Here is a 55,983-nt window from a genome sequence, read left to right as displayed (position 1 = left end):
CGACGGCGGCTACCGGGCCGCGCTGGACATCCGGCCGCACGGCGACGAGGAGGGCTCCTGGTGGGTCGTGTCCGACCTCGACGCCGACGTGCTCGGCACCACCGTGCCCGAGGACCACGTGCTCGGCGTCGGCCACGCGTCGCTGTCGCTGATCCGCGCGACCGGCCGCCGCCCGGTCGGCACCCTGCTCGACCTGGGCACCGGCAACGGCGTGCAGGCGCTGCACGCGACCCGGCACGCCGGGCGCGTCACCGCGACCGACGTCTCCGCGCGGGCCCTCGCCCTGGCCGCGGCGACCTTCCGGCTGAACGAGCTGGACGTCGAGCTCGTCCGCGGGGAGTGGTTCGCGCCGGTCGCGCGGCGGAAGTTCGACCAGGTCGTCTGCAATCCGCCGTTCGTGGTCGGCCCCGCTCGCGTCGACTACACCTACCGCGACTCCGGGCTGGCCGGCGACGACGCCAGCGCGCTGGTCGTGCGGCAGCTGCCGGGGTTCCTGAACGACGGCGGCACCGGGCACCTGCTCGCTTCGTGGCTGCACACCTCCCGCGAGGACTGGGCCGACCGGGTGAGCCGCTGGCTGCCCGCCGAGACCGACGCCTGGTTCGTGCAGCGCGACGTCGCCGATCCGGCCCTCTACGTCGGCACGTGGCTGCGGGACGCGGGCCTCGACCCGCGCTCGCCGGAGGGCCGGGCGAAGGCGGCGGCGTGGCTCGACTGGTTCGCCGCCAACGACGTGCGGGGCATCGGCTTCGGGTTCGTCACGCTGCGGCGGGCGTCCGGGCGGACACCCACCGTCGTGTGCGAGGACCTGCGGCAGGCCTACGACGACCCGCTGGGCCCGGAAGCGGCGGGCTGGCTGGACCGCGTGGAATGGCTGCGCGAATCGGGTGATTCGCTGCTTGATGTCCGATTTGTGGTGCCCGACACGGTTTTGCTCGAAAGCGTCGAGGAACCCGGTGACGAAGGCTGGACGACGGCCGTCCGGCGGCTGCACCGCACCGACGGGCCGGGCTGGCAGCACGAGGTCGACGAACTGGCCACGCGGCTGCTGGCCGGGTGCCGCGGCGCGTTGCCGCTGGAGGACCTGATCGAGCTGCTCGCGGCGGCGCAGGGCCTGTCGTCCGAGGAGCTGGCGGCCGCCGCGCTGCCCGTCGTCCGGGAGCTCGTCCGGCACGGCATGCTCGTCCCGGCGGACCGGTGAGAGCGGTCGCGGCCCGCGTCACGCGGGCGGACGTCACCGTCGGCGACGAGGTCGTCGGCGCGATCGACGAGCCGGGATTGCTTGTGCTGCTGGGAATTCACGTCGACGACGACGTCGCGAAGGCCGTCACGATGGCGCGCAAACTGCACGAACTGCGGGTGTTGCGCGACGAGGAATCATGCGCCACCGCGAATGCACCGCTGCTCGTGGTGAGCCAGTTCACGCTCTACGGCGACACGAAGAAAGGACGGCGGCCGTCGTGGACGCAGGCCGCCCGGCCGGAGGTCGCGGAGCCGTTGGTGGACGCCGTCGTGGCCGAGCTGCGCGGCCGCGGTGCCACGGTGGCGACGGGCCGTTTCGGGGCCATGATGGCGGTCTCGAGCGTGAACGACGGTCCGTTCACGATTTTGGTTGAGGTCTAGACCATTGCGATCCGGTTCAGTTTCTGACCGGATTCATATGGAATTCTCAGGTTCCCCGGTCACGGAACGTTCTCAGCAAAAGCTCAGCATTGGTTGAGCAACCGGATCGCTCCGGCATCCGTCTTCTCCTATGACGAGCCGGGAACGTTTTGGGAACCCGGAGCGTTGTGCCAGATGTCCAGCCAAGCCGGCCGGACCGGCGTACCGGGATCCACAGGCCCCGGTGCGCGGGTACGCACACCGGTGGACGACCGCAGCAGCACGTTCAGCCCGTGACCGGGGAGGCAGAATGTCAGTCCAGACTCTCGAACGCGAGTCGCGCGGGATTCGCGAGCGTATCCCGGCTCAGACGACCGAGGAGCCGGTGTTCAGCGTGGGGACGCTGACCGACGCCGACCTCGACGCCCAGAGCCCCGCGGCCGACCTCGTCCGCGTCTACCTCAACGGCATCGGCAAGACGGCCCTGCTGTCCGCGGCCGACGAGGTCGAGCTGGCGAAGCGCATCGAAGCCGGCGTGTTCGCCCAGCACATGCTGGACACCGCCGAGGAGCTCACGGCCAAGCGCCGCACCGAGCTGGCCGCCCTGGTCCGCGACGGCCACGTGGCGAAGAACCACCTGCTGGAGGCCAACCTCCGCCTGGTGGTCTCGCTCGCCAAGCGCTACACCGGCCGGGGGATGCCGCTGCTCGACCTGATCCAGGAGGGGAACCTGGGTCTCATCCGCGCGGTGGAGAAGTTCGACTACTCCAAGGGGTTCAAGTTCTCGACCTACGCCACCTGGTGGATCCGGCAGGCCATCACCCGGGGCATGGCCGACCAGGGCCGCACCATCCGGCTGCCTGTCCACCTGGTGGAACAGGTGAACAAGCTGGCCCGCATCAAGCGCGACCTGCACCAGCAGCTCGGCCGCGACGCGACGCACGAGGAGCTGGCGGCCGAGTCGGGCATCCCGGCGCACAAGATCTCCGACCTGCTCGACCACTCGCGTGACCCGGTAAGCCTGGACATGCCGGTCGGCACGGAGGAGGACGCCCCGCTGGGCGACTTCATCGAGGACTCCGAGGCCACCGACGCCGAGAGCGCCGTGATCTCGGGCCTGCTGCAGGACGACCTGCGCCGGGTCTTGGCGACGCTGGACGACCGCGAGCAGCACGTGATCCGCCTGCGCTACGGCCTCGACGACGGCCAGCCGCGCACGCTCGACCAGATCGGCAAGCACTTCGGGCTGTCCCGCGAGCGCGTCCGCCAGATCGAGCGCGAGGTCATGTCGAAGCTGCGCCAGGGCGAGCGCGCGGACCGGCTCCGCGCCTACGCCAGCTGATCGCTTCTCGTCCGGGGGCGGGTGCACATCGTGCGCCCGCCCTCGGTCATTTCCGCACCTCGCTGACCAGGCGTTCGGCCAGGGGCGAAAATTTTCCACGAAAACCGGGTTTCACCGTTCACGGGCCTGGGTAGCAACCCTCCGCCAGCACCCGTTCGGCGGCGTTGACTTATGACCTGCGTCACGACAGCCTCGAAGTGCCGGCGCAGGCCTCGCAACCGGGTGTGCACGCATCCGGGAGCTTTCCCCGGGAGGTCGGGTCCGTCGGGGTGGACCCGGCCTCCCGACCAGCTTCCCCCAGCCGCAGTGAATGACTCATTCCTGGCGTCGGACGCCAGGAATGAGTCATTCACTGCGCGCTTGCGACCGATCGGCTCGCCGGCCGACCACCCGGACCTCCCCCGCCACCCCGATCCGAAGCCAGAACGCGGACGGTGGCGCGGGGTCAAGGCACGCTTTCCCGCCTTGACGCGGCGCTACCGTCCGTCGTCACAATCGGGCTTCGGGGTGGTGGGACCACGGAGGCCGCGTGGGGTGGCCCACAGTGGCCGGGTGCTTCTGTTCGGTGGCTGACCTGGCTGCGTAGGGTGGACCGATCCCGGAGCTGGCAAAGGAGCCTGGCAAGTGCCGTCCACCCCGTTTCAGCACACCGAAGTCCTCCCGCTGGGCAAGGACACCACCACCGAATACCGGCTGGTCACCGACGAGGGCGTCGAGACCGTCGAAGCCGCCGGGCGGAAGTTCCTGAAGGTCGATCCCGCCGCGCTGACCACCCTCGCGCGCACCGCCATCACCGACATCCAGCACCTGTTGCGCACGTCACACCTGCAGCAGCTGCGCGCCATCGTCGATGACCCCGAAGCCAGTGGCAACGACCGGTTCGTCGCCATGGACCTGCTGCGCAACGCCGCCATCTCCGCCGGCGGTGTGCTGCCCATGTGCCAGGACACCGGGACCGCCATCGTCATCGGCAAGCGCGGCGAAGGCGTGCTCACCGGCGGTGACGACGAGCGCGCCCTCTCGCGGGGCATCTTCGACGCCTACCAGCAGCTGAACCTGCGGTACTCGCAGATGGCGCCGGTCAGCTTCTGGGACGAGCGCAACACCGGGACCAACCTGCCCGCGCAGATCGAGCTCTACCACAAGGACAACACAGCCGGACAGCCAGAAGATCCTTCCTACGAGTTCCTCTTCATGGCCAAGGGCGGCGGCAGCGCCAACAAGACGTTCCTCTACCAGGAGACCAAGGCGGTCCTGAACCCGAAGCGGCTCGCGCGCTTCCTCGACGAGAAGCTGCGCAGCCTCGGCACCGCCGCCTGCCCGCCCTACCACCTCGCGATCGTCGTCGGCGGGATGTCCGCCGAGTTCAACCTCAAGGTCGCGAAGCTCGCCTCCGCCCGCTACCTCGACACCCTGCCGCAGGAGGGCTCCGACCTCGGCCACGCCTTCCGCGACCCGGATCTCGAGCAGCAGGTGCTGGAGATGACCCGGCAGTTCGGCATCGGCGCGCAGTTCGGCGGCAAGTACTTCTGCCACGACGTCCGGGTCATCCGGCTCCCCCGGCACGGTGCGAGCTGCCCGGTCGGCATCGCCGTCTCCTGCTCCGCCGATCGGCAGGCCAAGGCCAAGATCACCGCCGACGGGGTGTTCATCGAGCAGCTCGAGCGCGACCCGGCCCGCTTCCTGCCCGACGTCACCGAGGAAGACCTCTCCGACGACGTCGTCGCCGTCGACCTCAACCGGCCGATGGCCGAGATCCGCGCGCAGCTCTCGCAGCTGCCGGTCAAGACGCGGCTTTCGCTCACCGGGCCGCTGGTCGTCGCGCGGGACATCGCGCACGCCAAGATCGCCGAGCGCCTCGACGCCGGCGAGGAGATGCCGGATTACCTGAAGGACCACCCGGTCTACTACGCGGGCCCGGCGAAGACGCCCGAGGGCTACGCGTCCGGTTCGTTCGGCCCGACCACGGCCGGGCGGATGGACTCCTACGTCGAGCAGTTCCAGGCCGCCGGCGGCTCACTCGTCATGCTGGCCAAGGGAAACCGCTCGAAGCAGGTGACCGCCGCGTGCCAGGCGCACGGCGGGTTCTACCTCGGCTCGATCGGCGGCCCGGCGGCGCGGCTCGCGCAGGACTGCATCAAGAAGGTCGACGTGCTCGAGTACGCCGAGCTCGGCATGGAAGCCGTCTGGAAGATCGAGGTCGAGGACTTCCCGGCGTTCATCGTCATCGACGACAAGGGCAACGACTTCTTCGCCAGCACCGGCGACCCGGTGCTGCAGATCAGTTTCCGTTAGCGGGCAAGGGAAGGGGACACCGGCCCGCCGCCGGTGTCCCCTCCTCGCTCAGCCGACGCGCTCGATCCGCGCGCGCCGGATGAGGAACTTGCCGGGCTCCCGGACCTGTTCGAAGGCCGCGTTGTTGAGCAGCGTGCAGCTGCCCGACACCGACGTCACCGACACCGTGGTGGACTTCGAGTTGTCCAGGTTGGTCACCTTGAGCTTCGTCCCGGCCGGGAACTGGTTGCTCGACGCGGCCGGCGCGCCGCCCTCGCCCGACAGCGTCACGGTCGAGCCGGGGCACACGACCTGCCCCACCGCCGCCGCCGCGCCCGCGCCGGCGGCCGGTTGCTCCTGCTTCTTCTGCTGCCCGGGCGCCTGCGCCTTGCCCGGCGCGTTGCCGGAGTTCCCCGGGGCCGCGGCGGCCTGACCGTTGTTCGCCGCGACGTTCGCCGTGCAGCCCGCCACTTGCCGCCGCTGCTGGATCAGGTCCACCACGGCCTGCCGGTTGGTGATCCGCGCGGCCGACTGCCCGTCCGGGTTCGCCTGCTGGCCCGCGATGAAGTTCAGGTTGTTCTGCAACGCGGTGTCGAGCCCACCGCAGTTCTCTTTGGGCGCTTCGGCCGCGTTGCCCGCGGGACTGCTCAGCGCGATGGCGGTCGCGGTGACGCCGGCGACGCCCAGCAACGCGGCCAATCCGACGGTCGCCTGCTTGCGGTGCCGGCCACTGCTCAACCGGGGCATGGGCCCCTCCTCTCTGATCGCCACCTCACTCCGGGACACGGCCCGGTCACGGCGGCGGTTCAGCGGGAGCCCTGACAATTTTCGACAACTTCGACGAACCGGACCACCGGCGTCACGTGGTCCGGACCACCGCCGGGCGATCGTCCACTGCGGACAGCACGCGGCCCCCGGGGAGATCTCCCCGGGGGCCGCGGCAGAGCGGTTTACTTCGGCGGCGTGGTCTTCAGCACCACGGTGCGCTGATCCAGCGGTGCGGCCAGGGCGACCGAGATCACCGGGTACCGGATGTCCATCGTGCACATCTGATTGGTCTGGGCCTTCGTCTCGCTCAGGTTGACGACGACGTGGTCGCCCGCCTGTTCGGCCGCCTCGCCGAGCGCGTGCCCGCAGCCGCCTTCCTGGGCGCGGATGTTGAGGACCGTGCCGCCGTTGGCCGTCCACACCTCGCGCGGGAACCCGGCGGGCAGCGCGGTCGCATCGATCTGTCCCGCCGGCACCTGGGTGCTGCCCTCGGGTACGGTCAGCCGGGGCTTGCCGGGCGGGTTGGGCTCGGGCGGCGCCGGCAGCACCGATTCACTCGGCGACGGCGACGCCGGCGCGGGCACCGACACACTGCCGGTCGACCCCCCAGGCAGGTTGGTGGGCATGTCCTGGCCGGCGCAGGCCGTCACCACCAGCAGGAGTGCGCCTGTCCCGACCACCTTCGCTGAGTACCTCATGCCCTCAAGACGGAACGGGGGCGGCGCGGGGTTGCACCGGCTCCGGCCCCGGAAGAATGGTCTGGGAGGGCGTCCCGGGCATCCCGGGGCCGCCCTCCCAGCGTCCGGGGGGGTCAGCCCTGGCGGAGCACGACCGTGCGCGTGCCGAGCGGCGCCACGAGGGCGAGCGGCACCCTGATCTCCTTGATGTAGTCCGGGCACATCTGGCCCTTGGGCGCCGACGCCACGGCGACCAGCACGACCACCTGCTGCGCGGTCTGCTCGCTGACGCGCGCCGAGACGCGGCGGCAGCCGCCCTCCTCGGCCTGCAGGATCAGGGTCCGGCCGTCGAGGCTGCGGGTGAGGCTGCGCGGGTAGCCCTCGGGCAGCCCGCGGGCGTCGACCTGGGTCTCGGCGACGACGTCGTCGCCCGGCGCGATGCCCTGCGTCGGCCGGCCGGCCGTCTGGGACGGCGGCGGGCCGATCGTCGGAGGTCCGAGCGTGGGCGTCGCGGCCCCGGTCGCCGTCGCCGACGTCGAGAGCGACTCGGGCGCCGAGCCGGTGCCCGCCGGGGCGCCGGCGCCGGAATTCGCGGCGCAGGCCGTCGCCGTGAGCAGCAGCAGGCCCGCGCCCAGCAGTTTCACCGTGGTACGCATACCTGCCAGACGGAGTGGACACCCACCGGGTTGCATCGGCGCTCAGAGACGACCCGCGGCGACGAAGACGCACACCGCCAGCAGCGCGACGTTGACCCCGACGTTCCGCCACTCGGCCGGCTTGTGCTGCACGATCGCCAGCCTGCCGTGCATCGCCATCGCCCCCACCATCACCACGGCCAGCCCGGCCGCCGCCCAGCCGGTCAGGACCGGCCCGATGCCCAGCAGCAGCGGCAGGATCAGGCCCACCGCGGCGAGGATCTCGCAGATGGCGGCGAACCGGACCACGGGCAGCGGGTACGCCGCCGCCCCGGTCTGGCCGGTTTCGAGCATCCGCTGCCGCGACATCGTCGACTTGAGCGCGCCCGACACCGCGAAGATCGCGGCGAGCAGAATCTGTCCGGTCCACAGTGCGATGTTCATTTCGTTCCTCCCCGTTCATCCGGTTGCGGGAGGAACGAGGGCACCGCGCGAAACGTGACAGCGGTGGTCAGTCGGCGCGGCCCAGGCGCGTCGTGAAGCTGAGCCGGTCCCCGCGGTACAGCGACCTCACCCGCTCGAACGGCACTCCGTCCGGGCCCCACGAGATCCGGTGCGTCAGCAGCATCGGCAGCGCCGGGTTCGTCCCGATCAGCAGTGCCTCGCGCGGGGTGGACAGCACCGTCTCGACCCGTTCCTCCGCCCCGGAGGGCTCCACGCCGAGCTGCTCGCTCAACGGCTGCTCCGGGATGAACACCTCGAGCAGGTCCGGACACCGCGACGCCAGGAGATATGTCGACTCGAGCCCGACGCGCTCGTCGCCGGCCAGCAGAACCCGCTCGAGGTGGAACACCTCGGCGTCCGACGTCACCTGCAGGTCGGCCGCCAGCGCCCGGCCGGCCGGACGCCGCTCCAGAGTGATCGGGCTGCGGCCCGGCCGGATGTCCGGCCGCCGCCCCGCCGAGGCCAGCGGCTGGACGAGCTTCGGGCCGGCGATGTACGTGCCGCTCCCCTGGCGGCGGCTGAGCCGGCCCTCGAGCACCAGCTCCGCGACCGCCTGCCGTACCGTCGCCCTCGACACTTCGAACCGTTCGCACAATTCCCGTTCCGTGGGCAGCACCGCTCCTTCGCCGAGTTCCGCGATCACCGCCAGCAGTTCGACCTTGACCGCGTAGTAACGCGGGACGCGGCCGTGTTCGGGAATCCCGTCGAGGACGGGGCCGTCGGCGGACAGGCGGGAATGGTGCGAAGGGGCAGGCACGGAATCGACCCTATTCGGTTCTTCGGCCGCCGTGGTTCGCTGTGGCGCGCAACACGGCCGACAGCTGGAGGATCACCCGGATGCCCCCGACTTCCCTCACCCGCCGGCTCGGCCTCGCCGACGCCGTTTTCCTCGGCCTGGGCTCGATGATCGGGGCCGGCGTGTTCGCCGCGTTCGCCCCGGCGGCGCGTGCCGCGGGGGCCGGATTGCTCATCGCATTGGTCCTCGCGGCCGTCATCGCTTACTGCAATGCGACGTCGTCGGCGCGGCTCGCCGCGATTTACCCGGAATCCGGGGGCACCTACGTTTACGGCCGGGAAAGGCTCGGTGAATTCTGGGGCTACCTCGCCGGCTGGGGATTCGTCACCGGGAAGACCGCCAGCTGCGCCGCGATGACGCTGACCGTCGTCGCCTACGCCGCGCCCGGGCTCGGGCAGCCGTGGCGGAGCCTGCTCGCCGTCGCGGTGGTCGCCGCGCTCACCGCCGTCAACTACTTCGGCGTGCACCGGTCGGCGCTCGCCACCCGGGTGATCGTGTCGTGCACCCTGCTCGTGCTCACGGTCTCGGGAGTGGCGATGGCCGCCGGGCCGTCCGCCGGCGGCCCGCTCGTCGCCTGGCCGGGTGGCGGCGGCGTGCTCGAAGCGGCCGGGCTGCTCTTCTTCGCCTTCGCCGGGTACGCGCGGCTCGCCACCCTCGGCGAGGAGGTCCGCGACCCGGCCCGCACCATCCCCCGGGCCATCCCGCTGGCCCTCGGCATCACCCTCGCGGTCTACGCCGCGCTGGCCGTGCTGCTGCTCGTCCGGCTCGGCCCCGCCGCGCTCGCCGCGAGCCCGGACCCGATCGCCGCGGCCGTGCCGGGGTGGCTCGCCCCGGTCGTCCGGGTGGGCGCGGCCGTCGCCGCGCTCGGCTCGCTGCTCGCGCTCATCCTCGGCGTCTCGCGCACGACGCTGGCGATGAGCCGCGACGGCCACCTCCCCCGTTTTCTCGCCGCCGTGCACCCGCGCTACCAGGTGCCGCACCGGGCGGAGCTCGCCGTCGGGCTCGTCGTCGCCGTGCTCGCCGCGACGATCGACCTGCGCGCCGCGATCGGCTTCTCGTCCTTCGCCGTCCTGACGTACTACGCGATCGCCAACGCCGCCGCCCTGACCCTGCGCGGGAAGGCGCTGCCGGTCGCCGTCCTCGGCCTCGCCGGGTGCGTGGTGCTCGCCTTCAGCCTGCCGCTGCCGTCGGTGCTCGCGGGCTGCGTCGCGTTGTTGCTCGGCGTTTCGGCCTACGGCGTTCGCCGGATGCGCCGGTGAGAAATCACCCAACCGCCCGAAAGATCCGAAGAAAGTCGGTTGTCCCGGTCTTGACCACCTGGTGTAGTCATGGGGCCGCTCTCGAGCTCGGCTTCCACTGTGGACACTGGAAGGACTGATCCCCTTGGTTCCCAAGCGCTGGTTCACCCTGCTCAGAAACGCCACCACCACACTGGCCGCGGTCGCCGCGGCCGCGGCGTTCGCCACCCCGGCGATCGCCACCGCCGCCCAGCCGCCGTCCACCGACGTCGTCGGCGGCACCCGGGCCGCCCAGGGCGAATTCCCGTTCATGGTCCGGCTTTCCATGGGCTGCGGCGGGGCGCTCTACACCAAGCAGATCGTCCTGACCGCGGCGCACTGCGTCAGCCGGACGGGTTCGAACACCTCGATCACCGCCACCGTGGGCGTGGTCGACCTGCAGAGCTCCAGCGCGCAGAAGATCCGCTCGACCTACGTCTACCAGTCCCCCACCTACGGCTCCTCGACCGGCGGCGACTGGGCGCTGATCAAGCTGGCCAGCCCGGTGAGCGGGCTTGCGACGATGCCGATCGCGACGACCGGCGCGTACAACACCGGCACGTTCACCGTGGCCGGCTGGGGCGCGGCCCGCGAAGGCGGCGCGCAGCAGCGGTACCTGCTCAAGGCGACGGTCCCGTTCGTCGACGACGCCACCTGCGCCGCCCAGGGCGGCAGCTACCCCGACCTCATCCCGAGCGCCGAGATCTGCGCGGGCAACCTCGCCTCCGGCGGCGTCGACACCTGCCAGGGCGACTCCGGCGGCCCGATGTTCCGCCGGGACAACAACAACGCCTGGATCCAGGTCGGCATCGTCAGCTGGGGTGACGGCTGCGCCCGGGCGCACGCCCCCGGCGTCTACACCGAGGTGAGCACGTTCGCGTCGAAGATCGCCGCGGCCGCCGCCACGCTGTAACCGTTCACGCACGAGAAAGGGGCCCCGCCGCGGCGGGGCCCCTTTTCTCCGGTTCAGCGGGTCTTGTCCAGGCGGGAAAGCGCTTCTTCGTAGCCGGCGACGAGCTCGGCGACGACGTCGGCCACCGGGCGGACCTGGTTCATCCGGCCGACGATCTGCCCGACCGGCATCGACACCACGCTCGGGTCGTTCGCCGCGTGGATCCGGTTGTGGGCCGGGGAAACCAGCAGGTTCTGCAGCGGCATCGGCAACGGCTCGGGCGCGTCCGCCGCCGCCCACGCCTCGGTCCAGCGGGTCTTCAGCAACCGGGCCGGCTTGCCGGTGTAGATCCGCGTCCGCACGGTGTCCGACGACGACGCCGCGACGAGCGCCTGCTGCATCGCCACCGATTCGCCCATCGTCTGCAGGTACTCCTCGGTGGCCAGCCACATCGACCCCATCCAGACGCCGGCCGCGCCGAGGGCGAGCGCCGCCGCCATCTGGCGGCCGGAACCGATTCCGCCCGCGGCGAGCACCGGCACGTCGACCGCGTCGACGATCTCCGGCACCAGCACCATGGACGCGATCTCTCCGGTGTGCCCGCCGGCTTCGTAGCCCTGCGCCACCACGAAGTCGACGCCGTTCTCGACGTGCCGCACGGCGTGCTCGGCCTTCCCGGCGAGCGCCGCGACCGGGACGCCCTTGTCGTGGCACTGGCCGATGACGTCCACCGGCGGCGAGCCGAGCGCGTTGGCGATCAGCTTGATCGGGTGGTTCAGCGCGACCTCGACGTGCGAGCGGGCGACCGAGTGCAGCCAGCCGAGCACCCCCGCGCGCTCGGCGGTGTCGTCCGGCAGCGGCGGGACCGAGAGCTCCTTCAGGACGCGGTCGACGAACGCGCGGTGCCCGTCCGGGATGAGCTTCGCCAGGTCGACCTGGGTGCCCTCGGCGGGCACCTTGGCCGGCATGACGATGTCGACGCCGTACGGTTTCCCGCCGGTGTTCTCGTCCATCCAGGTGAGCACCCGGTCGAGCTCGGCGGCGTCGTTGAACCGCACGCAGCCGAGCACGCCGAGCCCGCCGGCGCGGCTGAGCGCCGCGGCGACGTGCTCCGACGGGGTGAACCCGACGATCGGCAGGTCGATGCCGAGCCGGTCGCACAGGGGTGTCCGCACGGTGTTGTCCTCTCAGACGGGCTGGGCCGCGGCCGGTTCGTGCTCGGCGGCGTAGCGCTGGGCCCACGGGTAGTCCGGCTTGCCGCTGGGCGAACGGCCGATCTCGCCGGCCAGCCAGACCGTCCGCGGCACCTTGTAGCCGGCGATCTCGCCGCGGACGTGTTCTTCGATCGCCGCCAGGTCTCCTTCGGCGCCCTCGCGGAGCTGGACGACGGCGGCGACGCGCTGGCCGAGCCGTTCGTCCGGGACGCCGATGACGAGCGCGTCGAAGACGTCGGGGTGGGACTTGAGCGCCCCTTCGACCTCTTCCGGGTAGACCTTCTCGCCGCCGGTGTTGACGCACTGGGAGCCGCGGCCGAGCAGCGTGACGGTGCCGTCCTCCTCGTAACGGGCGTAGTCGCCCGGGACGACGTAACGGACGCCGTCGACCTCGACGAAGATCTTCTTGCTCTTCTCGGGATCGCCGTAGTAGCCGAGCGGGACGTGCCCGCGGCGGCCGATCAGCCCGACCGCGCCCGGCTTCTTTTCGACGAGGTTGCCGTCGTCGTCGAGCAGGATGGCGTCCTTGCCGAAGCTGACCCGCGGGCCGGCGCTGTGGTCGGAGCCCTTGGCCACCATGCCGATGCCGGTGAAGCCGCTCTCCGACGAGCCGATGGCGTCGGTGATCACGGCGTGGGGCACGAGCTCGACGAACTCCTGCTTCACCGACTGCGAGAACAGGGCGGCGTGGCTCGAGACGGCGACGATCGACGACGCGTCGTAGTCGCCCTCGCGGAAGGCCTCGATGAGCGGGCGCGCCATCGCGTCGCCGACGATCGTGAGGACCTGGACCTTGTGCTCCTGCACGGCCTTCCAGATCTCGTGGGCGTCGAAGCGGGGCACGAAGACGACGGGGCTGCCGGTGAACAGCGCCCCGAACGCGGCCCACTGCGCGGCGCCGTGGATCAGCGGCGCGGCGGGCAGCCGGGTCAGGCTCCCGGCCTTGCCCTGCTCGGCGAGCGTCCACTCGTCCGGGATGTACTCGCCGGTGACGAAGTTGATCCCGCCGCCGAGCGCGCGCCAGACGTCCTCCTGCCGCCAGAGCACGCCCTTCGGGTAGCCCGTGGTGCCGCCGGTGTAGAGGATGTAGAGGTCGTCGTTACTGCGCTCCTCGAAATCGCGCTCGGGGCTCTGGGCCGCGAGCACGGATTCGTAGTCGACGGCGCCGTAGCTCTCGTAGTCGCCGTCGCTGCCGTCGTCGATCACGACAACGTGTTTCAGTTTCGGCGCCTCCGGCAGCACCGCGGCGACCTTGTCGGCATAGCTGCGCTCGTGGACGAGCGCGACGATCTCGGCGTCGTTGAAGAGGTAGACGAGTTCGCCGTGCACGTATCGGTAGTTGACGTTGACGGCGATCGCGCGCAGCTTGTACGCCGCGATCATCGCCTCCAGGGCCTCGATCGAATTGCGGGAATAGACCCCGATGTGGGACCCGCGTCCCACGCCGTGCGCGGCGAGGTGGTGGGCGAGCCGGTTGGCCCGCGCCTCCAGTTCGGCGAAGGTGACCCGCCGGTCGCCGCACACGACCGCGACGCGCTCCGGCACGGCGTCGACGGCGTGCTCCAGAAGATCCGCGATGTTGAGTGCCACGCCCTCAAAGTAGAACATGTTATCGTTCTGGGCAATGGCACTGCTCCTTCAGGAGGTTTTCCGTGGGTGAACCGCACGCGCTGGTGACGCAGGAGGGCCAGACCCTCGTCGTCACGATGAACCGGCCCGAGGCGCGCAACGCGATCACCGGCGAGATGATGTCGATCATGGTCGAGGCCTGGGACCGGGTCGATTCCGACGACTCGATCCGCAGCTGCATCCTGACGGGCGCGGGCGGCGCGTTCTGCGCGGGCGCGGACCTGAAGTCGATGTCGCGCAACTCGCCGTCGGAGTCGTTCGCCTCGGGAAAGTTCGACCCTTCGCGCATCCCGGGGCTCTTGAAGGGCCGCCGCCTGACGAAGCCCCTGATCGCGGCGGTCGAGGGCCCGGCGATCGCGGGCGGCACCGAGATCCTCCAGGGGACCGACATCCGGGTGGCGGGCGCTTCGGCTCGCTTCGGCGTGTCGGAGGCCCGCTGGGGCCTGTTCCCGATGGGCGGATCGGCAGTGCGGCTGCCGCGTCAGATCCCGTACACGCTGGCCGCGGACATCCTGCTGACCGGCCGTCACCTGACCGCGGCGGAGGCGCTGGCCATCGGCTTGATCGGGCACGTGGTGCCGGACGGTACCGCGCTCTCTCGCGCTTTGGAGCTGGCTTCGCTGGTGAACGCGAACGGGCCCCTGGCGGTGCGGGCGATCCTGCGGACCATGCGGGACACCGAGGGGTTGCACGAGGAAGAGGCGTTCAAGCTGGACTCGCAGTACGGGATCGAGGTGTTCGCTTCGGAGGATGCCAAGGAGGGGCCGCGGGCGTTCTCGGAGAAGCGGAAGCCGGACTTCAACGGCCGCTGACCGAGAACGCGTTCTATTCATCTTGAGCTGGTCCACGGAGGAACCTTGTCGGCGGAACAAGAACGTGTTTCACTCAACGATGTGACCGAGACACCACTAGCGGCACCGCTGAACGTCGGCTTCGACTACACCCGCTCGACCGGGCCCGTCCTCGGCCGGTTCGTCACCGCGCTGCGTGATCGCCGGATCGAAGGCATCCGCGGGAGCGATGGCCGGGTGCACGTCCCGCCGGTCGAGTACGACCCCGTCACCGCCGAACAGCTCAGCGAGTTCGTGCCGGTCGCCGAAGAGGGCACCGTCGTCTCGTGGTCGTGGTGCCCGCAACCGCTGGACGGGCAGCCGCTGAGCCGGCCCTTCGCCTGGGCGCTCGTGAAGCTCGACGGCGCGGACACCGCCATGCTCCACGCGGTCGACGCGGGCGAGCCCGGCAACATCCACAGTGGACTGCGGGTGCGCGTGCGCTGGGCCGACGAGGTCGTCGGGCACATCCGCGACATCGCCTACTTCCTGCCCGTGGACGCCGAGGACACCACGCCCACCGAGCCCGCTCCCCCGGTCGCCGAACGGCAAGAGGGCGCGCCGGTCAGTGTCGTCATCACGCCGGTTCATCTCAAGTACATGCACTCCGCCTCCCCGGAGGAGAGCACCTACCTGCGCGGGCTCGCCGAGGGGAAGCTCATCGGCCAGCGGTGTCCCGCCTGCGAAAAGGTCTACATCCCGCCGCGCGGGGCCTGCCCGACCGACGGTGTGCCGACCACCGAAGAGGTCGAGCTGCCCGACACCGGCATCGTCACCACGTTCTGCATCGTCAACGTCCCGTTCCTCGGCCAGCGGATCAAGCCGCCGTACGTCGCCGCGTACATCCTGCTCGACGGCGCCGACATCGCCTTCCTCCACCTCGTCCTGGGCTGCGCCGCCGAAGACGTCAAGATGGGCATGCGGGTGCGCGCCGCGTGGAAGCCGCGCGAGGAGTGGTGGACGTCGCTGGAGAACATCAGCCACTTCGAGCCGACCGGCGAGCCGGACGCGGCTTACGAAACCTTCGCCCACCACCTGTGAGGTCCTGATGCCAGACGTCGCGATCGCGGGCTTCGCGAAGGCCCCGAACGTCCGCGAAACCGCAGGTACCACCAACGGCGTGGAGATGCTCGTCCCGATCTTCGCCGAGGTCTTCGCGCAGACCGGCCTGTCCAAACAGGACATCGGGTTCTGGTGCTCCGGCTCGTCGGACTACCTGGCCGGCCGCGCGTTCTCCTTCATCGCCGCCGTCGACGCGATCGGCGCGTTCCCGCCGATCCACGAGTCGCACGTCGAGATGGACGCCGCCTGGGCGCTGTACGAGGCGTGGCTGAAGATCAAGATGGGCGAGGTCGAGACCGCGCTCGTCTACGGCTTCGGCAAGTCCAGCGCCGGGCAGCTGCGCCGGGTGCTCGCCCTGCAGCTCGACCCGTACGTCGTCACGCCGCTGTGGCCCGACTCGGTTTCGATCGCCGGGATCCAGGCGCGACTGGGCCTGGAGGCCGGGCTCTGGTCCGAAAAGGACCTGGCCGAGGTCGCCGTGCGCGGGACCGGCAAAGACGTCGCGGAACTCCTCGACACGCCGTACTACGCCGATCCGTTGCGCAAGCACGACATCGCGCCGATCACCGATGGCGCCGCCGTCATCGTCCTGTCCACTGTGGAACGCGCGCGGGAGATCGTCGATCATCCGGCGGTGATCACCGGCATCGAGCACCGCGTCGACTCCCCCGTGCTCGGCGCCCGCGACCTCACGCGGAGCCCGTCCACCGAAGCCGCGGCCAAGGCCCTGGACCTCGACGGCGCCGACCTCGCCGAGCTGCACGCCCCCTTCACCCACCAGGAGCTCATCCTGCGCACGGCGCTCGGGCTCGGTGACGGCGTGAAGATCAACCCCTCCGGCGGGGCGCTGGCCGCGAACCCGATGTTCTCCGCCGGGCTCGCCCGGATCGGCGAAGCGGCGATCCGGATCCACCGCGGCGAATCCCGCAAGGCCGTGGCGCACGCGACGAGCGGCCCGGCCCTGCAACAGAACCTGGTGACCGTGCTGGAGGCCCGATGACCAAGCAGCTCACCGCCGTGCTCGGCACCGGCCAGACGCACCACCGCGCCAAGCGGCAGGACGTCTCGATGCCGGGCCTGCTGCGCGAGGCGATCGACCGCGCGATGACCGACGCCCAGGTCGAATGGGCCGACATCGACGCCGTCGTGCTCGGCAAGGCCCCGGACCTGTTCGAGGGCGTGATGATGCCCGAGCTGTTCCTCGCCGACTCGCTCGGCGCGACCGGGAAACCGCTGCTGCGCGTGCACACCGCCGGCTCGGTGGGCGGCTCGACGGCACTGGTGGCGGCGTCGCTCATCCAGTCGGGCGTGCACCGGCGCGTGCTCACGGTGGCCTACGAAAAGCAGTCCGAGTCGAACGCGATGTGGGGGCTGTCGATCCTGCCGCCGTTCCAGATGCCGGTCGGGGCCGGCGCGGGCGGCTACTTCGCGCCGCACGTCCGGTCCTACATCCGCCGTTCCGGGGCACCCGAGCACGTCGGGGCCATCGTCGCGGCGAAGGACCGGCGAAACGGCGCTTTGAACCCCTACGCGCACCTGCGGCAGCCGGACATCACCGTCGAGTCGGTGCGGGCGTCGCAGATGCTGTGGGACCCGATCCGCTACGACGAGACGTGCCCGTCGTCCGACGGCGCGTGCGCGATGGTGCTCGGCGACGAGGCCGCCGGGGACGCCGTCGAAGGCGGCGCGGCGTGGATCCACGCGACGGCGATGCGCACCGAGCCGACCACGTTCGCCGGCCGCGACCAGGTGAACCCCCGGGCCGGGCGGGAGGCCGCGGCCGCGCTGTGGGCGGAGGCGGGTATCACCGACCCGATGTCCGAAGTGGACGTCGCCGAAATCTACGTGCCGTTCTCGTGGTTCGAGCCGATGTGGCTGGAGAACCTGGGTTTCGCCCCCGAAGGCGAGGGCTGGAAGGTCACCGAGAAGGGTGAGACGGCGATCGGCGGCCGGCTCCCGTGCAACCCCTCCGGCGGGGTGCTCTCGTCCAACCCGATCGGCGCGTCGGGCATGCTGCGGTTCTCGGAGGCCGCGAAGCAGGTCATGGGCCGGGCCGGGGACTACCAGGTGGACGGCGCGCGCCGCGCGCTCGGGCACGCCTACGGCGGCGGGTCGCAGTACTTCTCGATGTGGCTGGTCGGCTCGGAGAAGCCCGCCTGACAGCGCCCCAAGGTCACCTGGGGCGCTCGCCGGTCACCGGCGGGAGCGGCGCCAGCGCAGCGCGAGCAGCGTCCCGAGCACCCCGGTGACCACGCCGACCGTGGCGGGCACGGCCATCGGCGGGTCCACCACGACCACCGGGTTCAGCACCACCGGCGCCGGCGGCTGGACCGGCTTCGGGGGTGCGTCCGAGCCGGTCGCGGTCCACGCCGTGACGAACACGAGCAGCCGCGCCACCAGCGAGATGAAGAAGATGAGACCGATGACCGAACCGAACGCGATCCCGGTCGGCGAGTCGCCGATCAGCCGGAGGTAGAACCCGCCGAGCAGCTTCAGCACCTCGAACCCGACGGCGAGGGCGACCGCGCCGCGGATCGCGCTGCGCACGCCGACCTTCTGCCGCGGCAGCCGGGTGAGCACCCAGAGGAAGACCAGCCAGTCCGCGACCAGCGACAGCGGCACCGACGACGCCGACACCAGCTGGTGCCCCCAGCTGGTGTCGTCGAGACCGACGAGGCGGAGCAGGTAGCTGCCGAGCGCGGTGCCGGAGATGGTGAGCGTGAACGACACGAGCAGCGCCGCGGTCAGGCCGAGCAGGGCGAGCAGGTCCCCCAGGATCAGCCGCAGCAGCGACTGGTCCGAGCGGTTCTGCCCCCACAGCGCCGTCAGCGAGTCCCGCAGCGCGTTCATCCAGTTCCAGCCGGAGTAGAGGCCGATGGCCAGGCCGACCACGCCGACGCTGGTCCGCTGCTCGACGAAGCCGGTGAGCAGTTCGGTGGCCTTGTCGCCGAGCCCGCCGGGCAGCGTGCTGACGATCGCGTGCACCAGCGTGTCGAGCAGGCCCGGCTGGGTGGCCAGCACGAAGCCGGCGACCGACGAGGCGACCATCAGCAGCGGCACCAGCGACAGCAGGCTGAAGTAGGTGATCGAGGCGACGTAGTGGTAGCCGCCGGACTCGATGTAGCGGTTGGTCGCGCGGGCGAGGTGGTCCAGCCACCGGTACCGGGCGCGCGCCCGGGCCCACGGGCTCGGCGCCTTGGGGGAACTCTTCACGAAGACTGTCTACCCAGCCGGGGCCGTCTTTGCGCAGGCAACACGCGGATCAGCCCAGAACGACCAATCCGGATCCGTCGTCGACGGGCAGCTCGGCGTCCGTCGTCGCGAAGATGGTGCTGCCCAGGAAGTCGAGCTCGCCGCCGAGCGTGGCGAGGAAGGCGGTGTCGGCGGCGTCGCGGCCGGTGGAGATCCGCAGCATGGTCTGCCGCGGCGCGAGCCGGGTGGCGTCGAAGACGTACCAGTGCCCGTCGACCGCGGCTTCGAAGACGGCGTGGAAGTCCATCGGCGCGAGCCCGGGCGCGTAGACGCCGACGTAGCGGGCGGGGATGTCGAGGAACCGGCACAGGGTGATGCAGACGTGCGCGAAGTCCCGGCAGACGCCTTCGCCGGCGAGCAGGGTGTCGATCGCGTCGTCACCGGGCCGGCTCGAACCGACCACATAGGACAGTCGCTCGTGGACGTGCCGGACGAGGGCTTCGACCTGTTTCCCGGGGTTCTCGAGCCCGAGCAGCTCCGGCGGCACGAGCCCGGCGACGCGATCGGACGGGCAGTACCGGCTCGGCCGGGTGAACACGACGAGGTCGGCGAGCGTGACGGGCTCGGGTTCGCGGTCGGTGAGCACGCGCTCGGCGTGGTAGGTGACCTGGTGCTCGCCGGTGGGCAGGTCGAAGACCTCGGCCCGGGTGCCGTGCGCGAACTCGACGGACCGGCTGTCCCCGTGCCAGGACACGCGGAGTTCCTCGGTGTCGGCGTGCGCCGCGGAGACCGAGATCGCCGCCGGCCCGGGCTGGGTGACACGGATGGCGAACTCGACGTCCACGGTCGCTCGCGAAGGCATCGTCCCATCATGGCACCCCCTGGCAGAATCGCCGCGTGAGCGACATCGTGGTGTTCCACTCAGTGCTGGGACTGCGGCCCGTCGAACTCGGTTTCGCCGACCGGCTGCGGGCGGCCGGACACCGCGTCACCACCCCGGACCTCTACGCCGGCCGCACGGCGGCGACCCTCGAGGAGGGCTTCGCGGTGAAGGATGCCGTCGGCTGGGAGGCCATCACCCGGCGAGCCCGCGATGCGGTGCGCGACCTGCCCGGGGAAACCGTGCTCGTGGGCGTGTCGATGGGGGCGGGGGTCGTCGAGACCGTGCTGCCGCACCGGCCCGGCACCGCCGGTGTCGTGCTGCTGCACGCGGTGGGGGCGCTGCCCGCCGCGCTCCGGGCGGGCCTGCCGGTGCAGGTCCACGTCGCCGATCCCGACCCGATCGCGCCGCCGGCGCAGGTCGCGGCCTGGCGCGAAGCCGCCGCACGGTCGGGCGCCGATGCCCGGGTGTACACCTACCCGGGCCTCGGCCACTTCTACACCGACGCGGACGGCCCCGACCACGACGTGGCCGGGGCCGAACTCACCTGGGAGCGCGTCGCCGCGTTCCTCAGCCGTAGTGCACCGGGTAGTGCTTGATGCCGTTCAGCCAGCTCGACCGCAGCCGGACCGGGGGTGCCGCTTCGGTGATGTTCGGCATCACGTCGGCGATCGCGTTGAAGATCAGGTCGATCTGCAGCCGGGCGAGGTTCGCGCCGATGCAGTAGTGCGATCCGGTGCCGCCGAACCCGACGTGCGGGTTGTCCTCGCGGAGGACGTCGAACTTCTCCGGCTCGTCGAAGACCTCGTGGTCGAAGTTGGCGGAGCTGTAGAACATGCCGACGCGGTCGCCCTTGCGGATGTGCGCGCCGCCGAGCTCGGTGTCCCGGGTGGCGGTGCGCTGGAAGGCGATCACCGGAGTGGCCCAGCGGACGATTTCGTCGGGCGCGGTCTTCGGCCGCTGGTCCTTGAAGATCTCCCACTGGTCCGGGTGGTCCAGGAGGGCCTTCATGCCGTGGGTGATGGAGTTGCGCGTCGTCTCGTTGCCGGCGACGGCGAGCAGGATCACGAAGAAGCCGAACTCGTCGGAGCCGAGCTCTTCGCCGTCGACGTCGGCCTGGATCAGCTTCGTGACGATGTCGTCCATCGGGCACTTGCGGCGGTCCTCGGCCATGTTCCAGGCGTAGCCGATGAGCTGGGTGGACGCCTCCAGGGGCTCGAGCTCGTACTCCGGGTCGTCGTAGGCGACCATCTGGTTGGACCAGTCGAAGATCTTCAGCCGGTCCTCCTGCGGGATGCCGATCAGCTCGGCGATCGCCTGCAGCGGCAGCTCGCACGCGACGTCGGTGACGAAGTCCCCCGTCCCCTTCTTCTTCGCCTCGGAAACGATCCGTTCGGCGCGATCCCGCAGCGTGTCCTCGAGCTTCGAGATGGAGCGCGGGGTGAAGCCCTTCGACACGATCCGCCGCAGCTTGGTGTGCTGCGGAGCGTCCATGTTGAGCAGTACCAGGCGGTTCGCTTCGAGGTTGTCCTCGGTCATGTTCTCGTCGAAGCGGATGATGGCGGTCTTCTCCCGCGACGAGTAGAGCGTGCTGTCGCGCGAGACCTCCTTGACGTCCGCGTGCCGCGAGACGACCCAGTAGCCGTCGTCGCGGAAGCCCGCGGTGTTGTGCTTCTGGGGGTTCCACCACACCGGGGCGGTTCGCCGGAGTTCGGCGAACTCGGCGACGGGTAGTCGCTCCGCCAAGAGATCGGGATCGGTGAAGTCGAACCCGGCGGGGATGAGCGGAGCGGCCACGTTGCCTCCCACGGTTCGTCTTGGAACACGTTCTAAGTTGGATTGAAGCATACGGCGTTAACCAACGGAAGACCGAAAGTGAAACCCGTTTACTTAACCGATGATGCCAGGTGAGCGTGCGCTCACCGCGCGAAGATCAAGAAGGGGTCAAGCCTGCGCAGACTTGCACAAAACGATAACTCGTTCTAGTTTTGGGGGCAGTGAACAGTGTTTCCCGACGAAAGGGACGACATGGGCGTGCCGGTCATCGTCGAAGCCGTGCGAACCCCGATCGGCAAGCGGGGCGGGCTGCTGGCCGGCCTGCACGCGGCCGAGCTGCTGGGGGCCGCGCAGCTCGCCCTGCTGGACCGCGCCGGGATCGACCCGGCCCTCGTCGAACAGCTCATCGGCGGCTGCGTCACGCAGGCCGGCGAGCAGTCGAACAACGTGACGCGCACGGCGTGGCTGCACGCGGGCCTGCCCGAGACGGCGGGCGCGACGACGATCGACGCCCAGTGCGGCTCGGCGCAGCAGGCCACCCACCTCGTCGCCGGCCTGATCGCGGCGGGTGCCATCGAGGCCGGTGTCGCGTGCGGGGTCGAGGCGATGAGCCGGGTGCCGCTGGGCACGAACCGGGCCGGCGCTTCACCGCGGCCGTCGTCGTGGTCGATCGACCTGCCCGACCAGTACGGCGCGGCGGAGCGGATCGCGGTCCGCCGCGGGCTGACGCGCGAGGACGTCGACGCGTTCGGCGCGGCGTCCCAGCACAAGGCGGCGGCCGCCTGGGAGGCGGGCCACTTCGACCGCGAGGTGGTGCCGGTGAAGGCCCCGGTCCTCTCCGCCGACGGGGCGCTGACCGGGGAAACGCGCTTGGTCGCCCGCGACCAGGGCCTGCGCGAGACGACGGTGGAAGGCCTCGCCCGGCTCAAGCCGGTGGTCGAGGACGGCATCCACACGGCGGGCACGTCCTCCCAAATTTCCGACGGCGCGGCCGCCCTGCTCTTGCTGGACGCCGACCGCGCTGCGGCGCTGGGTCTGCGCCCGCGGGCCCGGATCGTCGCCCAGGCGCTGGTCGGCGCCGAGCCGTACTACCACCTGGACGGCCCGATCCGCGCGACGGAACGGGTGTTGTCCCGCGCCGGCATGACGGTGGGTGACGTGGACCTGTTCGAGGTGAACGAGGCGTTCGCTTCGGTCGCGTTGTCCTGGCAGCAGGTGGTTTCGCCGGATCCGTCCCGGGTGAACGTCAACGGCGGCGCCATCGCCCTCGGCCACCCGGTGGGCAGCACGGGAGCCCGGCTGCTGACGACGGCGTTGCACGAGCTGGAGCGCCGCGACGCGTCGACGGCACTGGTGACGATGTGCGCGGGCGGCGCGCTGGCCACCGCGTCGATCATCGAACGGCTCTAGCCCGGCAGGTGGGCGTCCACCTCGATCTCGATCTTCATGCGCGGGTCCGCCAGGCCGCACTCCAGCATCGTCGCGGCCGGACGGACGTCCGCGAACGCCTTGCGCAGCACCGGCCAGCACGGCTCGAAGTCCGCGCGCGAAGGCAGCAGGTACCGGACGCGGACCACGTCCGCGACCGTGCAGCCCGCCTCGGCCAGCGCCGCTTCGATGTTCCGCAGGCACTGGGCCGCCTGCTCGACGACGTCGTCGGAGATGGTCATGGCCGCGTAGTCGAAGCCGGTCGTGCCCGAGACGTACACGCGGTCGCCGTGCACCACGGCGCGGGCGTAACCGATCTGTTCCTCGAAGGCAGACCCGCTGAGGATCGCTCGCCGTTCCGTCATACCGAGCACATTAGCTTGCGGCCCTTGTGCTTCACTTCGATGCATGATCTCGGAAAGCCGTTGCCCGGTGGAGGACGGTGAGCTCCTCGTCCGCCGCGGCGGCGAGGGCCCGGCACTGCTGCTGATCGCGGGCGGCACCGGATCGGGCGAGGCCTACCGCGCGCTGGCGAAGCAGCTGTACGCGGCGTACACCGTGATCACCTACGACCGTCGCGGCCACTTCGGCAGCACGGACACGACGACGGGCCCCGTCCCGGTTTCCCTGCAGGCGGACGACGCACTGGCCGTCCTGGACCACGCGGCCGACGGCCCGGCCCGGGTGTTCGGCTCCAGCGCGGGCGCCCTGATCGGCCTCGACCTCGTCGCCCGCCACCCGGACCGCGTGACGACGCTGGTCGCGCACGAACCCCCGGCGGTCCACCTGATGCCGGACGCGGGCGGCTGGCTCGAAGCCGCGGCGGAACAGGTCCGGCTGGCCCGTTCGGGTGAGCTGATGGCCGCGGTGACGCGCTTCGCGGACGCGATCGCGGGCGCGGCCCTGCCGAACCTGCCGAACCTGCGCCTCCCCCACGAAGCCGAGTGGATCCGGTTGTTCGACCGCGAGCTGACGGAGTTCTTCGACTACCTGCCGGATCTGCGGGCGTTGCGGAAGGCGGGAACGGAGATCTTCCCGGTGGCCGGCGAAGGCAGCCGGGGCCGCTACCACTACCAGCCGGCGAAGATCCTGGCTTTGGAGCTGGGCTTGCCGTTCACGGAGCTGCCGGGGTCACACCTGGCTCCGCAGCGGAACCCGGCGAAGTTCGCCGCGGCGCTGAAGGACCTGCTGAGCCCGGAGCTCTGACGGACGGCACGGGTGCCTGGGCGGACGACACGCGTGCCTGAATGGACGACACGCGTGTTCGGGAGGACGACACGGGGTCAGACCACCCGGATGCCGTCCTTCCAGACCTCCCGGATGTTCGACGCCAGCGCCGGGAAGTCGTACGGGTTCCCGGCCACCACCACGACGTCTGCCCGCAGCCCCGGTGCCAGCCGGCCCAGCTCGCCGTCCAGGCCCATCAACCGGGCCGACGATGAGGTCGTCGCCTCCAGGACGTCGGCCGGGGTCATCCCGCACGCCGCCATCAGGGCCAGCTCCTCGAGGTTCGTGCCGTGCGGTCCGACGCCGCTGTCCGTGCCCATCGCGATCCGGACGCCCGCCGCGTACGCGCGGCGGACCGAGTCCCGGTGCGCCTCCACCACTTCACGCGCCTTCGCCACCACCGCCGCCGGGAGGTCGACGCCCGCGTCGGCCGCGCGGACCACGTTGACCGGGGCGATCAGCGTCGGCACCAGCCAGGTTCCGTGGCCGAGCATCAGCTCGATCGCTTCGTCGTCGAGGTAGATGCCGTGCTCGATCGACCGCGCGCCCGCGCGGACCGCGTTCTTGATGCCCGCCGCGCCCTGGGCGTGCGCCATCACCGGGCGGCCCTGCATCGCCGCCTCCGTCACCAGGACGTCCAGCTCCTCCGGCGTGAACTGCGAATGCCGCGGGTCGTCGCGCGGGGAGAGCACGCCGCCGGTGGTGCACACCTTGAGCACGTCGGCGCCCGCGCGCAGCAGCGTCCGGGCCACCCGGCGCATCTCGTCGGGACCGTCGACCGTGGTCTCCGGCCGGCCCGGGTGCGGGACCATCAGCGGGACGCACAGCCCCGAGGGGTTCCACGCGTCGCCGTGGCCGCCGGTCGGGCTGATCAGGCCGATCGAGATCTGCAGCCGCGGGCCGGGGATCAGCCCGTCGTCCACCGCCTGCTTGATGCCGAGGTCCGCGCCCGCCGCGTCGCGGACCGTCGTGATCCCCAGCCCGAGGGTCGCCCACAGGTTCCGCGCGGCTTCGTAGAACTGGTAGGAGAACGGCTTCTGCACCCGGGACAGCAGCCCGATGTCCGAGATCGTCACGTGCACGTGGCAGTCGAACAGCCCGGGCAGCAGCACCGTGCCGGTGCAGTCGACGCCTTCGTCGCCGTCCAGGTCCGTTCCGACGTCGACGATCCGGCCGTGCTCGACGACGACGTCGGCCGGTGCCGGGTCCGCGCCGGTGCCGTCGAACACCGAGCCGCCGGTGAACACCGTGCGCGTCACGCCGCCTCCACGAGAGAAGTCCGTCGCGGCGCCACCACCGCGGCCGGCGCGAGCACGACGACGTTCGCGCCGAGCCCGACCAAGCCGACGTTGACCGTGCCGACGAGATGAGTGTCCACAAAGGTCAGCCAGCGGACCACGAGCTCGCCGGCGACCAGCCCGGCCAGCACCGGGACCTTGCCGACCGGCACGCGCCGCAGGAACCCCAGCAGGTGGGCCGGCAGGTCCGGCCGGAAGATCCCGAGCACGAGGGCAAGAGTACTCGCGACCACAACCGTGCCGTGGTTGATCCAGAACTGCCGGCGGCCACTGCGGACGCGGACGATGTTGCGGGCCACCAGCGACGAGATGCCGATCAGATACTCCGTTCGGGTCACTCCCCTTCGGTACCACTCACTCCCCTTCGGTACCACGAGGATCGCCGCGAACCCGATCACCATCGGCAGCAGCAGGCACAGCTCGTACCAGACGTGGTCGTCAGCTCCACTGTGGACGATCAGCTTTTCCGGGTGCAGCTGCTCGATCTGGCGGAACACCGCGGGGATCCCGCCCGCGAAGTGCGTCGGCACGGCGATGATCAGCACCACCAGCGCGGCGAGTCACCGGGCCAGGAGCGCGAGCCGGCGGACGGCGAGTTCGGCCAGCAGCGCGGCGCCGTCGCCGAGCACGCTGTCGTCGAAGCGGGCCCGCGGGGAGTGGTTGTCCGGCGCGCTCGCCGGGTCGCCCGGGCACGCGCCGAGGAAGAGGTACGCGCCGGGAACCCGTTCCAGGACCCGGGAGAAGTCCTCCGAACCGGTGATCGGATCGGCCATCTCGGTGAAGCGCTCCTCGCCGAAGACGTCACGGATCGTGCCGGCCACGAAGTCGTAGGCGTCGGCGTCGTTGACCGTCGCGGGGTACTCCGGTGCGTAGGTGACTTCGATGTCGAGGCCGTGCGCCTGGGCGATGCCGCGGCAGACCTGCTCCGCGCGCTCGCCCACCCGGGCCGCGACTTCCGGCGAGAACGATCGCAGCGTCGCCTCGAACACCGCGTCGTCCGGGATGATGTTGCGCCGGGTCCCGGCGTGGAACGAGCCGACGGTGATCACGACCGGGTCGAAGACGTCGAAGGTGCGCGTGACCATCGTCTGCAGGGCGGTCACCATCTCGCAGGCCGCCGGGATCGGGTCGCGGGCGTCGTGCGGGGACGAGCCGTGGCCGCCGTCGCCCTTCACCCGGACCTCGAGGGCGCCCGAGGCCGCCATCAGCGTCCCCGGCCGGGCGGTGAACTGGCCTTTCGCGTAGCTCGCGGCCGAAACGTGCAGGCCGTAGGCGGCGTCGACGTGCCTGCCGGACGCCGTCAGCACGCCTTCGTCGATCATGTGGCCGGCGCCGTCCCAGCCCTCTTCGCCGGGCTGGAACATGAAGACGACGTCACCGGGGAGGTCTTGCCGGCGGGCGGCGAGCAGGCGGGCCGCGCCGACCAGGCCCGCGGTGTGGAGGTCGTGGCCGCAGGCGTGCATGGCGCCGTCGAGGGTCGAGGTGAACTCCTCGCCGCCGGCCTCGGTGACCGGGAGCGCGTCCATGTCGCCGCGCAGAAGCACGGTGCCGCCGGGTTTGGTGCCTCGGAGGACCGCGGTGATCGACGACAGGTTCTTGCCGAGGGTGATTTCGAGGGGCAGGCCGTCGAGGGCGGCGAGGACCCGTTCCTGGGTGCGCGGGAGGTGCAGACCGATCTCGGGGATGCGGTGCAGGTCTCGGCGCAGGGTCTGCAGGTCGGCGAGCATGGCGGCGGCGTCGGAGCGCAGGGTCATTCGCCGATCATGCGAGTGTCGAGCACAATAGCCGGGGAAAATCGCCGAAACCACCGTTTCGAGGGCTGATGAGCGAAGAATCCGCCATGCTGGCCGAGCAGGACCTCAAACTGGCCGACGCCCTCCAGGCGGCGCCGCGGGCGTCGTGGTCGACGCTCGGGGACGCGCTCGGGTTGGGCGCGGTGACCGTGTCCCGCCGCTGGGACACCCTCGTGGAGCGCGGCGACGCCTGGCTCACCGCCTACGCCGGCGGCGAGCTGATCGAGCGGCTGGCGCTGGCCTTCGTCACGATCGACTGCGAGCCCGGGGCGGTGATTCCGGTCGCTGCCGCGCTGGCCGCGGACGTGCACGTAGCCACGGTCGAACACGTGGCCGGGCCGGGCGATCTGCTCGCCCACGTCGTCGCGCCGTCCCTGCGGGAGCTGGGCGCGCACGTGGCGAGCCGGGTGGCGGTGATCCCCGGCGTGGCGCGGGTGCGGACGACGCTGTCCCCGCGGGTGTTCACCGAGGGCAGCCGGTGGCGGGTGCGGGCGATCTCGCCGGGCCAGCGCGAGGCTTTGTCGGCGAAGCCGGCTCGCCAACGCGCACCGCTGCGGTTCGACGCGGCGGACCGGGCGCTGATCCTGGCGCTGGGCACGGACGCCCGGGCCTCGGCGGCGGCGCTGGCGGGCTCGCTCGGCGTCGGGGCGACGACGGTGCGCCGCCGGCTGGACGGGCTGCTCGGCCGCGGCGCGATCCGCATCCGCTGCGAAATCGCGCGGTCGGTGTCACCGGCGCCGGTCACGGTGACGCTGTGGCTGCGGGTGCCGCCGGACAAGCTGGAGACGACGGCCCGGTCGCTGGCGATGGTCCCGGAGGTCCGCATGTGCGCGGCGTTGACCGGGGCGGCGAACCTGATGCTGGTGCTGTGGCTGCCTTCGTCGCACGACGTGCTTTCCGTGGAGGCGCAGCTGGCGGCGAAGCTGCCGTGGCTGGAGATCACCGGCCGGGCGGTGACGCTGCGGAGCGTCAAGCTGATGGGCCGGTTGCTCGACGCCGAGGGCCGGGGAACGGGCCGGGTGCCGCTGGACTTCTGGGCCGCGGTCCCCGTGCCGGAGCACGGGGACCGCAGCGTTCACCGGTCCGGGGGATGAGGGGGGTGAGGTGGAGGGAAGCACCCCCCGGAGCCGGAGTTTCGTGGACCCCGAAGCCGGGCCGGCCCGGTGACCGAGGGGCGGCCACCGGCCGGGGCTTCGCGGCTGCTTCGCCATTCGGGGCGGAAGGCGTGTGCTCGGCCGCGGAAGTCGCGTGATGGGGGACGGATCTCGCGTGATTCGGAGCGGATCTCGTGGGGTGGGCGGGGTTTCGCGTGGCTGGAGGGGCATCTCGCGTGATTGAAGGGGCATCTCGCGTGATTAGAGGGGCATCTCGCGTGACTGGAGGGTCGGGGCGCGTACCGGAAGGGTCGGTCCGCGGGTCTGGAGGGTCGGGGTGCGTACCTGGGGGTCGGGTCGGGGATGGGGAAGGGTTCCGGCGCGGTGGACGGGGGGGTGAGGTGGAGGGAAGCGTCCACCGGGCCGGAACTCGCGGGCGGGAGTGACTCCCGCTTTCTCCTCCTTCGCTGATCCGGCTGGGCCGGATCGGTGGGGTGAAGAATCCCGGCCCGGCGGACAAGGGGGGTGAGGTGGAGGGAAGCGTCCACCGGACCGGGGATCGGGTGCGGAACCGAAGTCCCGCGATTTCCTGCGGTGAAACAACCGGCCCGGTGGACTGGGGGGGGTGAGGTGGAGGGAAGCGTCCACCGGGCCGGGGATCGGGTGCGGGAGGGAGTCCCGCGGGTTGGTGCGGGAGGGAGTCCCGCGATTGCGTGCGGGAGGGATCCCGCGGTTGGGGTGCGGGAGGGGGCCCGCGGTTTTCGGGGTGGTGCAACCGGCCCGGCGGACAGGGGGGTGAGGTGGAGGGAAGTGTCCGCCGGGCCGGGGATCGTGGGGCGGGTCAGTACCCGCCGGGGGAGGTCGCCAGTGCCTGCTGGACCGCCGGCCGGCGAGCCGGGTCCGCCTTGCAGCCGTTGGGTTCCAGTGCGTACCAGGTGCCGCCCGCGCCGTGGCCGGTTGCCACTCCCGGCTCGTCGTCGGATGCGTACCGGTACACCGGCCAGCCGCCGACCGTCACCTGGCTCGTGCCGTCCGGGCGGCGGATGCGGCCGACCAGTCCGGCGTCGATGCCGTCGGCGACGGTGGTGCGGCCGTCGGCCTCCAGCGGTGGCCACTTCCGCGCGCAGGCCGCGTCGCAAGTGGACTTTCCGGAGTCCTTGCCGTCCTTGGTGAAGAGGTAGAGCGTGCGGCCGCCGGTGTCCGTGAGGACGGGCCCGAGGCCGTCGATCTCCGTGGTGCCGAGGGTCGGCGGCTCGGTGCCCGCCTTCTCCCCCGTCGGCGCCATCGCCGCCCAGTCCGCGCCGGCCGCCCGGCCGAGCGCGATGCCCGGCCCGGTGTCCTTCGCGTACCGGTAGACCGGCCAGCCGGCGACCGTCACCTGCTTGCGGCCGTCGGGCCGGGTGACCAGGCCGACCAGCGCGCTGTCCACCCCGGCGGCGAGCACCGGGACGTCGGAGACCAGCGGCGGCCACGTCATCGCGCACGGGCCGGCGCAGGTGGCCTTCGACGGCTTGGCCGTGTCCTTCGCGTAGCGGTAGAGCGTGTGCCCTTCCGCGTCGGCCAGTACCGGGCCCAGTCCGTCCACAGTGGAGGAAATCAGCTGGGCCGCGGAGCCGGCCGGAACCGCGCTCGCCGGCTGCTGCTGCGCCCCGAGCACCACCGGCTGGACGGCACCGGACGTGGCGTACGGGTTGGTCCCGCAGGCCGCGACCAGCGCGAGTCCGGCAACGGTGATCGGTGCGGCGACAGCCGGGCGAGCACGGTTCATCGGAAGTTCTCCTTCCCGCGATACAGGTAGGCCGGGCGCGGTTATTCCGCGCAGGCCTTGCCGGAGTTGACGCAGTTGACCAGGCGGCCCATGATCTGGTTGCTCATCACGTTCGCGAAGTCGTCGTGGTCGGACTTCGGGTTGTGCGCTTCCTGGGCGAACGCGTCCACTTTGTACTGCTTGTTCTGCTGGACGTCCTGCGGAACGTCGTACACCAGGGTGACCTGCAGCTGGGGCACGTTCTTGAACCCCTGCGGGCACTTGCCCTGCTGGTCGGCGAACACGATGTGGCTGCGGTGGTCCGCACTATCGGTGTTCTTGCCGTCCCAGCAGTTCGGGAAGGCGTGGATCCGCTCGACCTTGCTGCCCTGCGGGCAGATCGGGTACTTGTCGGTCAGCCGGTCCTCGAACCCGGTGCAGGTCCAGCTGGGCCGGGCGTTCTTCGGGCCGTTGGTGCTCTGCTTGGCGTCACCGTAGAGGATCTTCAGACCGAGCGGCATCGCGACGACGTTCTGCGCGCCGCCACCGATGAACTTCAGCGTCGCGGACTCCGGCTCGATGATCTCGCCGTCGTTGTCGCCGACCTCTTCGTTCTCGCCCTGCGGACCGCCGAGCTCTTCCTGCGCGGCCTGGTCCTTGTTCTGATCCTTGTTCTGCTGGTTCTTGTCCTGGGCGCCGTTCTGGTTCTGCTGGTTCTTGTTCTGCTGCTGGTTCTTGTTCTGGTCCTGCTGCTGGTTCTGGCCCTGCTTGTTCTGGTCCTGCTGGTTGTTCTGGTCCTGCTGCTGGTTGTTCTGCTGACGACGCTGGCCCTGCTGCTGACCGTCGTTCTGGTCGCCCTGCTGCTGGGCACTCAGCCCGGCCCGGCCGCCACCCTGACCCTTGCGGGCGCGCTGGTTCTGGTCCTGCGCGTCCTTGGCGTCCTGGGCGCTCTTGTCCTGCTGGACGTCGCCGGTCTTGCCCTGTTGCTGCTGCTTGGCCTTCTGGTTCTCGCTCTGGTTGGCCGCGTTGTCTTCGCGGTCGACGCGGATCACAGGCCAGAAGTAGGCCGACTGGTCACCGTTCTTGCAGGTGGTGTCGCCGGCGAGCAGGCTCTTGAGGCTCGAGTCGGCGTCGGTCGTCACGTTGCCGACGTAGTCGTGCAGGTGCTGGGCGCCGTTCTTGATCCCGGGCTGCGCGATGAAGTTGTCCGGGTTGTGGTGCGATCCGTCCGCGTTCGTTCCACAGTCGACGGTGAAGGAACCCTGGGCGCCCTTCTTCTGCAAAGCCGCGTTGACGTTGGTGCCGGCGGCGACCTTGTTGATGTCGATGAAGAAAGACGGATCCGCGGGGTCCGCGCTGGCTTCGCCCGTGCGGCCCGCGGTGACCGCGACGGCGAGTCCGCCGACGGCGATCGCCAGGCCGATCGCACCCATCGCGATCTTGGTTCGGCGGGCAACGCGGTGTTTGCCTGTCACGGGGGGCCGAGAATTCCGGGCCATAGACTAGTTCACCTCGTTCGTTATTCCGGGCGCGCCGAACAGCGCGGCAGCCCGGGCAAGAACTACCGTTGATTGAGCTTGAGATCTCACGGAACCCGTCGGGGGATGCTTGCGGTTCCGGCTGTCGGGATGCATCGGGGGATGCATTGGGGGATACGGACCCCAGCGGCCCGAGGTTCAAAAGCGACCGGCCCGTTATCTGTTCGTTATCTACGAGAACGCAACCGGACGACATTCACCCAGGTCACAGCGGTTCACCGAAAAGAAAGAGATTCAGCGCTGGACGACGACGAGGATGGTGCCGTCTTCGCCGCGGACCTCGAACCGGCTGATCTGGTCCATCGCCAAGGAGACCGAACCCTGCAACCGCAACGGTTCGGGCGAGCCGGGGATGCCGAACCCCTTGGGCGGCACCGACCAGCTGGAGACGACGCGCTCGGCACCGGTGGCGGGGACGGCGACCAGCTGGCACTTCACCGGCCCGACGATCCCGCGCAGCTCGAGCTCGACGCGGCTGCCCCACTCGACCGGCGAAACGGTGACCAGGGCGCTGACGGCGGACCCGCCGCTGCCGCGGCCGTAGGTCTGGCCACCGCCGGGCTGGCCCTGAGCGCCCGCCGGCGGCGGGGTGGACGTCGCCGGGACGCTCGTGGCCGGCGGCGGCTGCTTGTTGCCCGGAGCGGCGAGCGAAGCGGGCGGAACGGCGTCGGCCGGCCGGACCGCGAGGGTCACCAGCGGGCCGGCGATCACGGCGGCCGCGGCCGCGGCCCCGGCGAGGATGCCGACCCGGCGACGGCGGCGGCGCTTGACGGCCGCCTCTTCCATGAGGCCGCGCAGCACCCGGGGGCCCGGCGAGAGGGTCCGCGGGCTGGGCGCGGGCATCGGGGGCTCCGGCCAGCTGCGCTTGACCAGGTCGAGGACGTCCGGCAGCTGGTAGAGCTCGATCAGGTCGAGCTGGCAGTGCGGGCAGTTCATCAGGTGGGCTTCGAACTGGGTGTTCTCGGCTTCGCTGAGGACGCCGAGCACGTAGGCGGCGACGTCGGTGTGTGCGGATCCGGCCACGCTCAGTTCACCCCCGCTCGCGCAAGGCCCGGCGCAGTGCGCGGACGGCGTGGTGGATGCGGGATTTGACGGTGCCCGGTGGCACGCCGAGGGTCGCCGCGACCTCGTTCACGGTCCGATCGCGCAGGTAGGTCTGCTGGATGGCCTCCCGCTGCTCGGGCGAAAGGCCCTGCAGCGCCTCGTAAACGATCATCGCGGCGAGCGTCCGGTCCGATTCGTCGGACACCGCGATCGCGTCGGATTCGATCTCCTCGAGCTCCTGGGGCCGGACGCTGCGGCTGCGCCAGCCGTCGATGACGGTACGCCGGGCCACCGTGAACAACCAGGCACGCAGCATCTCCGGCTGGCGGTCGAGCTTGTCGGCGTTCCGCCACGCCTTGATCAAGGTCTCCTGCACGACGTCTTCGGCCCACTGCCGGTCGTGGCCGGTCAGCCGCAGCGCGAACGCCATCAGGGACCCGCCGAACTCCTGGTAAAGCGCCTTCGCCAGATCGTCGTGGCCGTCGCCGGGCTCGACGACGGCATCCTGATCTCCGATGGATCTCAGCGCTCGGGTGTGCCGTCCCACGCGGGACATCCTGGTGGGCCGGACGGGCTACGTCCAGTACTTCCGGCCCGCAAACCGGGAGCAAAACTTTTTTGAACCGTTTCCGGACCGTGTCCGTATCCCCTACCGAAGACCCCGACCAGGCGTTGTCCCCCGCAACGCTCCGCATCCACTCCGGACCGAATGTCCACTGTGGATCTTTCGCGCCCTTTTCCGTTGCACTACCGGCAACAGCGCGTAGTCATGCCCACGGAGGAGCAGTGATTCGCATTCCCCGCCCGGTGGTCCCCGCCGCCGTGTGCCTCACCGCACTCGCCCTGCTCACCGCCTGTACCGCCGGCGCCGCCACCACCTCGGGCGGCGGTTACGCCGCCGGCGGCGCCGCCGGGATGCAGATGCCCGGCATGCAGCAGGGACAGGTCGTCCTGCCGATGCCGCAGTCCATCACCGCCGACCCGAACAACCCGGCGAAGAGCCAGCTCAGGGGAGCGAAGACGTTCGACCTCGGCCTCCTGCTCGTCGACGGGACCGGGTACACGATCTACCGGTACGACCGGGACACCCCCAAACCCCCGCGGTCCAACTGCACCGGCGCGTGCGCGACCAAGTGGATCCCGGTCAAGGCCGGCGGCAACCTGCCGGCGATCGACGTCGACCAGTCGCTGATCGGGCAGATCACCCGCGACGACGGCAGCGAGCAGCTCACCCTCGCCGGCTGGCCGCTCTACCACTACACCGGCGACAGCGAACCGGCCGACACCTCCGGCCAGGGCCTCGACCAGGCCTGGTACCCGATCGCGCCGGACGGCAAGAAGATCACGTTGACCCAGGACGAGTGGAGGCAAAATGCGTTCGGCGTCTGAGCTCGCCGGGTTCGGGTTCGAGTCCCCCACGGTTCTCGAGCGCTCCCGTCCGCTGGTCCGGATCCTGTTCGTGGTGGTCGCGGTGCTGGCGCTGCTCGCGCCGGGCTCGACCTCGCTCGCCCAGACCACCTCGGTCTCCGACACCGACGCCGTGCTCCTGACCAAGGTCCGGCAAGCCGGCCTGTGGGAGATGCCGTCGGGCATGATGGCGATGGAAAAGGGCAGCCCGATCGTCCAGAAGGTCGGCTTCGCGATCATGATGGACCACGGCCGCCTCGACGTGGCGACCCGTGCGCTCTCCCAGAAGCTGAACTCGCCGGTCCCCGACCAGCCGTCCGAGGAACAGCGCGGCTGGCTCGGCGAGGAGATGGCCGCCTCCCCCGGCCCGGAGTTCGACCGCGTCTTCGCCAACCGGCTGCGCGCGGCGCACGGCCAGGTCTTCGCCATCCTGGCGCAGCTGCGGGCGGGCACCCGCAACGACGACGTGCGCGCCTTCGCGACCGTCGGCAACCAGGCCGTGATGCGGCACATGACGATGCTCGAAAGCACCGGGATGGTCGACTACACCGCGCTGCCCGCCCCGGCGGTCTCCACGACCGCGGCGCCCACCGGGATCCAGCTCGGCCTCGACACGTCCCAGATCGCCGTGGTGGGGGCGCTGTTCCTGCTGGTCGGTGGCGGCCTGTTCTACGTGCTGCGGCAGGTCAAGAGCAACCGTGGCCGCGCCAAGGCGTCCCGGCCGGCCACCGCGAGAACCGGGGGTAGCCATGGTTGAGACGTGGCACGACGCGACGATCTTCCTCACCCAGCAGTTCCAGCCGAAGACCGACCCGGCGGCTCGCAATCTCGCGGCGTTCGCCGCCCGGACGTCCTACGCGGCGACGATGCTGACGCTCACCTGGGGCGTGCTCACCGCCACCGGCTGGATCCGCTCGGTGACCGGCCGCAAGGGCCTGCGCAGCACCCACATGGTGCTGGCCACCGCGACGATCATCTTCGGCATGGTCCACGCGCTGGGCTTCACCTACCTGACAGTCGCCCCGTACAGCTTCGCCTACATGTTCGTCCCGTTCGGCTCCGGACAGGAAGGGCGGCACATCGCGGGCATCGTCGGCTTCGAGGTGATGTTCGCCATCTTCCTCACCGCCGGCCTGCAGCGCTTCACGTCCTACCGGCGCTGGCTGTGGCTGCACCGCTGCGCGTACCCGGCGGTCGCGCTCATCGCGATCCACTCCTGGTTCGGCGCCATCGCGAACGGCCACCTCTCGGTCACCTGGCTGGCCGGCATCACGCTGCTCGTCCCGGCCGTGACGGTGTCGATGCTGCGGTTCATGCCGGCTCGCACCCTGGAACGCATCGGTCTCGTGGAAGAGCAGGTGGCCTGACATGCCCTTCCGGTTACCCGGTGGCGGCCCCCGGATCAGCGTCGACAACGACCGGTGCGAGCTCTACGGCATCTGTGCCATGGAGGCACCGGACGTGTTCGACCTCGGCCAGGACGGCCGCTTGCGCTTCCACACGAGACTGCTCGACGAAACCACCATTGAACAGGCGAAGATGGCCGCCCGCTGCTGCCCGATGCAGGCGGTCGTGATGAGAGGGGACCTCGATGGCTGACGGCGACCGGATCGTCATCGTCGGTGCGGGCGTCGCCGGGCTGCGCGCCGCGGAACGCTTGCGGGAACAGAAGTTCGACGGGGAGATCGTCCTGATCGGCGACGAGGCCCGGCGGCCCTACCACCGCCCGATGGTCTCCAAGGCGCTGGTGATGGGGACCGAACGGCCCAGCGACGTGGGCCTTTCGCACTACCTGCCGGACCTCGACGTGCACTGGCGCCTCGGCGCGCGGGTCACGCACCTGGACACCACCGAGCGGGTCGTGCACCTGCCCGGCGGCGAGTCCCTCTGGTACGACGGCCTGATCGCCGCGACCGGCGTCTACCCGCGGCACCTGCCCGGGGCACCGCGGCACGACCCGCGGGTGCGGATCCTGCGCACGGTCGAGGACTCGATGGCGGTGCGGCGCTGCCTCAACGCCAGCAAGAAGCCGGCCGTCGTGATCGGAGCCGGCCTGATCGGCAACGAGTTCGCCGCGAGCATGCGCCACATCGGCCGGGACGTGACCCTGATCGGGCACGCGAAGGCGCCGCTGCACCGCTTCGGCGACCGCGTCTCCAGCGGCATCGTCGAGGCGCACCACGAGCACCGGGCGAACCTGGCGATGCGCAGCGAAGTCCGGCACTGGATCAGCACGAAGGACACCGTCGGGCTGCACCTGACGAACAACCAGCTGCTGGTCGCCAGCGTCGTCGTGCTCGCCATCGGCAGTGTCCCGTCGGTCGACTGGATGCGCGGCTCCGGCCTCGACATCAGCGACGGCGTGCTCTGCGACTCGAAGCTGTTCGCCGAGGGCGCCTCCGACGTCGTCATCGCCGGTGACATCGCGCGCTGGCCGAACCTGCGTTTCGACGAGACCCCGCGTCGGGTCGAGCACTGGATCAACGCCGTCGAGTCGGCCCGGCACGCGGCGGACAACCTGCTGATGGGCCAGTCCAGCGCCGTGCCGTTCACCCCGCTCCCCCGGGCCTGGTCGACGCTGTACGACACGCGCCTGCAGATGTGCGGGATGCCGTCGCTGGCCGAGGACACCGTGTCCCTGGCCGACGGCATCACCGGCTTCGTCCGCGACGGCAGGCTCGTCGGCATCTCCTGCTGGGACAAGCCGCGGGCGATGCTCGACTGGATGGCCGAGCTCGACCGGCGGCTGCCCGCCCCCGACTACGTGCCCGAGCCGGAGCCCGCGCCCGTCGCCGAGGTCCCGCAGGTCCCGGTGGTCGAGCCGGCGCTCGCCGCCCTGGCGGCCGAGGTGCCGCCGGAGTTCGACAGCGGGTTCGACGCGCAGGCCTTCGAGCGCGAGTTCGAGAGCGAGTTCGCGAACGACATCCCGACGACGGCGTTCCCCGCGCAGTCCCCGCCCACGACGGCGCTGCAGGCGCAGTCGCTGCCCGCGGGGGCGCTGCCGACGATGGCCATCCCGATGGGGAGGTAACGAAGCCGGGACGGGGCTGCGCGCGGCGGCCCCCGTCCCTTGCCGGTCACCACACCCCCTCCGCGGCTGGGTGGTGTGGTGACCGGCCCCCCACGTCCCCCTGCCCGCCTCGGCTCTGGAAAGAACGAGCGCCCGGCGGGCCAGGAGAGGGCCATCCCGAGGGAACCCGACGCCCCCGGGGTGGCCTTCTTCCGGCGCACCGGGCGGGGCCCGGGGTCGAGCGCCACGGCGGGTCACTCCGCCGGGGCGCACGAGTCGTGGAGATCGTTCCGGTGGACGGGTATGCCGCCGGAAGGGACGCCACGCCTCTTGCAGCACCGGTGCAGGGCCGTCCCGGGGGCACGGGAACCCCCGGGACGGTCTTCACCTCCCGCGCCGCGACCACCACGACTCGGCCACGACCAGGCCGCCGAGGACGAGCACCGCCACCCCGGCGACGCGCAGCCCGGCGTCGGTACCGGAGACGAACGCCGTGACGACGTCGGATGTGTGGGGAGCCCGGGCCAGGGCCTCGGCCACGGTGTGCGCCCCACGCAGGTCCGGCGGCAAGGCGGCGGTGAACCGCGCGGTGGACACCGTGCTGACCACGGCGACGCCGAGCGCGCTGCCGAACTCCCGGGTCGTGGCCTGCAGCCCGGTGCCGACCCCCGCCTGGGCAGGCGGCAGGGCACCCGCGATCACGCCCGACAGCGTCGGCAACGCCAGCGTCACCCCGATCCCGGTCACGACGAGCCAGGCCGCGTAGGCGGCGTACGGGGTGCCCGCGTCGCTCGTGGACAGTCCGAGCAGACCGCCCCCGACGAACCCGAACGCGCCCGCGACGGTGGCGCCGAGGCCGATCCGCCCGGCCAGGCGCGCCACGTGCCGTCCGCCGAGGACGATCGGCACCGTCAGCGGGACGATCCCGAGCCCGGTCGCCAGGACACCGAACCCCTTGGCGTACTGGAGGAACGAGGCGTTGACGTAGAACAGCGCGAACATGCCGAAGAAGATCGCGGTCAGCCCGAGGCAGGCGCTGCGCAGGCCCGCGATCCGGAACAGCCGGGGGTCGAGCAGCGGGTGCGCGGACCGCAGCTCGGTGACCACCCACGCCGCGAACAGCACGGCGGCGCCGGCGAACCCGGTGACGACGACCGCGCTGTCCCAGCCCGCCTCCGGGCCCTGGACGATCCCGAGCAGCAGCGCGACCGACGCCCCGGTCAGCAGCACCGCGGCCAGGGGGCCGAGCGGGCGGTCGTGGCGTGACGACACCGGCGTGCACCGGGCGACCAGGGCGGCGAGGCCCAGCGAGAGGGCCGCGGCGGCGGCGAACAGCCAGCGCCACGAGCCGGCCGTCAGGACCAGGCCGCCGCCGACGTTGCCGGCCACCCCGCCGATGCCGGTCATCGACGCCCAGGTGGCGATCGTGGCCGGTTTGCGCTCGGCGGGCACGGCGTGCAGCAGGACGGCGAGCGAGTTGGGCAGCACCGCGGCCGCACCGATCCCGGTGAGCGCCCGGCCGGCGAGCAGGACGGCGACATCCGGTGCCGCCGCCGACAGCAGCGTGCCCGCGGCGAACAGCCCGAGGCCGGTCAGCAGCACGCCCTTGCGGCCGAACCGGTCGCCCGCGGCCCCGGCGGGGATCACCAGGCAGGCGAACACGATCACGTAGGTGTCGACGATCCAGACCAAAGCCGGCGCGGACGGGTGCAGCGCGCTCGCGGCGAACAGCGGGACGGCGAGGTTGATCGCCGCGACCATCCCGACGACGAGCGCCACCGCGGCGCACATGAGGGTGAGCAGGCCGCGCTGCGACGCCCGGCCGGACGCCGGTTCGCGGCTCGGTTCCCGGCTCGGTTCGCGGCTCGGTTCGCGGATCGGAAGCTGAGTGGACATGAGCCTGACGGTAGGAACGACAGACCCCTGCGCGCGACGCAACTTTGTCAACAGACGTTTGCGTATGCTGCAACTGTGCCCGAGCAGCTCGACCTGAACCTCCTGCGCGTGTTCGACGCGCTCCTGCGGGACGGCAGCGTCACGGCCGCGGCCGAGCGCCTGCACCTGTCCATCCCGGCGACCAGCCGGGCGCTGGGCCGGCTGCGGCGGGCGATGGGCGACCCGATCCTGGTGCGCGCCGGGCGGGGGCTGGCCCCGACGCCGTTCGCGCTGCGCACGGCCCCGCGGGTGCGGTCGCTGCTGGAGGCAGCGGCGTCACTGGTCAGTACCGACTTCTCGCTCGCCGGCCTCGAGCGGACCTTTTCGATCCGCATCAACGACGGCGTGGCCGCGACCCTCGCGACCGCGGCGGCCGAGGCCACGGCGGCGGCCGCTCCCGGCGTCACCCTGCGGTTCGTGGCCGAAGGCAGCGAAAGCACCGACGCCCTGCGCGACGGCTCGATCGACCTGGACATCGGCGTGGGCGGGCAGCCGGCCCCCGACATCCGGACCGCCGTGCTGTACCGCGAACGCCTGGTGGCCGCGGTGCGCGCGGACAGCCCGCTGGGCCGGCACCGCCGTCCGACGCTGGCGCAGCTGTGCCGGCACCCGCACGTCTCGGCCTCCCGCCGCGGCCTGTCCCGCGGGCCGCTGGACGACGTGCTCGGCGCGGCGGGCCTGCACCGCCACGTCGCCGCCGTCGTGCCCACCGCCGCCGTCGCCGCGCTCGTGGTCGCTTCGAGCCCGTACGTGGGGTTGCTGCCGCAGCGCCTCGCCGAGCAGTACGGCGCCGCGCTCGGCCTCCGCTGGTTCCCGGTCCCGGCGGACCTCCCCGAAATCGAGGTGCGCCTGTCCTGGCACGCCCGCCTCGACGCCGACCCGGCCCAGCAGTGGCTCCGGGAGACGCTCCGCGACGCCCTCCGCTGACCCCGTGTCGACCCTCCAATCACGAGTGATGCCCCTCCAATCACACGTGATGCCCCTCCAATCACGAGTGATGCCCCTTCAAGCACGGGGGACGCCGTGCGGGAACGGACGACACGCGTGACTGGAGGGACGACACGCGTGCTTGGAGGGACGACACGAAAGTCTCCGCGGCCGGCGTCCGCTGTGGCACGATTCATCCGTGACCAGTTCCGCCACGGCGCAGTACCTGCGTGACCTCGCGCTGCTGCGCCGCGTCCGGGACCGGATCGACCGGGAGTACGCCCAGCCCCTCGACGTCGAGGCGCTGGCCCATGGCGTGAACATGTCGGCCGGGCACCTCAGCCGGCAGTTCCGGCGGGCCTACGGAGAGTCACCGTATTCGTACCTCATGACGCGGCGGATCGAACGGGCGATGGCCCTGCTGCGCACCGGCGAACTGAGTGTCACCGAGGTCTGCTTCACCGTCGGCTTCTCGTCGCTGGGCACCTTCAGCACGCGGTTCGCCGAGCTGGTCGGCATGCCCCCGAGCGTCTACCGCGAGCAGCAGGCCGAGGCCACCGTCGGGATGCCGCCGTGCGTCGCCAAGCAGGTCACCAGACCGATCAGGAATCGAGAAGCGCGGCCTTCGGCGGCCACCTAGGGTGACCGGCATGGACGTCACCATTCACTCGAGCTTCCTCCCGCACACGGACCCGGAAGCCTCGCTCGCGTTCTACCGCGACCTGCTCGGCTTCGAGGTCCGGCAGAACGTCAAGTACGGCGACATGCAGTGGATCACCGTCGGACCGCCGAACCAGCCGGACACCGCGATCGTGCTGTCGCCGGTGGCCGCGACGCCGGGCCTGACCGACGACGAGCGCCGCATGATCGCCGAGATGATGGCCAAGGGCACCTACGCCTCGGCCAACCTGGCCACCGACGACCTCGACGCCCTCTTCGCCAAGCTCGAGGCGGGCAACGCCGAAGTCGTCCAGGAGCCGGTCGAGCAGCCCTACGGCATCCGCGACTGCTCGTTCCGCGACCCGGCCGGCAACCTCCTGCGCATCCAGGAACTGCGCTGACCACGATCGCCCCCGAGGCGCACGGCTACCGCGAGGTGCTGCGCGACCGGCGGATCGCCGGGCTCCTGCTGGGGGACCTCCTGGCCAACGTGGGCACCGGCATGCTGCTGGTGGCCATGCCGGTGCAGACGTTCTCCCTCCACGGCGACGTGCCGAAGGCGATCGCCATCGGGCTCGTGGAGGCCGCCCCGTTCGTCCTCTCCACCGTGCTGGCCCTGGCCATCGGCCTCGGCCGGGTGCGGGTGCCGCCGCGCGCGCTGCTCGTCGCCGACTGCGTGCTGCGGTCGCTGACCTTCGCCGTCCTCGGCGTCCTGGCGGTCACCGGCCTGCTCACGCTGCCGCTGCTGGTCGCCGGCCTCCTCTTCGGCGCGACGTTCCGGCTGGCCGGCTCGAGCAGCCGCCGCCTCCTGGCGACGTCGGCCGCGGGCGAGGCCGGGCGGTTCTCGGTCAACGGCCTGCTGGGCCTGAACACGACGTTCGCGCTCTACATCGCCGGTCCGGTGCTCGGCGGGGTCCTCGTGGCGACCGCCGGTGCGGGCTTCGCGCTCTTCGTCGACGCGGGCGGAGCGCTGGTCCTGCTGGCCGCCACGCTCGCGTGCGTGCCCCGCGGAGCCGGAGACCGGGACGCACTGCGCGACGAGGGCACCCACGAATCGGGCTGGCGGATCCTGCGCCGCCGCCCGGTCGCCGCGCGGCTGCTGGTCGTCGAGTTCTTCTTCAACTTCCTGTACATGCCGGTCGAAGTGGCGCTCCCGCTGTACGTGAGCGGGACGCTGCACGCCGGCGCGTCCGGTCTGGGGGTGCTGTGGAGTGCGCTGGGGGTCGGCGCGTTCCTCGGCGCCGCGCTCGTCGGCCGGCTGCGGAACCTCCCCCAGCGGCCGCTGCTCGTCGCGATCATCGGCCTGTGGGCGCTGTGCCCGATCGCGCTCGCCGTCACCGGCGACCTCACCGTGGCGCTGCTCGTCTTCGGCCTGGGCGGCCTGGTCTACGCGCCGTTCACCCCGGTCGCGTACAGCTTCCTGCAGTCCGGGCTCGCCCCCGGGGAGCAGCAGCAGGTCGTCACGCTCTGGACGACCGGCTCCACGGTGGCCGCCCCGCTCGGGCTGGCCCTGGGCGGCCCCCTGATCGAACTGGCCGGCAGCACCGGCGGCCTCGTGCTGTCCGGCCTGCTGACCCTCCTGCTGCTCCCCATCGCGGCCCGGGCGGTACTCGGGCGGCGCACACCGGAAGGAAACCCGATATGTGCCTCAGCCTGAAGATCGCCGCGCACAACCATTTCCGCGAATTGGTGCTCCTGCGCCGCGTCCGTGACCGGATCGAGCGCGAATACCCGTTGCCGCTGGACGTCGAAATGCTCGCGAGCACAGTGGACCTGCCGGTCGTGGTATTCGTCCGCCGTTTCCGGGACGCCTACGGCCTTTCACCGCACGATTACCGGCAGGCCGTCGAGGCGGTCAGGAATCGAAAAGCCCGGCCCGGACAAAAAACTGGAGCAGCCCGATGAGCAAGCCGCACGTGGCCGACAGCCACGACCTGATCCGCGTCCACGGCGCGCGCGTGAACAACCTCCGGGACGTCAGCGTCGAACTGCCCAAGCGGCGGCTGACGGTGTTCACCGGGGTCTCCGGATCCGGCAAGAGCTCGCTGGTCTTCAGCACGATCGCCGCCGAATCGCAGCGGCTGATCAACGAGACCTACAGCACCTTCGTGCAGGGGTTCATGCCGACGCTGGCCCGGCCCGACGTCGACGTCCTCGACGGGATCACCACCGCGATCATCGTCGACCAGGAGCGGATGGGCGCCAACCCGCACTCCACGGTCGGCACCGCGACCGACGCCAACGCGATGCTGCGCATCCTCTTCAGCCGGCTCGGGACCCCGCACATTGGTTCGCCGCAGGCGTTTTCGTTCAACGTCGCCTCGATCAGCGGCGCGGGCGCGGTCACCATCGAAAAGGGCGGCCGGCAGATCAAGGAGCGCCGCAGCTTCAGCATCACCGGCGGCATGTGCCCGCGCTGCGAGGGCCGCGGCAAGGTCAACGACATCGACCTGACCGCGCTGTTCGACGAGAACAAGTCGCTCAACGAAGGCGCGATCACCATCCCGGGCTACAGCATGGAAGGCTGGTACGGCCGCATCTTCCGCGGCTCCGGCTTCTTCGACCCGGACAAGCCGATCAAGAAGTACACCAAGAAGCAGTTCGCCGACCTGGTGTACAAGGAGCCGACGAAGATCAAGGTCGAGGGCATCAACCTGACCTACTCGGGGCTGGTGCCGGCGATCCAGAAGTCCTTCCTGTCCAAGGACGTCGACTCGATGCAGCCGCACATCCGCGCGTTCGTCGAGCGCGCGGTGACGTTCCAGACCTGCCCGGACTGCGAGGGCACGCGGCTCTCGGCGGAGGCGCGGTCATCGAAGATCGGCGGGATCAGCATCGCCGACGCGTGCGCGATGCAGATCAGCGACCTCGCCGCCTGGGTGGCGAAGCTGTCCGAGCCGTCGGTCGCGCCACTGCTGGACGCGCTCAAGCACACCCTCGACTCGTTCGTCGAAATCGGCCTCGGCTACCTCTCGCTCGACCGGCCATCCGGAAGCCTTTCGGGCGGGGAAGCCCAGCGCACCAAGATGATCCGCCACCTCGGGTCGTCGCTGACCGACGTCACCTACGTCTTCGACGAGCCGACGATCGGCCTGCACCCGCACGACATCCGGCGCATGAACGACCTGCTGCTGCAGCTGCGCGACAAGGGCAACACGGTGCTGGTCGTCGAGCACAAGCCGGAGGCGATCGCCATCGCCGACCACGTCGTCGACCTCGGGCCGCGCGCCGGCACCGAAGGCGGCGAAATCGTCTTCGAGGGCACTGTGGACGGTCTGCGGGCCAGTGGCACGCTGACCGGGCGGCACCTCGACGACCGGGCGTCGCTGAAGCCGTCGGTGCGCTCGCCGTCGGGGGTGCTGGAGGTGCGCGGGGCGGCCACGCACAACCTGCAGGACGTCGACGTCGACATCCCGCTCGGCGTGCTGGTGGTCGTGACCGGGGTGGCGGGCTCGGGCAAGAGCTCGCTGATCCACGGTTCGGTGTCCGGCGGCGAGGGCGTGGTGACGGTCGACCAGACCGGCATCCGCGGCTCGCGCCGCAGCAACCCGGCGACGTACACGGGCCTGCTGGAGCCGATCCGCAAGGCGTTCGCCAAGGCCAACGGCGTGAAGCCGGCGCTGTTCAGCGCCAACTCCGAAGGCGCGTGCCCGAACTGCAACGGCGCCGGCGTGGTCTACACGGACCTGGGGATCATGGCGGGCACCGCGACGCCGTGCGAGGTGTGCGAGGGCAAGCGGTTCAACGCCGAGGTGCTGGAGTACACCTTCGGCGGCCGCGACATCAGCGAGGTGCTCGGGATGCCGGTGGCCGAGGCGCTCGAGTTCTTCGCTTCCGGTGACGCCGCACTGCCTGCGGCGCACAAGATCCTCACGCACCTGTCCGACGTCGGCCTCGGCTACCTGACGCTGGGCCAGCCGTTGACGACGCTGTCCGGCGGCGAGCGGCAGCGGATCAAGCTGGCCACGCACATGGCGGAGCAGGGCGGGGTGTACGTCCTCGACGAGCCGACGGCGGGCCTGCACCTGGCGGACGTCGAGCAGCTGCTGGGCCTGCTGGACAGGCTGGTGGACGCGGGCAAGTCGGTGATCGTCATCGAGCACCACCAGGCGGTGATGGCCCACGCGGACTGGATCATCGACCTCGGCCCGGGCGCGGGTCACGACGGCGGGCGGATCGTGTTCGAGGGCACCCCCGCGCAGCTGGTGAAGGCGCGGAAGAAGACGCTGACGGGCAAGCACCTGGCCGAGTACGTCGGCGCCTGAACGCAGTGAATGACTCATTCATGTCGTCGGACGACATGAATGAGTCATTCACTGCGTCGGCGCGCCGCCCATACCAGCCCGGCCGGTAGGGCTGGCCCCCGCAAACCGGCTGGGGCGCGCAGGATTCCGCTGAGGGCGGCGGTGCCGAAGACTCGGGTGCGTGACCACCACAGAGAACCGCGTCGGCAGCGACTTCGCCCGGCTGAGCCACCGCATCACCGCCGCCGGCCTGATGGCACGCCGGCCCGGCTACTACACCGCCCGGATCGCCGTCGTGGCCGGGTTGTTCGGGGCCGGCTGGGTGGCCTTCGCGCTGCTGGGGAACTCGTGGTGGCAGCTCGCCGTCGCGGTCTTCATGGCCGTGCTGTTCGGGCAGATCGCGTTGCTCTCCCACGATCTCGCGCACAAGCAGGTGTTCCGGCGACGGCGGCCCACCGAGATCGCCGGGCTGCTCGCCGGGAACCTCGGGATCGGGATGAGCTACGGCTGGTGGATGGACAAGCACACCCGCCACCACGCCAACCCGAACCACGAGGAACTCGACCCCGACGTCGACCCGGACATCCTCGTCTGGTCGAAGGACCAGGCCCGCGCCAGCCGCGGCGTGCCCCGGTTCATCGGGCGGTACCAGGCGTTCCTGTTCTTCCCGCTGCTCACCCTCGAAGGCCTGAACCTGCACTGGTCCGGGATCCGCGCGGTCCGCAAGCCGGGCCTGCGCCGCCGCACCACCGAAGCCGTCCTGCTCGGCGCGCACTTCGTCCTCTACTTCAGCGCGCTGCTCACCGTTCTCAGCCCCGGGATGGCGTTGCTGTTCTTCGTCGTCCACCAGGGACTGTGGGGTGTCTACATGGGATCGATCTTCGCGCCCAACCACAAGGGCATGCCGACGCTGACCGGGCGCACCGAGCTCGACTTCCTCCGCAAGCAGGTGCTGACCTCGCGCAACGTCCGCGGCGGTGCCGTCACCGACGTCGCCCTCGGCGGTCTCAACTACCAGATCGAGCACCACCTGTTCCCGAGCATGCCGTCGCCGCACCTGCGGCGGGCGCAGCCGATCGTCCAGGCCTACTGCGCCGAGCTGGGCGTCCCGTACCTGCAGACGAGCCTGGTCGAGTCCTACCGGCAGGCCCTCACCCACCTGCATGAAGCTGGGGCGCCTCTCAGGAAGCGTTCGTAGACTCGGGGCATGAGGAAGTCTGGATTATGAGAAAGACGGTCGCGGCCCTGCGGGACCTGCCGGCGGCGTTCGGCGCGAAGGCCACCGGCGCCCGGGCCGAGCGGGTCCGCTCCTCGCCGCAGTTCGACGGCAAGGTGTTCCGCAACGCGGCGCCGCGGCACCCGATGACCGCGGCTTCGATGCGGGCCATCTTCCGCGAGATGTTCTTCGGCGAGCACCGTGAGCTGCGCAAACCGGCCGGCGCGGTGCCGCTGGTCGCGGCGGCGCCGGTCGAGTCGGCCGACGGCCTGCACCTGACCTGGTACGGCCACGCGTCCACGCTGGTCGAGCTCGACGGCGCCCGCGTGCTGCTCGACCCGGTGTGGAGCGACCGGGTCTCCCCCGCGGCGTTCGCCGGCCCGCGGCGGCTGCACGAGCCGCCGGTGCCGCTGTCGGCCCTCGGCCGGATCGACGCCGTGGTGATCTCGCACGACCACTACGACCACCTGGACCTGGCGACGGTCCGCGCGCTGGTCGCGTCCTCCGAAGCGCCTTTCCTCGTGCCCCTCGGCGTCGGGGCGCACCTGGAGCGCTGGCACGTCCCGGCCGGCCGGATCATCGAGCTCGACTGGCACGAAGAGGCGACGGTGGCGGGCGTCCGGTTCGTGGCGACGCCGGCCCAGCACTTCTCCGGCCGGGGCATCACGAACGACGACACGCTGTGGACGTCGTGGGCGCTGCTGGGCCCGGAGCACCGGGTGTTCTACACCGGCGACACGGGGTACTTCGACGGGTTCGCGGCGATCGGCGCGGAGCTCGGCCCGTTCGACGCGGCCCTGATCCAGATCGGCGCGTACGCCCCGCTCTGGCCGGACATCCACATGACCCCGGAGGAGGGCGTCGCGGCGGGTCTCGACGTCCGGGCGAAGCTGCTGGTCCCGGTGCACTGGGCGACGTTCCAGCTGGCGATGCACCCGTGGGGCGAGCCGGCCGACCGCGTGTGGAGCGAGGCGAAGGAGGCCGACCTCCCGCTGGCGATCCCCCGCCCGGGCGAGCGCATCGACGCCACCGAGCCACCCCCGGTGGACGGCTGGTGGCAGTCACTGTGACCCGGCAGCCGACACGGTGTCGAGCCCGGGAGGGCGTGTGAAGCTGAAGCTGGACCTGCACGACGTCTACAACCGCGGCGGCGAGATCGATCGTGCCCTGCGCGCGATCATCGACGAGGCCGTCGCCAAGAAGGCGCCGCTCGTCGAGATCATCCCCGGCAAGGGGTCGGGCCAGCTGAAGAAGCACGTCCTGCGGTTCCTGGAGCGCAAGGACGTCAAGGCGCTCTACCACCGGGTCGAAAAGGACAAGGACAACTTCGGCCGGGTGTTCGTGCACTTCCGCTGGAAGTGACTTCAGAACCGGCTGTCGTGCGTTCGCCCGGTCAGGCACTGCCCACTGCCCGGAGGTCTGCTCCGTGCATCACTGCAGCCGCACGCGCGGCATTGAGCAAGGTGTCAAGCAGCTGCAGCCGCCATCGGTCCGCGCCCACTGCCGCACCCCTTGCGTCTTCGTAAACCTTCCGGTTCACGTGGGGTTGCACGACCAGGACCTCCGTCCTACTCGTCGCGTCCCGGAGCCGAAGCCGTTCGAAGAACGCCGACCGATCCTTGACACGAATGCCATCCACCCAGCTCGCTGTTGGTTCTCCGGCCCGCTCGGCGAGTCGCTCCACCAACCGCTCGGGCTCGCTGAAAATCAGATTCTTCTGCGCCTGGGCCGCGATGACCTCGTACGCGGTCACCCTGATCTTTCGCCGGCCAGTCGATGACGCGGCACCCTTGACGTGGATCACCGAGAGCACACCGTCCCGGGTCAGATGCAAGAAGTCGGCGACTTCTCCGGAGCCGTCATCGCAGATCAGCCACCCTTCGCTGAACCGGTGAAGGACCCAGCCGAAAAGCGATCGATCGCCGTCCCGGCCGATAGCGTCGTGGATGTCCGCCGAGGTCACCCCCAGCGGCTTTTCCTTCGTGATCTCGAAGCCGCTGAAGTCTTCGAAATCCCATCGGGCGAATGGGATGACTTGGGTGTTCCGGCGCCACAGATCACGTCCCACCAGAACATGACCCGACCCGTAGAAGACGGAGATGATGTCCTGGTTCGACAAGGCGTCACAGAGGTCCCGTGCGAGTGCTGGGTCCCTCGCGATGCCCTCGGGGGCCCACTGCAGAGCGGCTGCCCCTTCGTGGAAGTGAACCGTGCCCCGCAGGCTGCCAGCGACAACTCCAGGGTAGCCGACGTCAACGACCACACCGGCGGCATCCGGATCGCCACGGACATCCAAAATGGCGTTTTCGAGAAGCGCGGCGTCCTCGGCCGCGTCGTCTCCGAGTCCTGGCTCGGAGACGACTTCGTCCCGGGTCGCCACGATGACCTCGAATGCGTCGTGCACACCTGCAAGATCGCTGACCCGCCGGGCAAGCAAGCCGAGTTCGCCGGTGATGTCCCGAGGATTCGTCAGACCGTCCTCCACCATGGTCAGTAGCTCGCCGAGCATTGCCAGGAACTCGGGCATTCCCGCCGAGCCCCGGTACCAGATCAGTGACTTTCCAGGTGTGGTACCGATAACACCCCGGAGCACCTCTCGCCCCGGATCCGCCGGCAGTTCGGCGCGCGCAGCACCGAGCCCATAGAAGGAATCTTCCAAGGGATTCAACGCGCGCTGCAGGAAGCGGCCGTTGAAGACTTTACTGTCGGGCCTGGTCGCCAATCGGGCGTGAGTTCCCTTGAGCCACAAACCCTTCGCTGCCCCCTGCAACAGGGCGCCCTCCAGCACCGCAGGTGGAATTCGGCGGAACCGGGTGCCCGCGGAGTCGAGGATGCGCTCCAATCGTCGGCGGAGCCCTTCGTTGGCGTGCACAGCGAATAACTTCTTCCGCCGCGCGACCAGGGTCAGTTCATGCACCATGTCGTCGTAGGGTGCGTCGGGTTGCGCCCATCCCGGCACCGATAGGACTTGATTGACGAAGCCTTCGAGCTGGTCGATCCGCGCAGCCTGGAGCGGAAGAGCATCATCACCCGCCTCAGTTGCGGCGCGCGCGAGCAGCGTCGACTGCTTCCGCGCGCGGCGATCGGGCGGTTGCACCAAGGCGGCCACCAGGTCGGCGAACGCTCCGGCCGGAGCGTCGTCGGTAGCCTCGAGCACCACAAGGGACAAGTAGGGCGCCAGTGAATCCCACGAAAGTTCGCTGGGCTCCGGGTCGGGTACACGCATGACGACACTTCCTTCAGGACAATGGGAGCTCCGACGGCCCGAGAGCAAGTCGCTCAAGTCGAACGGCGGCGGACCGATTCACGCCAACTGTTGAGATATACGTACCCGGCCGTCAAGACAGTCGGATCGTCCCTCACCGACCGCCGCACGGTCGCCAGCCATTTTTTGTGGCAGTTACCTAGCTTCTTCCCAGATCCACACGGACATTTCGCTGCGCGGCGCGGATGCGCGCCGACCGCTTCGATCAGCTTTTCAAGCTGATCCGGGACCAGCCCTACGCTGTTTTCGCGGAACCATTGTTCGTAGCCAGCTCCGCCGTGTTCCCAATCCGTCCACGGCCAGTGGGGTTCCACCCCACGCATGCGCCTCTCCTCGTACATGACCTGCAAGCGGACGAACTCGCAAACCAAGTCGAGGTATCTGGCCAAACCGCCCGGCCGCTGGAAGTCGGCAACCGGCGCCGTGAGCGGCAACCACATGCAAAACCGGCCGGTGGCCTCCACGTGGTTCTCCGCGGCGCGGTCGAACCGCCCATCAACGTCGTAGACATCCGGGAGCTGGAACGGACTAGTACCCGGGTACCGGATCTGGACGGTGAACTCTCCCCTGACACTGCCGGGCAAGGCCACGGAGAGTTCGCCTTCGACGACGAGCTTCCCGCTCTGCTGGCCATGCCGGAGTCCCGGTTGAATGGCCTTGAGTGTGTAGTCGTCCTCGCGCAACCGTCTCGAGGCACCGCCCGTCACCGGCTGAGCCACGGCCTCACAGCGGATTTCGTCGCTGCGTGTTTCTCGGATTCCTCGAGCGTGCAGAACGACGCCCAGTCGAAATCGGTCGCCACGTATGCTCCGGCGTTCGTGTCCCACCTGAAAACGGCCCGCAGCCACGTCGGTAGCAAGTTCCGGAGAGCACCGTCGATGCCGATCTGCCCACCGTCCAGGCGCTGCTGGATGGTCGCCGCGCTCGCCGTAGCGCTGCTCAAACACACATGGTCCATTTCGCCGTGCTCTCCGACCCTGGACACGAGGGTCTCGCCCCAGCAAGCTCCGATGGCGAGCCGGTGACGCTCCGTGCCAACGACATGGGGAACGATGTCGTCGGCGACAGTGGTGAGCGCGGCCGCGAGCCGAATCGTGTCGTATGCGGCGCGCTCTCCATCGCTTACCGGCCGGTAGGCCAGGACTTGCATTCGGTCACCTTGATACTGGATCCGCAGCGCACCAAAGCCTTGAACAGCGGTGTCCCGGCCCACCCCGCGCAAAACATGAAAGACGCGGACGGCTTCGGTCAGATCTTCACCGCGAGCCTCCTGCTGGTCAATGTAGGCGGTGAACCCATCAACGTCGGCGAACAGCGACGCTGCGGAGACGAGCTTCGTGTTCGACGGGCGCAGCGTGTTCTTGTCGATCTTCTCCTTGACGTGTGCGCTGGTCAAGCTGCCGGCCGGACAGCTCACCGCCGCCTCCTCAAGCCGGCCACGGGTCGTCGCTTGGCACCACGGCCATCCCTCCGCGGCGGCGAGCTTCTCGACTTCCGCAACGGACAGCCGAAGGGACCATGTGCCGTCGTCGGCCTCGACAGTGCGCGCCTGAAGATCCTCAGGAAGCAACGACCGGACCCTGTCGGTCATCCGGATGCCAGAGACCTGCAGGATCTTCGCCGCGTGGTTGGCAGCGCTGCCGAGGAACAGCAGCTCACGGTCGCCACCCGACCCGTTCTTGGTCGCGAGGCACCGCCCGTGGTCCAGGCCCGCCGCGATCTGCCAGCCTCGCTCGCCCAGCTCGAACACATCGTTGAAGGCCGAGATCATGTGCCGCACGGCGAGCGACGCCAGCACGGCCTGGAGAGCCATCTTTCCTTCGTCGGAGACCGGACGATAGGCCACCGCGTGCAGGCGAGGGCCCTGGAAGTGAACCTTCTGCGCGCAGAAATCCTTCTCGACCACCCGCGTGACCTCGCGGGCGAAGAGGTGCAGGAGCCGGAGCATCTCTTCGCCGGCGTCGTCCTGCTCACCCCGAAGCAGCTGGTTGAAATTCGTGACGTCCACGTAGAAGTGGGTGCCGGTGACCTGCCTCGACTTCTTCCGTTCGATCAGCTCGAAGTCGATCTCGCGTTTGACTTCGGAAACCTCAAGGTCCTCAGTCTCGTCGTAACGGACCCGGGCACTCGCGCGAGCGTCTTCAGGATTCCACGCCATTTGGCCACCTACCAACAATCGTCGACACACCGGTTACCGCCGGCGTCAGAGGGTTTAGCACGCCCCACTGACAATTACCGGACTGCAGGTCTGTCCAAGTTCGGCAGACCGCCTTTCGATCATCAGTCTTGGCCGCCGCCCGACCCATGGTCAACTTTTCCCTCAAATGAGGGCGTCGCCCAGGGCCACCTTCGCTAGTTCCTTGACGTCGCGGATGACCGGGTATTTTTCGCTGGTGTCCACCAGCCGCGCCTCACGTAGCTCCTTCAACGCTCGCTCCGCCGTGGCTTTGCTGACCCCGACCAAGGTGCCGAGCTCGAGCTGCGTCAGCGGGGCGCGGATCCGTACGGACTGGCCGAGGCCGCCATCACCGCAGGTCCGGGCCAGCTCAAGCAGTGCCCTGGCCAACCGAATCCTGGTGTTGGGCGTGGCGTTGTCGACACGCTGCCGGCTGGCGGCACGCGTCTTCTCCACGACCGCGGCCATCAGGTGCCGCTGGGCAGGCAAGTCCTGCGCCGCCAAAGTCTGATGGAAAGGCTCGGCTTCGACACCCAAGGCGACCACCGGATCACGTCCACAGGCGGTCACCGTGGCCATCCGGACCTGCTTGTCGCCCTCGTCGATCGCCGCGAATTCCCCCACGAGGTCCCCGCCGACCCGGATGGCAAGGAGAGCCTCACCCCCATCGAGCCTTCGCCCGGTGACTTTCGCATAGGAAGTCAGGAGCAGGTGGACAGTGGAGTCTCCGTCACCTTCCGTGATGATACGTTCACCGGCACTGTAGGTCTGCACTGCGCCCAAGTCCAGGAGGCGATCCAACGTCGTGCGCTGGAGCCGAGCGAGGAAACTGGACGGTGCCCATGTGGCCCTTGCCGCCTCGACCACGCCGTCGATCGCAGATTTGCCCGGCTGCGCCACTTTCGTCATCCTCTGCACGAGTCCGGCAAAAGCCGGCCATCACGATGACGATGGATCCTACGCGCCTCCGATCAGAACCGGCTGTCGTGGCGGGCTTCGGACCAGGCCCGGTCCCAGGCCGCCGCGTGGAAGCGGGCCAGGACGAACCGGGCGGTGCCGTACAACCCGGCCAGGGCGCCGGTGATCGCGGCCCACAGCAGGATCGCCGCGAACACGCCGTCGGCCGCCGAGGTCGACGCGGACAGGGGCTCGCCGGTCAGTTCGCCGTGCTGGTCCAGCCACACCGAGACGCGGGTGCCCGCCGGGCTGCCCGGGTCGGCGAGGACGTCGCCGGTGTGGCGGGTGCCGCGGGCGTCGAACCAGGCCGCCGGGACCGTCGTCTGGGCGGCCGGGGCGCCGGCGCCGTCCGTGCCGTAGGACTGGCCGGACGCCGCGGCGAGGGAGACGGCCGTGGCCGGGTGGCGGGTCGTGCGCTCCTGCGCCGCGCGGGCGGTCTGCGCCGCGTACGTCTCGGAGCCCAACGCCGCCGCGAACGGGATCGCGAGCAACGCACCGGCGACGGCGAGGAGCAGCAGCAGGGCCTCGACGCGGTCGCCCGCCCGGGCCAGGGGGTTGCGGCCCGGCAGCAACCGGCGCCGGAACCGGGCGATCCGTCCGCTGGGCCCACGCATGCGCGCCTCACTCCTCCCGGGAAGGTGTCTTCTCGGTAACAGTGTGCGCGCCGGTGCTGGACTTTCTCTCGTGAATGGGATGCGGCCCACCTGTGAATCCCTGCACAACCACCCGGTCGTGCTAACCCACGGCGATCGACGATCACAGCCAGTCGTCGGGGCGGGGCCAGGGCATCAGGGCCGCCAGCGCGTCCCGGGCCGGTTCGGTGACGGCGTACCGGCCGCGGTGGAACAGCAGCGGGCGGGCGTCCGACGGCGCGCCGAGGGCGGTGACCCGGCCGATCACGACGTAGTGGTCGCCGGCCTCGTGCACGGCTTCCAACGTGCAGTCGATCCAGGTCAGGGCGCCGTCGAGCAGGGGTGCGCCGGACGGCGCCGGTGTCCAGCCGACGCGGGCGAACTTGTCCTTGCCGCGCGCGCCGAACACCGCGCTGACCTCCTGCTGGTCCTCGGCCAGGACGTTGACCGCGAACCGGCCCGCCGCGGCCAGCACCGGCCACGTCCGTGACGTCCGGGCCGGGCAGAACAGCACCAGCGGCGGGTCCAGCGACAGCGCGGCGAACGACTGGCAGGCGAACCCGGCGAGGGTGTCGCCGTCGCGGCCGGTGACGACCGTGACGCCCGTGCAGAAGTGCCCGAGCACGCTGCGGAACTCGGTCTGGTCGACCGCCACGGACGTCATGCGCCCGGTGGCCGCGCGCCGACCGAGAAGTCGTGGCCCCACAGCGAAACCGCCGTGCTCTCGCGGGCGATCCAGTTGTCGTCGTCGACCTGCCGGCCTTCGCAGCCGAACTCGACGTCGAAGCCGCCCGGGGTCTTCATGTAGAACGACAGCATCAGGTCGTTGACGTGCCGGCCGAGCGTGGCCGACATCGGCACCTTCCGCCGGATCGCGCGGTCGAGGCACAGGCCGACGTCGTCGGTGTTCTCGACCTCGACCATCAGGTGCACGATCCCGCTCGGCGTCGGCATCGGCAGGAACGCCAGGCTGTGGTGGCGCGGGTTGCAGCCGAAGAACCGCAGCCACGCGGGCGGCCCGTCGGCGGGCCGGCCGACCAGCTGCGGCGGCAGGCGCATCGAGTCGCGCAGCCGGAAGCCGAGGACGTCCCGGTAGAACCGCAGCGACGCCTCGTCGTCCTTTGTGGACAACACGACGTGGCCGAGGCCCTGCTCGCCGGTGACGAACCTGTGGCCGTACGGGCTGACCACGCGCCGGTGCTGCAGCGCGACGCCGTGGAACACCTCCTGGGTGTTGCCGGACGGGTCCTCGAAACTGATCAGCTCGTCGACGCGGCGGTCGGCCAGCTCGTCCGGGGTGCCTTCCTTGTACGGCACCGACGCACTGTCCAACCGGGACCGCAGCTCGGCCAGCTCACCGGCGTGCGCGACCTCCCAGCCGGTGACGGCCAGCCGGTCCGCCTCCCCGGGTGAGACGACCAGCCGCGCGGGGAAGTCGTCCATGCGCAGGTAGAGCGCGTCGGGGTTGGTGCCGCTGCCTTCCACCATGCCGAGCACCTTGAGCCCGTACTCGCGCCAGGCCGCCATGTCGGTGGCTTCGATGCGGAGGTAGCCCAGTGACCGGATGCCCATCAGGAACTCCCGAGGAAGTCGAGGGCCAGCCGGTTGAACTCGTCGAACTTCTCCAGCTGGGCCCAGTGCCCGCAGCCGCCGAACACGTGCAGCTGCGCGCGCGGAATCGTCTTGAGCGCCACCAGCGCCCCGTCCAGGGGGTTGACGCGGTCTTCGCGTCCCCAGATCAAGAGCACGCGCTGGCGCAGGCGGTGGGCTTCGCGCCAGAGCAGGCCCTCTTCGTAGGTGTCCGGCCGCGCGAACGACATCCCCATCGCCCGCATCGCGGCGAGCGACTCCGGGGTGTTCGCGGCGGCGAACCGTTCGTCGACCAGCTCGTCGGTGATCAGCGCCTGGTCGTGGACCATGATCCGCAGGAAGGCTTCCATGCGTTCGCGCGACGGCTTGGCCGCGAACCGCCCGAGGTTCTTGACGCCTTCGGTCGGATCGGGCGCGAACAGGTTGACGCTCAGCCCGCCCGGCCCCATCAGCACCAGCCGCCCGGCCCGCTTCCCGTGGTTCAGCGCGAACCGCACCGCCGCGCCCCCGCCCAGCGAATTGCCGACGAAGTGCGCGCGCTCGATGCCGAGCGCGTCCATCAGGCCGGCGACGGCGTCCGCGCTGTGCCGGAAGTACTGAGGGTGCTCGGTGGGCTTGTCCGACCGCCCGAAGCCGGGCTGGTCGACGGCGATCGTGCGGTAGTGCTTGGCGAACTCCGGCAGGTTGCGCCCGAAGTTGCTCCACGCCGACGCGCCGGGTCCGCCGCCGTGCAGCAGGATCACGGTCTCGGCGTGCTCGGCGCCGGCCTCGTGGTAGTGCAGGTTCAGCGAGCCCGCCTGGACGTACTTGCCCTCGGGAGCGGCCATCAGTACATCGCGTTCTCGACGGGGAGCCCGAAGACCCCGGTGCCGTACATGACGTAGGCGCGCTCGGCGTCGTTGGCCGCGTGGACGCGGCCGGCGTGCGCGTCGCGCCAGAAGCGCTGGATCGGTGTCCCGCGCTGGATCGCGCGGCCGCCGGAGTTCTCGAAGAGCCGGTCGATCGCCGCGATCGCGCGTTCGGTGCCGCGCACCTGGTCTCGCCGGACGCGCAGCCGCAGGTCCGACGGCAGCCGTTCCTCGCGCTTGGCGAGCTCGTACAGGTCTTCGATGTTGCGGGTCAGCTGCAGCCAGGCGGCGTCGATCTCGCTGGCCGCCTCGGCGATCCGCACCTTGGCGAACGGATCCTCTTTGGACTGCTCGCCGGCGTACGCGGCCCGCACGCGCTTGCGCTGGTGCTCGACGTGCGCGTCGTAGGCACCTTGGGCCATGCCGATGATCGGCGCGGTGATCGTGGTCGGGTGCACCGAACCGTACGGCAGGCGGTACAGCGGCCCGGGGTTGACGGCCTGGCCCGGCACCTTGCACTTCGACGTGGCGATGAAGCTCAGCGCCCGGTGCTGCGGCACGAAGACGTCCTCGACGACGATGTCGTTCGAACCGGTG

Annotated in this window: 56 protein-coding genes (2 of these 56 cut by a window edge); 28 read left to right on the top strand and 28 right to left on the bottom strand. The window is 70.6% G+C overall.

The features are described from left to right. The 4 genes from AB0F52_RS35585 to AB0F52_RS35570 all read left to right on the top strand — a co-directional run. On the top strand, positions 1 to 1,201 hold the 3' portion of the coding sequence (locus AB0F52_RS35585) for a methyltransferase (RefSeq protein ID WP_360180513.1). The gene continues 302 nt to the left of window position 1, outside the view; only the last 1,201 of its 1,503 coding nucleotides appear in the window; the start codon falls outside the window, past its left edge; the stop codon is at positions 1,199 to 1,201. Then, complete coding sequence (gene dtd / locus AB0F52_RS35580; protein ID WP_360180511.1) at positions 1,198 to 1,623, top strand: D-aminoacyl-tRNA deacylase; 426 nt, start codon at positions 1,198 to 1,200, stop codon at positions 1,621 to 1,623. Before AB0F52_RS35585 ends, dtd begins: the two co-directional genes overlap by 4 nt. Positions 1,624 to 1,912: 289 nt before the next feature. Further along, positions 1,913 to 2,944, top strand: a complete 1,032-nt coding sequence (locus AB0F52_RS35575) for a sigma-70 family RNA polymerase sigma factor (protein WP_360180509.1) — start codon at positions 1,913 to 1,915, stop codon at positions 2,942 to 2,944. Between the two features lie 624 nt (positions 2,945 to 3,568). Beyond that, positions 3,569 to 5,239, top strand: a complete 1,671-nt coding sequence (locus AB0F52_RS35570) for a fumarate hydratase (protein ID WP_360180507.1) — start codon at positions 3,569 to 3,571, stop codon at positions 5,237 to 5,239. A gap of 48 nt (positions 5,240 to 5,287) precedes the next feature. On the opposite strand, the gene AB0F52_RS35565 is transcribed toward AB0F52_RS35570, so the two are convergent. From AB0F52_RS35565 to AB0F52_RS35545, 5 genes are all read right to left on the bottom strand, one after another. Further along, on the bottom strand, positions 5,288 to 5,965 hold the full coding sequence (locus tag AB0F52_RS35565) for a hypothetical protein (protein ID WP_360180505.1): 678 nt from the start codon (positions 5,963 to 5,965) through the stop codon (positions 5,288 to 5,290). A gap of 203 nt (positions 5,966 to 6,168) precedes the next feature. After that, entirely contained in the window at positions 6,169 to 6,684 is a 516-nt protein-coding gene (locus AB0F52_RS35560; protein ID WP_360180503.1) for a hypothetical protein, read from the bottom strand. 113 nt (positions 6,685 to 6,797) lie between these two features. Continuing rightward, positions 6,798 to 7,319 carry a hypothetical protein gene (locus AB0F52_RS35555; RefSeq protein WP_360180501.1) on the bottom strand — a complete coding sequence of 174 codons (522 nt, stop codon included), beginning with the start codon at positions 7,317 to 7,319 and terminating at the stop codon, positions 6,798 to 6,800. 42 nt (positions 7,320 to 7,361) lie between these two features. Then, positions 7,362 to 7,742: a DoxX family protein gene (locus AB0F52_RS35550; RefSeq protein WP_360180499.1), complete on the bottom strand. Its 381-nt coding sequence runs from the start codon at positions 7,740 to 7,742 to the stop codon at positions 7,362 to 7,364. A 67-nt stretch (positions 7,743 to 7,809) separates the two neighbouring features. Next, a complete protein-coding gene (locus tag AB0F52_RS35545) occupies positions 7,810 to 8,559 on the bottom strand; it encodes a GntR family transcriptional regulator (RefSeq protein ID WP_360180497.1) in 750 nt (249 codons plus the stop codon). 80 nt (positions 8,560 to 8,639) lie between these two features. Here AB0F52_RS35545 and AB0F52_RS35540 point away from each other — a divergent pair, with 80 nt between their 5' ends. After that, positions 8,640 to 9,857, top strand: a complete 1,218-nt coding sequence (locus AB0F52_RS35540; protein WP_360180495.1) for an amino acid permease — start codon at positions 8,640 to 8,642, stop codon at positions 9,855 to 9,857. A gap of 124 nt (positions 9,858 to 9,981) precedes the next feature. Beyond that, entirely contained in the window at positions 9,982 to 10,788 is an 807-nt protein-coding gene (locus AB0F52_RS35535) for a serine protease (protein WP_360180493.1), read from the top strand. Between the two features lie 53 nt (positions 10,789 to 10,841). On the opposite strand, the gene AB0F52_RS35530 is transcribed toward AB0F52_RS35535, so the two are convergent. Both AB0F52_RS35530 and AB0F52_RS35525 read right to left on the bottom strand, forming a co-directional pair. Next, a complete protein-coding gene (locus AB0F52_RS35530) occupies positions 10,842 to 11,942 on the bottom strand; it encodes a nitronate monooxygenase family protein (RefSeq protein WP_360180491.1) in 1,101 nt (366 codons plus the stop codon). A 12-nt stretch (positions 11,943 to 11,954) separates the two neighbouring features. Next, entirely contained in the window at positions 11,955 to 13,571 is a 1,617-nt protein-coding gene (locus AB0F52_RS35525) for an acyl-CoA synthetase (RefSeq protein ID WP_360180489.1), read from the bottom strand. Between the two features lie 62 nt (positions 13,572 to 13,633). Here AB0F52_RS35525 and AB0F52_RS35520 point away from each other — a divergent pair, with 62 nt between their 5' ends. The 4 genes from AB0F52_RS35520 (at position 13,634) to AB0F52_RS35505 (ending at position 17,662) form a co-directional block, all read left to right on the top strand. Continuing rightward, positions 13,634 to 14,422 carry a crotonase/enoyl-CoA hydratase family protein gene (locus AB0F52_RS35520; protein WP_360180487.1) on the top strand — a complete coding sequence of 263 codons (789 nt, stop codon included), beginning with the start codon at positions 13,634 to 13,636 and terminating at the stop codon, positions 14,420 to 14,422. A gap of 81 nt (positions 14,423 to 14,503) precedes the next feature. Next, on the top strand, positions 14,504 to 15,481 hold the full coding sequence (locus tag AB0F52_RS35515; RefSeq protein ID WP_360180485.1) for an OB-fold domain-containing protein: 978 nt from the start codon (positions 14,504 to 14,506) through the stop codon (positions 15,479 to 15,481). A gap of 7 nt (positions 15,482 to 15,488) precedes the next feature. Next, entirely contained in the window at positions 15,489 to 16,502 is a 1,014-nt protein-coding gene (locus AB0F52_RS35510; protein WP_360180483.1) for a thiolase domain-containing protein, read from the top strand. Continuing rightward, complete coding sequence (locus AB0F52_RS35505; RefSeq protein WP_360180481.1) at positions 16,499 to 17,662, top strand: thiolase domain-containing protein; 1,164 nt, start codon at positions 16,499 to 16,501, stop codon at positions 17,660 to 17,662. Before AB0F52_RS35510 ends, AB0F52_RS35505 begins: the two co-directional genes overlap by 4 nt. A 33-nt stretch (positions 17,663 to 17,695) precedes the next feature. On the opposite strand, the gene AB0F52_RS35500 is transcribed toward AB0F52_RS35505, so the two are convergent. Both AB0F52_RS35500 and AB0F52_RS35495 read right to left on the bottom strand, forming a co-directional pair. After that, on the bottom strand, positions 17,696 to 18,715 hold the full coding sequence (locus AB0F52_RS35500) for a YhjD/YihY/BrkB family envelope integrity protein (protein WP_360180479.1): 1,020 nt from the start codon (positions 18,713 to 18,715) through the stop codon (positions 17,696 to 17,698). Between the two features lie 49 nt (positions 18,716 to 18,764). Continuing rightward, the gene (locus AB0F52_RS35495) at positions 18,765 to 19,556 is read right to left on the bottom strand and encodes a transglutaminase family protein (RefSeq protein ID WP_360180477.1); all 792 of its coding nucleotides are present in this window, start codon (positions 19,554 to 19,556) and stop codon (positions 18,765 to 18,767) included. 35 nt (positions 19,557 to 19,591) lie between these two features. Between AB0F52_RS35495 and AB0F52_RS35490 the strand changes: the two genes are divergently transcribed. Beyond that, positions 19,592 to 20,173 (top strand): dienelactone hydrolase family protein, encoded by a 582-nt coding sequence (locus tag AB0F52_RS35490; protein WP_360180475.1) that lies wholly within the window; start codon positions 19,592 to 19,594, stop codon positions 20,171 to 20,173. On the opposite strand, the gene AB0F52_RS35485 is transcribed toward AB0F52_RS35490, so the two are convergent. Further along, positions 20,145 to 21,371 (bottom strand): cytochrome P450, encoded by a 1,227-nt coding sequence (locus tag AB0F52_RS35485; RefSeq protein ID WP_360180473.1) that lies wholly within the window; start codon positions 21,369 to 21,371, stop codon positions 20,145 to 20,147. The genes AB0F52_RS35490 and AB0F52_RS35485 overlap by 29 nt on opposite strands. Positions 21,372 to 21,602: 231 nt before the next feature. Between AB0F52_RS35485 and AB0F52_RS35480 the strand changes: the two genes are divergently transcribed. Next, positions 21,603 to 22,760 (top strand): steroid 3-ketoacyl-CoA thiolase, encoded by a 1,158-nt coding sequence (locus AB0F52_RS35480; RefSeq protein WP_360180471.1) that lies wholly within the window; start codon positions 21,603 to 21,605, stop codon positions 22,758 to 22,760. On the opposite strand, the gene AB0F52_RS35475 is transcribed toward AB0F52_RS35480, so the two are convergent. Further along, entirely contained in the window at positions 22,757 to 23,143 is a 387-nt protein-coding gene (locus AB0F52_RS35475) for a RidA family protein (RefSeq protein ID WP_360180469.1), read from the bottom strand. The two genes, AB0F52_RS35480 and AB0F52_RS35475, sit on opposite strands and share 4 nt — an antisense overlap. A gap of 43 nt (positions 23,144 to 23,186) precedes the next feature. Between AB0F52_RS35475 and AB0F52_RS35470 the strand changes: the two genes are divergently transcribed. Beyond that, positions 23,187 to 23,984, top strand: a complete 798-nt coding sequence (locus AB0F52_RS35470) for an alpha/beta hydrolase (protein ID WP_360180467.1) — start codon at positions 23,187 to 23,189, stop codon at positions 23,982 to 23,984. A 77-nt stretch (positions 23,985 to 24,061) separates the two neighbouring features. On the opposite strand, the gene AB0F52_RS35465 is transcribed toward AB0F52_RS35470, so the two are convergent. Genes AB0F52_RS35465 through AB0F52_RS35455 form a run of 3 tightly spaced genes read right to left on the bottom strand, consistent with a single transcriptional unit; the run spans position 24,062 to position 27,057 of the window. Then, positions 24,062 to 25,264, bottom strand: coding sequence for an amidohydrolase family protein (locus tag AB0F52_RS35465; protein ID WP_360180465.1), 1,203 nt, complete (start codon positions 25,262 to 25,264; stop codon positions 24,062 to 24,064). Further along, on the bottom strand, positions 25,261 to 25,851 hold the full coding sequence (locus AB0F52_RS35460; RefSeq protein WP_360180463.1) for a hypothetical protein: 591 nt from the start codon (positions 25,849 to 25,851) through the stop codon (positions 25,261 to 25,263). The genes AB0F52_RS35465 and AB0F52_RS35460 overlap by 4 nt, the downstream gene beginning before the upstream one ends. Positions 25,852 to 25,863: 12 nt before the next feature. Further along, complete coding sequence (locus AB0F52_RS35455; protein WP_360180461.1) at positions 25,864 to 27,057, bottom strand: M20 family metallopeptidase; 1,194 nt, start codon at positions 27,055 to 27,057, stop codon at positions 25,864 to 25,866. 68 nt (positions 27,058 to 27,125) lie between these two features. On the opposite strand from AB0F52_RS35455, the gene AB0F52_RS35450 reads away from it, so the two are divergent. Continuing rightward, positions 27,126 to 28,190, top strand: coding sequence for an Lrp/AsnC ligand binding domain-containing protein (locus AB0F52_RS35450; protein ID WP_360180459.1), 1,065 nt, complete (start codon positions 27,126 to 27,128; stop codon positions 28,188 to 28,190). Positions 28,191 to 29,031: 841 nt separating this feature from the next. Here AB0F52_RS35450 and AB0F52_RS35445 read toward each other — a convergent pair. From AB0F52_RS35445 to AB0F52_RS35430, 4 genes are all read right to left on the bottom strand, one after another. Continuing rightward, positions 29,032 to 29,958, bottom strand: coding sequence for an SCO0930 family lipoprotein (locus tag AB0F52_RS35445; RefSeq protein ID WP_360180457.1), 927 nt, complete (start codon positions 29,956 to 29,958; stop codon positions 29,032 to 29,034). 41 nt (positions 29,959 to 29,999) lie between these two features. Continuing rightward, entirely contained in the window at positions 30,000 to 31,436 is a 1,437-nt protein-coding gene (locus AB0F52_RS35440; RefSeq protein WP_360180455.1) for a DUF1996 domain-containing protein, read from the bottom strand. 273 nt (positions 31,437 to 31,709) lie between these two features. Beyond that, positions 31,710 to 32,498 carry a zf-HC2 domain-containing protein gene (locus AB0F52_RS35435; RefSeq protein WP_360180453.1) on the bottom strand — a complete coding sequence of 263 codons (789 nt, stop codon included), beginning with the start codon at positions 32,496 to 32,498 and terminating at the stop codon, positions 31,710 to 31,712. Positions 32,499 to 32,505: 7 nt separating this feature from the next. Then, entirely contained in the window at positions 32,506 to 33,066 is a 561-nt protein-coding gene (locus AB0F52_RS35430; protein WP_013224412.1) for a sigma-70 family RNA polymerase sigma factor, read from the bottom strand. A 239-nt stretch (positions 33,067 to 33,305) separates the two neighbouring features. Here AB0F52_RS35430 and AB0F52_RS35425 point away from each other — a divergent pair, with 239 nt between their 5' ends. From AB0F52_RS35425 to AB0F52_RS35405, 5 genes are read left to right on the top strand one after another with little or no spacing between them, the layout of a single operon-like run. Then, entirely contained in the window at positions 33,306 to 33,908 is a 603-nt protein-coding gene (locus AB0F52_RS35425; protein ID WP_360180451.1) for a hypothetical protein, read from the top strand. After that, positions 33,892 to 34,683 carry a DUF4142 domain-containing protein gene (locus AB0F52_RS35420; RefSeq protein WP_360180449.1) on the top strand — a complete coding sequence of 264 codons (792 nt, stop codon included), beginning with the start codon at positions 33,892 to 33,894 and terminating at the stop codon, positions 34,681 to 34,683. The genes AB0F52_RS35425 and AB0F52_RS35420 overlap by 17 nt, the downstream gene beginning before the upstream one ends. Continuing rightward, positions 34,676 to 35,293: a ferric reductase-like transmembrane domain-containing protein gene (locus tag AB0F52_RS35415; protein WP_360180447.1), complete on the top strand. Its 618-nt coding sequence runs from the start codon at positions 34,676 to 34,678 to the stop codon at positions 35,291 to 35,293. Before AB0F52_RS35420 ends, AB0F52_RS35415 begins: the two co-directional genes overlap by 8 nt. A 1-nt stretch (position 35,294) precedes the next feature. Next, entirely contained in the window at positions 35,295 to 35,525 is a 231-nt protein-coding gene (locus AB0F52_RS35410; RefSeq protein WP_013224408.1) for a ferredoxin, read from the top strand. Then, a complete protein-coding gene (locus tag AB0F52_RS35405) occupies positions 35,518 to 36,957 on the top strand; it encodes an FAD/NAD(P)-binding oxidoreductase (protein ID WP_360180445.1) in 1,440 nt (479 codons plus the stop codon). Before AB0F52_RS35410 ends, AB0F52_RS35405 begins: the two co-directional genes overlap by 8 nt. A gap of 363 nt (positions 36,958 to 37,320) precedes the next feature. Here AB0F52_RS35405 and AB0F52_RS35400 read toward each other — a convergent pair whose 3' ends face one another. Next, positions 37,321 to 38,727: an MFS transporter gene (locus AB0F52_RS35400; protein WP_360180704.1), complete on the bottom strand. Its 1,407-nt coding sequence runs from the start codon at positions 38,725 to 38,727 to the stop codon at positions 37,321 to 37,323. Between the two features lie 180 nt (positions 38,728 to 38,907). Here AB0F52_RS35400 and AB0F52_RS35395 point away from each other — a divergent pair, with 180 nt between their 5' ends. From AB0F52_RS35395 to AB0F52_RS35355, 9 genes are all read left to right on the top strand, one after another. Continuing rightward, the gene (locus tag AB0F52_RS35395) at positions 38,908 to 39,798 is read left to right on the top strand and encodes a LysR family transcriptional regulator (protein ID WP_360180443.1); all 891 of its coding nucleotides are present in this window, start codon (positions 38,908 to 38,910) and stop codon (positions 39,796 to 39,798) included. A gap of 199 nt (positions 39,799 to 39,997) precedes the next feature. Continuing rightward, a complete protein-coding gene (locus AB0F52_RS35390) occupies positions 39,998 to 40,438 on the top strand; it encodes a helix-turn-helix transcriptional regulator (protein ID WP_103342944.1) in 441 nt (146 codons plus the stop codon). Positions 40,439 to 40,448: 10 nt separating this feature from the next. Next, the gene (locus AB0F52_RS35385; RefSeq protein ID WP_360180441.1) at positions 40,449 to 40,859 is read left to right on the top strand and encodes a VOC family protein; all 411 of its coding nucleotides are present in this window, start codon (positions 40,449 to 40,451) and stop codon (positions 40,857 to 40,859) included. 35 nt (positions 40,860 to 40,894) lie between these two features. After that, positions 40,895 to 42,115, top strand: coding sequence for an MFS transporter (locus AB0F52_RS35380; protein WP_360180439.1), 1,221 nt, complete (start codon positions 40,895 to 40,897; stop codon positions 42,113 to 42,115). Beyond that, a complete protein-coding gene (locus AB0F52_RS35375) occupies positions 42,100 to 42,363 on the top strand; it encodes an AraC family transcriptional regulator (protein WP_360180437.1) in 264 nt (87 codons plus the stop codon). The genes AB0F52_RS35380 and AB0F52_RS35375 overlap by 16 nt, the downstream gene beginning before the upstream one ends. Continuing rightward, positions 42,360 to 44,723 carry an excinuclease ABC subunit UvrA gene (locus tag AB0F52_RS35370; protein ID WP_360180435.1) on the top strand — a complete coding sequence of 788 codons (2,364 nt, stop codon included), beginning with the start codon at positions 42,360 to 42,362 and terminating at the stop codon, positions 44,721 to 44,723. Before AB0F52_RS35375 ends, AB0F52_RS35370 begins: the two co-directional genes overlap by 4 nt. Positions 44,724 to 44,883: 160 nt before the next feature. Continuing rightward, a complete protein-coding gene (locus AB0F52_RS35365; protein ID WP_360180433.1) occupies positions 44,884 to 45,900 on the top strand; it encodes an acyl-CoA desaturase in 1,017 nt (338 codons plus the stop codon). Between the two features lie 26 nt (positions 45,901 to 45,926). After that, complete coding sequence (locus AB0F52_RS35360) at positions 45,927 to 46,988, top strand: MBL fold metallo-hydrolase (protein WP_360180431.1); 1,062 nt, start codon at positions 45,927 to 45,929, stop codon at positions 46,986 to 46,988. A 37-nt stretch (positions 46,989 to 47,025) separates the two neighbouring features. Continuing rightward, positions 47,026 to 47,280: a Smr/MutS family protein gene (locus tag AB0F52_RS35355; RefSeq protein ID WP_013224398.1), complete on the top strand. Its 255-nt coding sequence runs from the start codon at positions 47,026 to 47,028 to the stop codon at positions 47,278 to 47,280. Positions 47,281 to 47,311: 31 nt separating this feature from the next. Here the strand turns inward: AB0F52_RS35355 and AB0F52_RS35350 are convergent, their stop codons facing one another. The 9 genes from AB0F52_RS35350 to hsaA all read right to left on the bottom strand — a co-directional run. Then, positions 47,312 to 49,144, bottom strand: coding sequence for a hypothetical protein (locus tag AB0F52_RS35350; RefSeq protein ID WP_360180429.1), 1,833 nt, complete (start codon positions 49,142 to 49,144; stop codon positions 47,312 to 47,314). Positions 49,145 to 49,197: 53 nt separating this feature from the next. Next, a complete protein-coding gene (locus AB0F52_RS35345; RefSeq protein WP_360180427.1) occupies positions 49,198 to 49,866 on the bottom strand; it encodes an SEC-C metal-binding domain-containing protein in 669 nt (222 codons plus the stop codon). A 20-nt stretch (positions 49,867 to 49,886) separates the two neighbouring features. Continuing rightward, on the bottom strand, positions 49,887 to 51,341 hold the full coding sequence (locus AB0F52_RS35340) for a hypothetical protein (RefSeq protein WP_360180425.1): 1,455 nt from the start codon (positions 51,339 to 51,341) through the stop codon (positions 49,887 to 49,889). Positions 51,342 to 51,503: 162 nt separating this feature from the next. Continuing rightward, entirely contained in the window at positions 51,504 to 52,268 is a 765-nt protein-coding gene (locus AB0F52_RS35335) for a Crp/Fnr family transcriptional regulator (protein ID WP_360180423.1), read from the bottom strand. A gap of 62 nt (positions 52,269 to 52,330) precedes the next feature. Continuing rightward, positions 52,331 to 52,930 carry a hypothetical protein gene (locus tag AB0F52_RS35330; protein WP_360180421.1) on the bottom strand — a complete coding sequence of 200 codons (600 nt, stop codon included), beginning with the start codon at positions 52,928 to 52,930 and terminating at the stop codon, positions 52,331 to 52,333. Between the two features lie 142 nt (positions 52,931 to 53,072). Further along, positions 53,073 to 53,612 carry a 3-hydroxy-9,10-secoandrosta-1,3,5(10)-triene-9,17-dione monooxygenase reductase subunit gene (gene hsaB, locus AB0F52_RS35325; protein WP_360180419.1) on the bottom strand — a complete coding sequence of 180 codons (540 nt, stop codon included), beginning with the start codon at positions 53,610 to 53,612 and terminating at the stop codon, positions 53,073 to 53,075. Then, the gene (gene hsaC / locus AB0F52_RS35320) at positions 53,609 to 54,520 is read right to left on the bottom strand and encodes an iron-dependent extradiol dioxygenase HsaC (RefSeq protein ID WP_360180417.1); all 912 of its coding nucleotides are present in this window, start codon (positions 54,518 to 54,520) and stop codon (positions 53,609 to 53,611) included. Before hsaC ends, hsaB begins: the two co-directional genes overlap by 4 nt. Beyond that, positions 54,520 to 55,365 (bottom strand): 4,5:9,10-diseco-3-hydroxy-5,9,17-trioxoandrosta-1(10),2-diene-4-oate hydrolase, encoded by an 846-nt coding sequence (hsaD, locus tag AB0F52_RS35315; RefSeq protein ID WP_360180415.1) that lies wholly within the window; start codon positions 55,363 to 55,365, stop codon positions 54,520 to 54,522. Before hsaD ends, hsaC begins: the two co-directional genes overlap by 1 nt. Then, a protein-coding gene (gene hsaA / locus AB0F52_RS35310; protein ID WP_360180413.1) for a 3-hydroxy-9,10-secoandrosta-1,3,5(10)-triene-9,17-dione monooxygenase oxygenase subunit crosses the window boundary here: on the bottom strand, positions 55,365 to 55,983 show its 3' portion. Its footprint extends 545 nt past the window's final position; only the last 619 of its 1,164 coding nucleotides appear in the window; its start codon lies beyond the right edge, outside the window; its stop codon occupies positions 55,365 to 55,367. The genes hsaD and hsaA overlap by 1 nt, the downstream gene beginning before the upstream one ends.

Origin of the sequence: Amycolatopsis sp. NPDC024027, assembly GCF_040638975.1 — a bacterium.
Taxonomy (GTDB): Bacteria; Actinomycetota; Actinomycetes; order Mycobacteriales; family Pseudonocardiaceae; genus Amycolatopsis.
This window is presented reverse-complemented; position numbering and strand designations above follow the sequence as displayed.

Bases quoted from the DNA above. Each gene is read 5' to 3' on its own strand.
- AB0F52_RS35440 (WP_360180455.1), bottom strand. From the start codon at position 31,436: ATGGCCCGGAATTCTCGGCCCCCCGTGACAGGCAAACACCGCGTTGCC.
- AB0F52_RS35340 (WP_360180425.1), bottom strand. From the start codon at position 51,341: ATGGCGTGGAATCCTGAAGACGCTCGCGCGAGTGCCCGGGTCCGTTAC.
- AB0F52_RS35450 (WP_360180459.1), top strand. From the start codon at position 27,126: ATGAGCGAAGAATCCGCCATGCTGGCCGAGCAGGACCTCAAACTGGCC.
- AB0F52_RS35470 (WP_360180467.1), top strand. From the start codon at position 23,187: ATGATCTCGGAAAGCCGTTGCCCGGTGGAGGACGGTGAGCTCCTCGTC.
- hsaB (WP_360180419.1), bottom strand. From the start codon at position 53,612: ATGACGTCCGTGGCGGTCGACCAGACCGAGTTCCGCAGCGTGCTCGGG.
- AB0F52_RS35350 (WP_360180429.1), bottom strand. From the start codon at position 49,144: ATGCGTGTACCCGACCCGGAGCCCAGCGAACTTTCGTGGGATTCACTG.
- AB0F52_RS35375 (WP_360180437.1), top strand. From the start codon at position 42,100: ATGTGCCTCAGCCTGAAGATCGCCGCGCACAACCATTTCCGCGAATTG.
- AB0F52_RS35540 (WP_360180495.1), top strand. From the start codon at position 8,640: ATGCCCCCGACTTCCCTCACCCGCCGGCTCGGCCTCGCCGACGCCGTT.
- AB0F52_RS35475 (WP_360180469.1), bottom strand. From the start codon at position 23,143: ATGACGGAACGGCGAGCGATCCTCAGCGGGTCTGCCTTCGAGGAACAG.
- AB0F52_RS35335 (WP_360180423.1), bottom strand. From the start codon at position 52,268: ATGACGAAAGTGGCGCAGCCGGGCAAATCTGCGATCGACGGCGTGGTC.
- AB0F52_RS35415 (WP_360180447.1), top strand. From the start codon at position 34,676: ATGGTTGAGACGTGGCACGACGCGACGATCTTCCTCACCCAGCAGTTC.
- AB0F52_RS35360 (WP_360180431.1), top strand. From the start codon at position 45,927: ATGAGAAAGACGGTCGCGGCCCTGCGGGACCTGCCGGCGGCGTTCGGC.
- AB0F52_RS35510 (WP_360180483.1), top strand. From the start codon at position 15,489: ATGCCAGACGTCGCGATCGCGGGCTTCGCGAAGGCCCCGAACGTCCGC.
- AB0F52_RS35445 (WP_360180457.1), bottom strand. From the start codon at position 29,958: ATGAACCGTGCTCGCCCGGCTGTCGCCGCACCGATCACCGTTGCCGGA.
- AB0F52_RS35330 (WP_360180421.1), bottom strand. From the start codon at position 52,930: ATGCGTGGGCCCAGCGGACGGATCGCCCGGTTCCGGCGCCGGTTGCTG.
- AB0F52_RS35550 (WP_360180499.1), bottom strand. From the start codon at position 7,742: ATGAACATCGCACTGTGGACCGGACAGATTCTGCTCGCCGCGATCTTC.
- AB0F52_RS35505 (WP_360180481.1), top strand. From the start codon at position 16,499: ATGACCAAGCAGCTCACCGCCGTGCTCGGCACCGGCCAGACGCACCAC.
- AB0F52_RS35575 (WP_360180509.1), top strand. From the start codon at position 1,913: ATGTCAGTCCAGACTCTCGAACGCGAGTCGCGCGGGATTCGCGAGCGT.
- AB0F52_RS35405 (WP_360180445.1), top strand. From the start codon at position 35,518: ATGGCTGACGGCGACCGGATCGTCATCGTCGGTGCGGGCGTCGCCGGG.
- AB0F52_RS35555 (WP_360180501.1), bottom strand. From the start codon at position 7,319: ATGCGTACCACGGTGAAACTGCTGGGCGCGGGCCTGCTGCTGCTCACG.
- AB0F52_RS35560 (WP_360180503.1), bottom strand. From the start codon at position 6,684: ATGAGGTACTCAGCGAAGGTGGTCGGGACAGGCGCACTCCTGCTGGTG.
- hsaD (WP_360180415.1), bottom strand. From the start codon at position 55,365: ATGGCCGCTCCCGAGGGCAAGTACGTCCAGGCGGGCTCGCTGAACCTG.
- AB0F52_RS35495 (WP_360180477.1), bottom strand. From the start codon at position 19,556: ATGCCTTCGCGAGCGACCGTGGACGTCGAGTTCGCCATCCGTGTCACC.
- AB0F52_RS35480 (WP_360180471.1), top strand. From the start codon at position 21,603: ATGGGCGTGCCGGTCATCGTCGAAGCCGTGCGAACCCCGATCGGCAAG.
- AB0F52_RS35565 (WP_360180505.1), bottom strand. From the start codon at position 5,965: ATGCCCCGGTTGAGCAGTGGCCGGCACCGCAAGCAGGCGACCGTCGGA.
- AB0F52_RS35385 (WP_360180441.1), top strand. From the start codon at position 40,449: ATGGACGTCACCATTCACTCGAGCTTCCTCCCGCACACGGACCCGGAA.
- AB0F52_RS35370 (WP_360180435.1), top strand. From the start codon at position 42,360: ATGAGCAAGCCGCACGTGGCCGACAGCCACGACCTGATCCGCGTCCAC.
- hsaC (WP_360180417.1), bottom strand. From the start codon at position 54,520: ATGGGCATCCGGTCACTGGGCTACCTCCGCATCGAAGCCACCGACATG.
- AB0F52_RS35410 (WP_013224408.1), top strand. From the start codon at position 35,295: ATGCCCTTCCGGTTACCCGGTGGCGGCCCCCGGATCAGCGTCGACAAC.
- AB0F52_RS35400 (WP_360180704.1), bottom strand. From the start codon at position 38,727: ATGTGCGCCGCGGTGGCGCTCGTCGTCGGGATGGTCGCGGCGATCAAC.
- AB0F52_RS35420 (WP_360180449.1), top strand. From the start codon at position 33,892: ATGCGTTCGGCGTCTGAGCTCGCCGGGTTCGGGTTCGAGTCCCCCACG.
- AB0F52_RS35455 (WP_360180461.1), bottom strand. From the start codon at position 27,057: ATGACCCTGCGCTCCGACGCCGCCGCCATGCTCGCCGACCTGCAGACC.